The 40,713-nt window shown below is 50.8% G+C and carries 52 protein-coding genes (1 of these 52 cut by a window edge); 43 read left to right on the top strand and 9 right to left on the bottom strand.

All coding sequences use genetic code 11. The features are described 5' to 3' along the window. Window positions 1-232 precede the first annotated feature (232 nt). Both ACN4EG_RS02060 and ACN4EG_RS02055 read left to right on the top strand, forming a co-directional pair. A complete protein-coding gene (locus tag ACN4EG_RS02060; RefSeq protein WP_431627485.1) occupies window positions 233-1,294 on the top strand; it encodes a D-alanine--D-alanine ligase family protein in 1,062 nt (353 codons plus the stop codon). Between the two features lie 344 nt (window positions 1,295-1,638). Continuing rightward, the gene (locus tag ACN4EG_RS02055) at window positions 1,639-2,109 is read left to right on the top strand and encodes a hypothetical protein (protein WP_431627484.1); all 471 of its coding nucleotides are present in this window, start codon (window positions 1,639-1,641) and stop codon (window positions 2,107-2,109) included. Between the two features lie 22 nt (window positions 2,110-2,131). On the opposite strand, the gene ACN4EG_RS02050 is transcribed toward ACN4EG_RS02055, so the two are convergent. Further along, window positions 2,132-4,849: a CHAT domain-containing protein gene (locus ACN4EG_RS02050; protein ID WP_431627483.1), complete on the bottom strand. Its 2,718-nt coding sequence runs from the start codon at window positions 4,847-4,849 to the stop codon at window positions 2,132-2,134. A 557-nt stretch (window positions 4,850-5,406) separates the two neighbouring features. Continuing rightward, on the bottom strand, window positions 5,407-6,213 hold the full coding sequence (locus tag ACN4EG_RS02045; RefSeq protein WP_431627482.1) for a hypothetical protein: 807 nt from the start codon (window positions 6,211-6,213) through the stop codon (window positions 5,407-5,409). A gap of 338 nt (window positions 6,214-6,551) precedes the next feature. Here ACN4EG_RS02045 and ACN4EG_RS02040 point away from each other — a divergent pair, with 338 nt between their 5' ends. After that, complete coding sequence (locus ACN4EG_RS02040; RefSeq protein WP_431627481.1) at window positions 6,552-7,328, top strand: HAD family hydrolase; 777 nt, start codon at window positions 6,552-6,554, stop codon at window positions 7,326-7,328. Window positions 7,329-7,425: 97 nt separating this feature from the next. Here the strand turns inward: ACN4EG_RS02040 and ndhN are convergent, their stop codons facing one another. After that, the gene (gene ndhN, locus ACN4EG_RS02035; RefSeq protein ID WP_431627480.1) at window positions 7,426-7,902 is read right to left on the bottom strand and encodes an NAD(P)H-quinone oxidoreductase subunit N; all 477 of its coding nucleotides are present in this window, start codon (window positions 7,900-7,902) and stop codon (window positions 7,426-7,428) included. A 682-nt stretch (window positions 7,903-8,584) separates the two neighbouring features. Here ndhN and rplC point away from each other — a divergent pair. The 32 genes from rplC (at window position 8,585) to prfA (ending at window position 26,648) form a co-directional block, all read left to right on the top strand. Next, window positions 8,585-9,223: a 50S ribosomal protein L3 gene (gene rplC / locus ACN4EG_RS02030; RefSeq protein WP_431627478.1), complete on the top strand. Its 639-nt coding sequence runs from the start codon at window positions 8,585-8,587 to the stop codon at window positions 9,221-9,223. Between the two features lie 46 nt (window positions 9,224-9,269). Continuing rightward, window positions 9,270-9,905: a 50S ribosomal protein L4 gene (rplD, locus tag ACN4EG_RS02025; RefSeq protein ID WP_431627477.1), complete on the top strand. Its 636-nt coding sequence runs from the start codon at window positions 9,270-9,272 to the stop codon at window positions 9,903-9,905. Further along, window positions 9,895-10,200: a 50S ribosomal protein L23 gene (locus tag ACN4EG_RS02020; RefSeq protein WP_190570560.1), complete on the top strand. Its 306-nt coding sequence runs from the start codon at window positions 9,895-9,897 to the stop codon at window positions 10,198-10,200. Before rplD ends, ACN4EG_RS02020 begins: the two co-directional genes overlap by 11 nt. 23 nt (window positions 10,201-10,223) lie before the next feature. After that, window positions 10,224-11,087 carry a 50S ribosomal protein L2 gene (gene rplB / locus ACN4EG_RS02015; protein ID WP_431627475.1) on the top strand — a complete coding sequence of 288 codons (864 nt, stop codon included), beginning with the start codon at window positions 10,224-10,226 and terminating at the stop codon, window positions 11,085-11,087. A 20-nt stretch (window positions 11,088-11,107) separates the two neighbouring features. Then, window positions 11,108-11,383, top strand: coding sequence for a 30S ribosomal protein S19 (rpsS, locus tag ACN4EG_RS02010; RefSeq protein WP_190570563.1), 276 nt, complete (start codon window positions 11,108-11,110; stop codon window positions 11,381-11,383). 13 nt (window positions 11,384-11,396) lie between these two features. Further along, window positions 11,397-11,759, top strand: a complete 363-nt coding sequence (gene rplV, locus ACN4EG_RS02005; protein ID WP_431627474.1) for a 50S ribosomal protein L22 — start codon at window positions 11,397-11,399, stop codon at window positions 11,757-11,759. 26 nt (window positions 11,760-11,785) lie between these two features. Beyond that, complete coding sequence (rpsC, locus tag ACN4EG_RS02000; RefSeq protein WP_190570567.1) at window positions 11,786-12,535, top strand: 30S ribosomal protein S3; 750 nt, start codon at window positions 11,786-11,788, stop codon at window positions 12,533-12,535. A gap of 76 nt (window positions 12,536-12,611) precedes the next feature. Then, window positions 12,612-13,046 (top strand): 50S ribosomal protein L16, encoded by a 435-nt coding sequence (gene rplP, locus ACN4EG_RS01995; RefSeq protein ID WP_431627473.1) that lies wholly within the window; start codon window positions 12,612-12,614, stop codon window positions 13,044-13,046. 4 nt (window positions 13,047-13,050) lie between these two features. Then, window positions 13,051-13,269: a 50S ribosomal protein L29 gene (gene rpmC / locus ACN4EG_RS01990; protein WP_431627472.1), complete on the top strand. Its 219-nt coding sequence runs from the start codon at window positions 13,051-13,053 to the stop codon at window positions 13,267-13,269. Between the two features lie 7 nt (window positions 13,270-13,276). After that, window positions 13,277-13,525 carry a 30S ribosomal protein S17 gene (rpsQ, locus tag ACN4EG_RS01985; RefSeq protein WP_190570573.1) on the top strand — a complete coding sequence of 83 codons (249 nt, stop codon included), beginning with the start codon at window positions 13,277-13,279 and terminating at the stop codon, window positions 13,523-13,525. Between the two features lie 21 nt (window positions 13,526-13,546). After that, window positions 13,547-13,915, top strand: a complete 369-nt coding sequence (gene rplN / locus ACN4EG_RS01980) for a 50S ribosomal protein L14 (RefSeq protein ID WP_190570575.1) — start codon at window positions 13,547-13,549, stop codon at window positions 13,913-13,915. Further along, the gene (gene rplX / locus ACN4EG_RS01975) at window positions 13,916-14,233 is read left to right on the top strand and encodes a 50S ribosomal protein L24 (RefSeq protein WP_431627471.1); all 318 of its coding nucleotides are present in this window, start codon (window positions 13,916-13,918) and stop codon (window positions 14,231-14,233) included. Window positions 14,234-14,297: 64 nt separating this feature from the next. Then, window positions 14,298-14,843, top strand: coding sequence for a 50S ribosomal protein L5 (gene rplE, locus ACN4EG_RS01970; protein ID WP_431627470.1), 546 nt, complete (start codon window positions 14,298-14,300; stop codon window positions 14,841-14,843). 22 nt (window positions 14,844-14,865) lie between these two features. Beyond that, window positions 14,866-15,270, top strand: a complete 405-nt coding sequence (gene rpsH, locus ACN4EG_RS01965) for a 30S ribosomal protein S8 (protein ID WP_431627469.1) — start codon at window positions 14,866-14,868, stop codon at window positions 15,268-15,270. Window positions 15,271-15,293: 23 nt separating this feature from the next. Next, window positions 15,294-15,839, top strand: a complete 546-nt coding sequence (gene rplF, locus ACN4EG_RS01960) for a 50S ribosomal protein L6 (RefSeq protein ID WP_431627468.1) — start codon at window positions 15,294-15,296, stop codon at window positions 15,837-15,839. 3 nt (window positions 15,840-15,842) lie between these two features. Beyond that, a complete protein-coding gene (gene rplR / locus ACN4EG_RS01955) occupies window positions 15,843-16,205 on the top strand; it encodes a 50S ribosomal protein L18 (RefSeq protein WP_431627467.1) in 363 nt (120 codons plus the stop codon). Window positions 16,206-16,217: 12 nt separating this feature from the next. Continuing rightward, window positions 16,218-16,739, top strand: coding sequence for a 30S ribosomal protein S5 (gene rpsE, locus ACN4EG_RS01950; RefSeq protein WP_190570587.1), 522 nt, complete (start codon window positions 16,218-16,220; stop codon window positions 16,737-16,739). 21 nt (window positions 16,740-16,760) lie between these two features. Further along, a complete protein-coding gene (gene rplO, locus ACN4EG_RS01945; protein WP_431627466.1) occupies window positions 16,761-17,207 on the top strand; it encodes a 50S ribosomal protein L15 in 447 nt (148 codons plus the stop codon). A gap of 194 nt (window positions 17,208-17,401) precedes the next feature. After that, window positions 17,402-18,706 carry a preprotein translocase subunit SecY gene (gene secY, locus ACN4EG_RS01940; protein WP_431627465.1) on the top strand — a complete coding sequence of 435 codons (1,305 nt, stop codon included), beginning with the start codon at window positions 17,402-17,404 and terminating at the stop codon, window positions 18,704-18,706. Continuing rightward, window positions 18,706-19,269, top strand: a complete 564-nt coding sequence (locus tag ACN4EG_RS01935) for an adenylate kinase (RefSeq protein ID WP_431627464.1) — start codon at window positions 18,706-18,708, stop codon at window positions 19,267-19,269. Before secY ends, ACN4EG_RS01935 begins: the two co-directional genes overlap by 1 nt. Window positions 19,270-19,614: 345 nt before the next feature. Beyond that, window positions 19,615-19,842 (top strand): translation initiation factor IF-1, encoded by a 228-nt coding sequence (infA, locus tag ACN4EG_RS01930; RefSeq protein WP_190570597.1) that lies wholly within the window; start codon window positions 19,615-19,617, stop codon window positions 19,840-19,842. A gap of 120 nt (window positions 19,843-19,962) precedes the next feature. Further along, complete coding sequence (gene rpmJ, locus ACN4EG_RS01925) at window positions 19,963-20,076, top strand: 50S ribosomal protein L36 (protein ID WP_190570599.1); 114 nt, start codon at window positions 19,963-19,965, stop codon at window positions 20,074-20,076. A gap of 171 nt (window positions 20,077-20,247) precedes the next feature. Next, window positions 20,248-20,628 carry a 30S ribosomal protein S13 gene (gene rpsM, locus ACN4EG_RS01920; RefSeq protein ID WP_190570601.1) on the top strand — a complete coding sequence of 127 codons (381 nt, stop codon included), beginning with the start codon at window positions 20,248-20,250 and terminating at the stop codon, window positions 20,626-20,628. A gap of 41 nt (window positions 20,629-20,669) precedes the next feature. Beyond that, window positions 20,670-21,062, top strand: a complete 393-nt coding sequence (rpsK, locus tag ACN4EG_RS01915) for a 30S ribosomal protein S11 (RefSeq protein ID WP_190570603.1) — start codon at window positions 20,670-20,672, stop codon at window positions 21,060-21,062. A 168-nt stretch (window positions 21,063-21,230) separates the two neighbouring features. After that, window positions 21,231-22,181, top strand: coding sequence for a DNA-directed RNA polymerase subunit alpha (locus tag ACN4EG_RS01910; protein ID WP_431627463.1), 951 nt, complete (start codon window positions 21,231-21,233; stop codon window positions 22,179-22,181). A 79-nt stretch (window positions 22,182-22,260) separates the two neighbouring features. After that, window positions 22,261-22,611, top strand: a complete 351-nt coding sequence (rplQ, locus tag ACN4EG_RS01905) for a 50S ribosomal protein L17 (RefSeq protein ID WP_190570607.1) — start codon at window positions 22,261-22,263, stop codon at window positions 22,609-22,611. Window positions 22,612-22,629: 18 nt separating this feature from the next. After that, a complete protein-coding gene (gene truA, locus ACN4EG_RS01900; RefSeq protein ID WP_431627462.1) occupies window positions 22,630-23,484 on the top strand; it encodes a tRNA pseudouridine(38-40) synthase TruA in 855 nt (284 codons plus the stop codon). A gap of 49 nt (window positions 23,485-23,533) precedes the next feature. Beyond that, on the top strand, window positions 23,534-23,986 hold the full coding sequence (gene rplM, locus ACN4EG_RS01895) for a 50S ribosomal protein L13 (RefSeq protein ID WP_431627461.1): 453 nt from the start codon (window positions 23,534-23,536) through the stop codon (window positions 23,984-23,986). 3 nt (window positions 23,987-23,989) lie between these two features. Further along, window positions 23,990-24,394: a 30S ribosomal protein S9 gene (rpsI, locus tag ACN4EG_RS01890; protein ID WP_190570612.1), complete on the top strand. Its 405-nt coding sequence runs from the start codon at window positions 23,990-23,992 to the stop codon at window positions 24,392-24,394. Between the two features lie 163 nt (window positions 24,395-24,557). After that, the gene (rpmE, locus tag ACN4EG_RS01885; protein WP_190570614.1) at window positions 24,558-24,770 is read left to right on the top strand and encodes a 50S ribosomal protein L31; all 213 of its coding nucleotides are present in this window, start codon (window positions 24,558-24,560) and stop codon (window positions 24,768-24,770) included. A gap of 52 nt (window positions 24,771-24,822) precedes the next feature. Beyond that, window positions 24,823-25,416: a GNAT family N-acetyltransferase gene (locus ACN4EG_RS01880; RefSeq protein ID WP_431627460.1), complete on the top strand. Its 594-nt coding sequence runs from the start codon at window positions 24,823-24,825 to the stop codon at window positions 25,414-25,416. Between the two features lie 122 nt (window positions 25,417-25,538). After that, window positions 25,539-26,648, top strand: coding sequence for a peptide chain release factor 1 (prfA, locus tag ACN4EG_RS01875; RefSeq protein WP_431627459.1), 1,110 nt, complete (start codon window positions 25,539-25,541; stop codon window positions 26,646-26,648). A gap of 395 nt (window positions 26,649-27,043) precedes the next feature. Here prfA and nrdJ read toward each other — a convergent pair whose 3' ends face one another. After that, a complete protein-coding gene (nrdJ, locus tag ACN4EG_RS01870) occupies window positions 27,044-30,604 on the bottom strand; it encodes a ribonucleoside-triphosphate reductase, adenosylcobalamin-dependent (protein ID WP_431627458.1) in 3,561 nt (1,186 codons plus the stop codon). Window positions 30,605-30,956: 352 nt separating this feature from the next. Here nrdJ and ACN4EG_RS01865 point away from each other — a divergent pair, with 352 nt between their 5' ends. Both ACN4EG_RS01865 and ACN4EG_RS01860 read left to right on the top strand, forming a co-directional pair. Continuing rightward, window positions 30,957-31,571 carry a hypothetical protein gene (locus tag ACN4EG_RS01865; protein ID WP_431627457.1) on the top strand — a complete coding sequence of 205 codons (615 nt, stop codon included), beginning with the start codon at window positions 30,957-30,959 and terminating at the stop codon, window positions 31,569-31,571. Then, window positions 31,568-32,152 (top strand): Npun_F5749 family FMN-dependent PPOX-type flavoprotein, encoded by a 585-nt coding sequence (locus ACN4EG_RS01860; protein WP_431627456.1) that lies wholly within the window; start codon window positions 31,568-31,570, stop codon window positions 32,150-32,152. Before ACN4EG_RS01865 ends, ACN4EG_RS01860 begins: the two co-directional genes overlap by 4 nt. Window positions 32,153-32,184: 32 nt before the next feature. On the opposite strand, the gene ACN4EG_RS01855 is transcribed toward ACN4EG_RS01860, so the two are convergent. Beyond that, complete coding sequence (locus ACN4EG_RS01855; RefSeq protein WP_431627455.1) at window positions 32,185-32,586, bottom strand: hypothetical protein; 402 nt, start codon at window positions 32,584-32,586, stop codon at window positions 32,185-32,187. A 772-nt stretch (window positions 32,587-33,358) separates the two neighbouring features. After that, a complete protein-coding gene (cysE, locus tag ACN4EG_RS01850; protein WP_431627454.1) occupies window positions 33,359-34,153 on the bottom strand; it encodes a serine O-acetyltransferase in 795 nt (264 codons plus the stop codon). A gap of 359 nt (window positions 34,154-34,512) precedes the next feature. Here cysE and ACN4EG_RS01845 point away from each other — a divergent pair, with 359 nt between their 5' ends. The 3 genes from ACN4EG_RS01845 (at window position 34,513) to ACN4EG_RS01835 (ending at window position 35,651) form a co-directional block, all read left to right on the top strand. Next, on the top strand, window positions 34,513-34,719 hold the full coding sequence (locus tag ACN4EG_RS01845) for a hypothetical protein (RefSeq protein ID WP_431627453.1): 207 nt from the start codon (window positions 34,513-34,515) through the stop codon (window positions 34,717-34,719). Window positions 34,720-34,758: 39 nt separating this feature from the next. Continuing rightward, a complete protein-coding gene (locus tag ACN4EG_RS01840) occupies window positions 34,759-34,890 on the top strand; it encodes a hypothetical protein (RefSeq protein ID WP_431627452.1) in 132 nt (43 codons plus the stop codon). A 515-nt stretch (window positions 34,891-35,405) separates the two neighbouring features. Further along, window positions 35,406-35,651, top strand: coding sequence for an RNA recognition motif domain-containing protein (locus tag ACN4EG_RS01835; RefSeq protein WP_431627451.1), 246 nt, complete (start codon window positions 35,406-35,408; stop codon window positions 35,649-35,651). 54 nt (window positions 35,652-35,705) lie between these two features. On the opposite strand, the gene ACN4EG_RS01830 is transcribed toward ACN4EG_RS01835, so the two are convergent. Continuing rightward, the gene (locus ACN4EG_RS01830; RefSeq protein ID WP_431627450.1) at window positions 35,706-36,740 is read right to left on the bottom strand and encodes a glycosyltransferase family 2 protein; all 1,035 of its coding nucleotides are present in this window, start codon (window positions 36,738-36,740) and stop codon (window positions 35,706-35,708) included. 264 nt (window positions 36,741-37,004) lie between these two features. Here ACN4EG_RS01830 and ACN4EG_RS01825 point away from each other — a divergent pair, with 264 nt between their 5' ends. Together ACN4EG_RS01825 and ACN4EG_RS01820 are read left to right on the top strand one after the other, a co-directional pair. Then, complete coding sequence (locus ACN4EG_RS01825) at window positions 37,005-37,877, top strand: M15 family metallopeptidase (RefSeq protein WP_431627449.1); 873 nt, start codon at window positions 37,005-37,007, stop codon at window positions 37,875-37,877. Between the two features lie 85 nt (window positions 37,878-37,962). Beyond that, window positions 37,963-38,697: an ATP-dependent Zn protease gene (locus ACN4EG_RS01820; protein WP_431627448.1), complete on the top strand. Its 735-nt coding sequence runs from the start codon at window positions 37,963-37,965 to the stop codon at window positions 38,695-38,697. Here ACN4EG_RS01820 and ACN4EG_RS01815 read toward each other — a convergent pair. Together ACN4EG_RS01815 and ACN4EG_RS01810 are read right to left on the bottom strand one after the other, a co-directional pair. Continuing rightward, window positions 38,694-39,950: an AI-2E family transporter gene (locus tag ACN4EG_RS01815; protein ID WP_431627447.1), complete on the bottom strand. Its 1,257-nt coding sequence runs from the start codon at window positions 39,948-39,950 to the stop codon at window positions 38,694-38,696. The two genes, ACN4EG_RS01820 and ACN4EG_RS01815, sit on opposite strands and share 4 nt — an antisense overlap. 78 nt (window positions 39,951-40,028) lie before the next feature. Further along, complete coding sequence (locus ACN4EG_RS01810) at window positions 40,029-40,253, bottom strand: hypothetical protein (RefSeq protein ID WP_431627446.1); 225 nt, start codon at window positions 40,251-40,253, stop codon at window positions 40,029-40,031. 205 nt (window positions 40,254-40,458) lie between these two features. Here ACN4EG_RS01810 and ACN4EG_RS01805 point away from each other — a divergent pair, with 205 nt between their 5' ends. Next, a protein-coding gene (locus ACN4EG_RS01805; RefSeq protein ID WP_431627445.1) for a DUF1688 family protein crosses the window boundary here: on the top strand, window positions 40,459-40,713 show its beginning. 954 nt of this gene lie beyond the right edge of the window; the window shows 255 of its 1,209 coding nt (coding positions 1-255); the start codon lies at window positions 40,459-40,461; the stop codon falls past the right edge of the window.

The following is a 40,713-nucleotide window of genomic DNA, read 5'->3' as shown; positions in this document are numbered from 1 at the left end:
GTCGCATTCGGGGCTATTTATCCACCTTGCGCAAGCAGAATATCAATCTTTTAGACGCTCTCGTTGGATTGTTCTCGGGCAATCCTGTGTCGCTTAAACCACAGCCTGAGTAGTTACGGGAATTTAAAGCAGTTAACTCAATTCTCAGCTAGAAAGCCCACGGGTCTCAAGGCTGATGGATAGGTTTCTGCTATACTCTCTGGCTATCTAACCAGACCAAGGGGAGTGGGCCATGGGTAAATTGAAAGTAGGACTGTTGTTTGGCGGACGCTCTGGTGAGCATGAAGTATCCATTATCTCCGCAGGCGCAATTTATCGAGGATTGACAACCGGAAACAACATCGATCGCTACGAGGTTCTCCTGTTCTATATCCAAAAGGATGGGGTATGGCAGACAGGAGCGGTGGCGCAGCAGGTCTTGACCGATCGGCAGCCCGTGGAAACCGAGGAAACTGCCCCAAAAGCAACGCTGTGGCAATTTCCACCGCAGGTCAGCGAAGTCGAGGTCTGGTTCCCCATTTTGCATGGTCCCAACGGCGAAGATGGCACTATTCAGGGCCTATTGCAACTCATGCAGGTTCCCTACGTTGGTTCGGGGGTCTTGGCTTCAGCGGTGGGCATGGATAAGATTGCCATGAAAATGGCCTTTGCCGAAGTGGGTCTCCCCCAGGTGAAGTATATGGCGGTGACCCGATCGCAAATTTTTTCCGATCCCTGCCGTTTTCCCAAGCTGTGTGATGAAATTGAGGCCCAACTCGGCTATCCCTGCTTTGTCAAACCCGCCAATTTAGGATCTTCTGTCGGAATTTCTAAATGTCGTACCCGATCGGAATTAGAAAAAGCCTTGGACGGTGCCGCTAGCTACGATCGGCGCATCATTGTAGAAGCAGGGGTTGTAGCGCGGGAAGTGGAATGTGCTGTCTTGGGCAACGATAATCCCAAAGCTTCAGTGGTCGGTGAAGTGACCTTCGAGAGCGACTTTTATGATTATGAAACGAAGTACACCGAAGGCCGATCGCAGATTTATATTCCTGCTAATCTGACCGCTGACGTGGTGACGCAAATTCAAGAACGGGCTATTCAGGCATTTCAAGCGATCGACTGTGCAGGACTGACCCGTGTGGATTTCTTCTACGTCGAAGCCACGGGCGAAATTTTAATTAATGAAGTCAATACCTTACCTGGCTTTACGGCAATGAGTATGTATCCTCAACTCTGGGCTGCAACGGGGGTGGAATTTCCAGACCTTGTCCACCAGTTAGTTCAGTTTGCTTTAGAGCGTAGTCATTCTTAAACAATCCATCTGTGAGAGGTAGCTATGAGAGCGGCGATCGTCCTTTGCAATGAGGGACTCTCCGCTCCTTTTTCTGATTCGAATTTAACGGATCCTAAAGATAATTCGTTCACGTGGGAGATCTTTAATTAATATTGGGACTAAGGACAGAGAAATTTGAACTAATGACCGGATAAAAGACGATCTCGTGGCAACATGTTCGATCGGGCTCTTCCTGGGGAGTGATCGTCTCCTTAAGGGGGATTTTCGCCAAAATCTAAACTTTCCAGTTCCAGCTTTCCAGTTCAAACTTTCCAGTTCAAGCTTTATCCAACGTCTACGATCGGGTGCAGTGAGGATCCGGGATGCGATCACGGCAGGGAAAAAGTGCACTATTGGCTAAAAAACAACAGCGACAGACTCGCTGGGAACGTGCATTGCTCAAAATCAATCGAACTTGGAGCCAGCTTCCCCGGCATTGGTTTTGGCGATTCATACTTCCCAGCCTTTGGATACGACGGTTACAGCGTCCTGCGGGGATTCGCATTTTCCTGCTGCTGTTGTTGGCTTGGTTGATGACCTTGGTGCTTATTTGGGGTGCAACGCGCGAAATCCTCAGTCTAGGAAATGAAATTCTGCCGCCTCAGGAGATGGCCCAAACGATCGCCCAAAGGGAGCACCAGAGTTTTCTACAGTTAATTGGAGCCATTGGCCTAGGTTGCGTGGGGCTGTCCTGCTTGATCACTCCTAGTTTGCGTCAAACCAATTCCGTGGATCAGTCGATTAAAGGTGCGATCACCCCTTCGGTTCCTGCCGAAATCGCGGATTCTGAATAAGGTTGTCCTCACTGACAGGGCGTTACTGTAGTTCTTGTAATTTTTTCCAATCGGCGATCGCGGTTTCTGTCCAGAGCCAATTTTTGCCTAAAGCATTGGGACTGAAGCGATCGGGGCTAGCTTTCATGACCTGATCCCGGAGTTTAATAGCCTCTGCCTGAAGCCGCTTTTGATCGGCTCCCGTTTGAGTCTGCGCCGTTTTGAAAGCGCTTAAAGCCAGTCCTGCATAGGCATTCAGGGCTTCGGGCGAGGTGGGCTGCTGGGCTGTCAGATTGGCCGCCTGGAACCAAGCGTCGGTGGCACGGGGAAGGTCAGTGGGTGTCAGTTTGCCTTCCGCATAAAAGGCAAAGCCCAAGGCGGTTTGATAGAGCGGGTTATTCGGTTCCTTCTGGGTTGTCATGCCCCAAAAGCGCCGCACATCGTCTAGGCTATGATTCCCACCGCTATTCTGCTGCCAAAATTGCCAGGACAGTCGTCCGCGCAGAAAGCTAATCGGTGCGACTTCCTGCTGGTTGCGCGAAGCGTTGTCTAAAGCAGCTTGGGCCTCTACTAAGGCACCCCGATCGAGCAAAGCTGCCACGGCTTCCTGGGCTTGGCGCAAATTATTTTTGCTGAAGGATTGCTGGGCGATCGTCACAAGATTGGCATTATTGGCCTGGGATTGATTAGGCTGCAGGGTATCTGGGCTGGGGGAACTGCTGGGGGACGGTTGGGGGACACTCGCCGAAATGGAGGGCGTGGGCGGTGTCGGAGGTTGGGATTGGAAGCGGCTCACAGCCACCCCAATACCTAACAAACTTGCAGCAGTAATCCCGATAGTCCCCATCAATGCTTTGGACAGGGGAGGCCGGGAATGAGGGTTATCTCCAAAATTAGCCCGACTCGCGTGCCCTTGGGACGTGGGGGTAGACCCTTCGGGGTTACCTGTGGCGGAAGGATCTAGAAGCTGTTGGAGGCGGGTGGGTGCATGGGAGTGTTGGGGATCCAGCTTCAATGCCATTTTGTAGGCAGTCAGTGCTTCTGGCAGATTGCCATAGGTTTGGAAAGCCGTGCCGAGATTGTAGTAAAGTTCGCCGCAATCGGGAGCCAATTTCAGGGCTTCTCCATAGGTTGCGATCGCTCCTGTCAAGTCTCCTTGTTGTTGGAGCACCTGCGCCAGTTGATTCAATTCGCGAGCTTTTTCGTTGGTAATGACCGGGGCGGTTGAAGGAATAGCGTTCCCATTACCTTGTGCAACCGCTAGATTGCTCGACGGTGTTTGGGATGATTGGGTTGAAGTGATGGAATTTCCATTGTTGGAAAGTTCCTTAAACAGATCCGCAATTTCTGCCCGATCGGCCTCATCATCCAGATTGTCATCCAGGTTGATTTCTTCTACGAAGTCACCATTGATGAAGTCACCATTGATCAAGTCACCGTTTACGCTACTGCCACTTAAGGGATTTCCACCTAAATCATTTTTGGCAAACTGGCTGGCGGTAAGATGCGCTGAAGCTAATTGGCCTAAGGGCTCTAACTGATCCGACTCCAAAAAGGCAGGGTCGATTGAATCGATGGGATTGACGCCCGATCGATCTCGGTTAGCCGTTTGGTGAGGCCGAAGATAGCCATCAAATTCGGGATGGAGATAGAGAATTGGTAACGCCCAATAGAGTTGGCTAGAACCATAGGAAGACAGTAGCCCCTGTCTGGCCCGATTCAAGCTCAGATCGATGGGATAGCGTTGCTTCAGATTACGGTAGAACAATCGGCTCAAGGTTAAGGCCACATCATCGGGAATCCGTTCCGCCATGGCCAGTACGGCAGGAACACCCCGCTTTAACAGCGCATCAGCCAAATTATTGCTGTTATCCTCGCCAGCAGTGGCTCCATGCACGCCTCGGCAGGAATTAAACACGGCCATGCGGACACCGTTATTGACTAATAGCCCTGCTAAATCATCTCCATTGAGGACTTCAGTCAATCCAGTCTTGTCATTGACCAGATAGAGATCGCCCCCTGCACTGCCTAAATTGCTATGCCCCGCATAGTGCAGAATGTCAAAGTGTCCCTGCTCTAAGGCTTGAGTCAGTTGTTCCCGACCGGGCTGATCGAGAATTTGCAGTTCGATCGTGGGGCCATCGAACCGACGATCCTGATCTCGCTGTAGTTCAGCTTGTAAATGAACGGCTTCTTGGTGCAGCTGTAGCATTTCCTGATCCGTCGGAGCTGCCAGTACCATCAGAATGCGTAGGGGCTGATTGGGCTGGATATTGGTTGGATGCAGAGAAAGCTTGCTACCAACAGCGGTAAAGGCAGAATGGTAGCGGGAAAACACAACGTCGGTTCCGGTGGACAGAGGCCGATCACCTGCATGCAAGACTTCCCAGGGCAGTCGGGGCAAGCGATCGCCCTTTAATCCTAGGCGTAATCGCAAAATGTCGTGTTGATGCTGGGCAATCCCCTGTGCCACCATCCAGCTATCCCGTACCGTTCCTTGAAACAGCGCATTGTAAAGTTCCTGGCCTAAGGTCACTAAATCCACTGAAGCGGGTTCGCCCACGGGGCCAGTCTGGCCGCGCCCTCGTAATAATCCCAGTAACGGATCATTCATCAACTGTCCCGCCTGCTGTAACCAATCTCCTACGCGCCAAGAGACTAATTCTTCTGCCAGAGGAACTCCCGGAGAGACCCGCTCTGTTCTAACGAGATAGGTTTCCTCTTTGACAGGGGTTACAGACAGTGAGAATTCTTGGGTCACAGTCTTTTCTCTCCCAGTAATTCTAAGCGTTCCATTACCCCTCTCCCTGATGCGAAACCTGCTATGCCTGGACTGATGCCTATACTTCTGTACTTATAGCGGTAAATTTGAGACTTGTCGAAGTAAATCTTGTCTTCGACTTTGTGAAATATTGTGAATTTCGGTCAGGGAAAAGGTTTGATCTTGGCCAAGATGCCAAGGGGCTGACGGCGATCGTTTGGAGAGAGTTCCCAACTAATTGTCTTAAGGATCCGAGAAAGTACGCAGGATTCAAGGAAACTTTGCAGTAACTTCATCGTTACTCTACAGAACTGTTCCCGAACAGCAGGTCAGTTTCCGGTAAAGCGGAATGGTAGATGCACCCTGATTTCCACCTCCAACTCATGCCTAGTGAGTTGGGGGTTTTTTGTAGGAAGTTTTCCAGCAGAGTTGGCCGATCTACGAGATTTTTCGGAACTTGGCAGGCGTGATGAGCCGAGGGTGGATCCGTAAATTTACGCTCTAGCTGCACCGGATGGCTGAGAATCCATCAAGTGATTGAGCTGAGAACCAGAGAATTAGGCTTTGGCCATGCGGTTAGTGCGGAAGGTCACGTTCGAGCCCTCTTGGGTTTGTTCTAACACGAGCAGAGGGGTCGGTTTGGCCTTTTGATCCCAGTGCATATTGGCAATGCGCCCTTGAATGGTAGGTTGCCAGGTATCGTTCTCATGGCCTGGACTGAGGAAGGTCTCAATGCAATCGATAATTTGCCCGATCGTTTGTGAAGTGGGCTGGGTGGGCAGCTTGAGGATTTTAATACAAACGCGGAATAGCACGCGCTTTGTTCCCTTGGGAGCATCCTGGGGTTCATATTCCACATCAAAGACTTCATCCACTTGCCGGCCTGTCCCGCTGGCAATTCCCAGTTCCCCTTGGCTGGCTTGCTGCGGTCGCAGGGCCATCGTAATCCGATCTTTGACCTTGATTTTCATCTGGTTGACGATCGAGAAATGGAAGACTTCCTCCGCCATCCGCATCCGAAGGTAATCTAGGTTAAATTCTCGGGAGTGAATTAAGTCTGGATTGCGCTCCATTTTGCCGATCGTATCGACCGCAAACTTATATTTTTTCTGGAGTTCCTGGTTTTTCAGGAGTTCAAACCGGAGCTTTTTGTTGAGGCGACGGTACTGCAAAGCTGAGGTGATCCCCAAAGCCACCAATAGGAATAACAGTCCACCAGCCGTATACATCCAGACGGGAGAAGTTTGTTGACTGGTTGTCTGAGAAGCAGGACTTGGGGGCTGTGCTGTAGATGTTTTGGGTTTGGTTGTTTTTGGGGCGGCCTGAGCAAGCCAGGTTCCCGTCGAAATCATCGGGACTGACATATCTACCACAGAATTATTTTTTGGACAACGGGTTGAAACTATTCAACAAGTATTCCCATAAAACCACAAGGAGCAACAATTAGGAGAGACTCCCCATTGGCATTGATTGCTATAGCCCTAGCCTATCGGCTCAGAACAGTGATAGCAAATTGGTGGGATTTCCATTTCCCTGTATAGAAGGGATCTGGTTCTCTTGTATCTAATGGCTTCAATAACCTTTGGGTGCAATAACCCTTGGGATGCTCTGCTCAGTCCAAAGTGTCTAGGGTGTTTTCTAGAGTATGGACTCAGTGGTTTGTTCTTGTATCATCCAAGGGATGGCTAGGAGGGAATAACGGATGTTCTTGCAGCCGATCGCGCAGGCTCAAGCGAATTTTTCTGCAATTCAGTTGATTGCAACGGATATGGATGGGACGCTGACGCAGCAGGGAAAGTTTAGTCCAGCCCTGTTGCAGTGCTTTGAGCAGTTGGTCGATCGTGCGATTCCGGTGGTGATTGTCACGGGACGATCGGCGGGCTGGGTGAGTGCAATCAGTCATTACCTCCCCATTGCGGGGGCGATCGCGGAAAATGGTGGACTGTTCTATCAAGGCGATCGCTTGGAATGGTTGGTGCCGATTTCGGACTTGCAGCAGCATCGCCAAGCGCTTGCGAATACCTTTGCGAGCTTAAAATCTCAATTTCCTCATCTTCAGGAATCGATCGATAATCGCTTTCGTCTGACAGATTGGACGTTTGATGTGCGAGGGCTTTCCCGATCGCAATTGCAAGCGTTGACCCACAGTTGTGAAGCACAAGGCTGGACGATGGTCTACAGCACTGTGCAATGTCACATTAAATTGCCAGAACAAAGTAAATTGCAGGGATTGCAACAAGTTTTGCGCATGGCGTTTCCGACGATCGACCCCCAGCAGGTGGTCACGGTTGGGGATAGCCCCAATGACGAAAGTTTGTTCCAAATGCCTTTGTCGGTGGGAGTAGCTAATGTGACGCACTATGTCGATCAACTATCCCAGTTACCCCAATTTGTGACCCAGGCAGAGGAAGGCACTGGGTTTTGTGAATTGGTAGACCTGATTCTGATGGCTGAAGCGAAATCTACAAAATCAGCATGAGCACAAAAAAGCCTCTCCTGATCTAGAAGAGGCATCCTTCATTTTTTAATCTGCACCTAAATTTGTATCTGAAGGAAATACCCAAAGAAAACAGACCCTAGGCAGCAGCTAAGGTTTCTTTCAACGGGGTCCAACGGAAAGACCGATCTCCGCCCAGTTCAACAATGACTTTAACGCGCGGATCAAGCTTCGGCAGGTTAACGAGGAACGCTAATTCCTCGTTCGATAAGATATTGCCTTCAATAATCCAAAGCAGTAGTCCCTTACACTTGGGGGGAAGGCTAGCCAACTGAGTTTCGATAATTGGAGGAATAAAGTAGCGATAGCCGACCGCTGGATCAGAGGTTGCGCTTTTCTTGCCAAGGTGGGGAGGTCGTACACCATGGACGCCGGTTAGGTACATCGCCACATCTCCTAGCCCCCGTGCTGTCAGGCTAAGGGAGACATAGCCCTTCGATCGAATGCGGCGACGATAGCGACCTTCAAAGCCCCCTTCCAGTGGGACGTAGACGCCCAATGCACCATGGGACTCTAAATCTCGGATGAGTTTGCCACCAGTCGTAATGAGTGCCATATCAATAAGCCTTAATACCCACTGCACTCTAGTCTAATCGCTCTTGCAGCGATTTCATCGCCCTTGTTCCCCCAGGCCATAGAATTTTCAGCGTCCACTGTTCATGGCTTCTCAATGGCTGTCCGGATCATTTCCTCTGGCTCTATCTAACAACCTCAGAAAAAATCCTAGAAAATTTGGTGTCTTGCTAGACAGAACTTAACACCTTAGGTAGAATGTTTAACTGTCGTGATTTTACGGCAACGCTTGTTTCCCGCCCACCTCTGCGGTACTGAAACTCTCAGCATCATGGCTTTTCGGTACGTGTAGCACAGGTTCGCACCCGTGATGAGAGGAAACAGCATGAGGTTAGCTTCAGGCAATCGTTTGAAGTTTTCTGAGGAAGGGTATTCCCTTCACTACTTGGAAGGACTCCTTTCTGGTTCGGATACTGAACAGTTTGCTGTTTAAGTCCACTGGGATTGACTGTCGGAGTGATTCAGCGCCTTTTGTGGGGTGCGTTTATCGCCTGAAGATGGAGTGTCAAGTTTGTAGAGAGAGCCTCCTAATTGTTGGAGGTTGTTTCTGCGTGTGCGCGATCGGTGGAATGTGATTCTTCCGAACGTGCTGTTTTGTCCAGGGTAAGTTGTGTGCTGCAACCGCTGCCCAGTACGGGATGTTTAGTTAAAGGAGACCCGACATCGTGGCTGTTGGAATTCTCGGCACAAAGCTTGGGATGACCCAAGTATTTGATGAGGCAGGGAAAGCGATCCCTGTCACAGTGATTCAGGCAGGTCCCTGCCCAATTACTCAAGTTAAGACCAAAGAAACTGATGGGTATGTGGCGCTTCAGTTTGCTTACGGCGATGTGAAGGAAAAAAACCTGAGCAAAGCTGAAAGGGGTCACCTGAAAAAATCTGAATCGGCTCCTCTGCGTCATCTGACAGAGTGTCGTTTGAAGGATGTGTCCGGCTACGAATTGGGTCAAGCCTTGACCGTTGAGCAATTTGAGTCTGGCCAATTGGTGGATGTGATCGGAACCAGTATTGGTCGGGGTTTCGCAGGTTATCAAAAGCGTCATAACTTCAAACGCGGACCCATGGCGCACGGTTCTAAAAACCACCGTCTGCCGGGTTCGACTGGTGCGGGTACAACGCCGGGTCGGGTTTTCCCCGGTAAGCGGATGGCTGGTCAGTACGGTAACGAACAAGTCACGGTGAAAAAGCTGACCGTGGTACGAGTCGATAGCGATCGCAACCTGTTGTTGGTCAAAGGTGCGATTCCTGGCAAACCCGGTGGCTTAGTGAAAATCATTCCAGCCAACTTGGTTGGTGGTAAGTAAGCGAGGCGATCGTCAAGTCTGACGAAACGAGACAGGAGATAAAACAATGGTTGATTGTGTCGTGAAAGACTGGCAAGGCGCAGATAAAGGCAACGCCTCGCTGGATCTGAAAGTTGCAAAGGAAGAAAGCGCAGCTCATGTCGTGCACCGTGCTCTGGTTCGCCAGTTAGCCAATGCTCGACAAGGGACTGCTTGCACCAAGACTCGTTCTGAAGTGAGCGGTGGCGGTCGGAAGCCTTGGCGTCAAAAGGGAACAGGTCGCGCTCGGGCCGGTTCTAACCGCTCTCCCTTGTGGCGGGGTGGTGGTGTGATCTTCGGGCCGAAGCCTCGGGATTACAGCCAAAAAATGAACCGCAAAGAGCGTCGTTTGGCTCTGCGCACCGCATTGCAAAGCCGTGTGGCTGACCTGATTGTGGTGGAAGAGTTTGCCGCAAACCTAGAGCGTCCCAAGACTAAAGAAGTATTGGCTGCATTCCAGCGCTGGGGTGTGGAAGCGGGTTCTAAGGTGCTGTTGATTGTTTCTGAGCGCCAAGAAAACGTTTGGTTGTCGGTGCGGAACGTAGAACGTGTGCGGATTATCTCTGCGAGCAACCTGAACGTGTATGACATTTTGGCTGCGGATCAAATCGTAGCTACTGCATCTGCGATCGCAAAAATTCAGGAGGTCTACGGTGACGACTAACTTTAACCCCCGTGATTTGGCGGATTTGATCCGTCGCCCCATCATCACTGAGAAGGCTACGGTTGCCCTGGAAAACAACCAGTACACCTTCGAAGTCGATCCCAAGGCCAAGAAGCCGGAAATTAAAGCCGCTGTTGAGTTTTTGTTCGACGTTAAAGTAACTGGGATCAGCACCCAAAACCCGCCGTACAAGTCTCGTCGCGTTGGTCGCTTTGCAGGTCGCAAACCGCATTACAAAAAAGCGATCGTGACGCTGGCGGAAGGGGATTCCATCACCCTGTTCCCCGAAGTTTAGTCAGCAGTTTGAGAGAGTGAACTATGGGTATTCGGAACTATCGCCCCTACACCGCAGGAACTCGCGATCGTAGTGTGGCGGATTTTAAAGAAGTTACCAAGAGCGAACCCGAAAAGTCGCTAGTTGTTTATGTTCATCGATCTAAAGGTCGGAACAACCGTGGGGTGATTACCTGCCGTCATCGGGGCGGTGGTCACAAGAAGCTGTACCGCATTATTGATTTCAAGCGGGACAAGCAAGGTATCCCAGCAAAAGTGGTGGCGATCGAATACGATCCCAACCGTAATGCTCGGATTGCGCTGCTGCACTACCAAGATGGTGAGAAGCGCTATATTTTGCATCCCGTTGGTTTGGAAGTCGGTGCGACTGTTGTTGCTGGAGAAGGCTCTCCCATCGAAGTTGGCAACGCGATGCCCCTGTCTGCCATCCCCCTAGGAACGATCGTTCACAACGTTGAACTCTATCCCGGTCGGGGTGGTCAAATGGTGCGTTCCGCAGGTGCGGGTGCGCAAGTCGCGGCAAAAGATGGCGACTACGTCACCTTGAAGTTGCCTTCTACGGAAGTTCGCATGGTGCGCCGCAACTGCATGGCCACGATCGGTCAGGTCGGCAATACCGAGCACCGTAACCTCACCCTGGGTAAGGCCGGTCGGACTCGCCATCGCGGTCGTCGTCCCGAAGTTCGTGGTAGTGTCATGAACCCGGTGGATCACCCCCACGGTGGTGGTGAAGGTCGGGCTCCGATCGGTCGTTCTGGCCCTGTGACCCCTTGGGGTAAACCGGCGCTGGGTAAGAAGACCCGCAAGAAGAAGAAACTCAGCAGTGCGCTGATTGTTCGTCGTCGCCGTAAGTCGTCCAAGCGTGGACGCGGCGGTCGTGAGTCATAAGTTAAAGGGAGAACTCGGAAATGTCTCGTTCATTGAAGAAAGGCCCCTTTGTTGCCGACCACCTGCTGCGTAAGGTTGAGGCGGCGAAGGCCAAAAATGATAACTCCGTCATCAAAACCTGGTCTCGGGCATCTACAATTTTGCCCAACATGATCGGTCTGACGATCGCCGTGCATAACGGCAAAACCCACGTGCCCGTCTACGTGTCGGAACAAATGGTGGGTCACAAATTGGGTGAATTTGCTCCCACCCGTACCTTTAAGGGGCACGGTGCTGATAAGAAGGCGCGTCGCTAAGGAGAACTGAGCTATGGCAGTTGCACTACAATCCAATGAAGCGAAAGCGACCGCGAAATATATCCGCATGTCTCCCCGCAAGGTGCGTCGTGTGCTGGATCAAATTCGGGGCCGCTCCTACCGGGAAGCGTTGATTATCCTGGAATTTATGCCCTACCGCGCCTGTGAACCCATTCTCAAGGTTCTGCGGTCTGCGGCAGCCAATGCGGAACACAATATGGGAATCGATCGGGCTTCCCTGACGGTGGCCCAAGCCTTTGCCGATATGGGGCCTTCCCTAAAACGGTTCCGTCCTCGTGCCCAAGGTCGTGCTTATCAAATTCGTAAACCGACTTGCCACATCACAATCACCGTGGCACCCGGTTCAGAAGACTAAGTAGACATCGCAAGAGGATAAAAACCGTGGGACAAAAGATTCATCCAAATGGCTTACGCCTAGGCATCATTAAAGAGCACCGCTCTCGCTGGTTTGCCGATTCCAATCGTTACCCAGCATTACTGCAAGAGGATCATAAAATTCGGGAATTTTTCACGAAGAATCCTCTCAACCTCGCCAACCTCAATAAGCCTGGTATTTCCGATATTCGGATTGAGCGTAAGGCTGACCAAATTGATCTGGAAATTCGCACTTCCCGCCCTGGTGTGGTTGTGGGTCGTGGTGGTTCTGGGATTGAAGAACTGCGCACCAAACTGCAAAAGGTTTTGGGTGGCGATCGGCAAATCCGCATTAACGTTGTGGAAGTCTCCCGCGTCGATGCCGATGCAGCTTTGATTGGGGAATATATCGCAGAGCAACTGGAGCGTCGGGTGTCTTTCCGTCGTGTGGTGCGTCAAGCGATCCAACGGGCTCAACGGGCTGGCGTTGAAGGGATCAAAATCCAAGTCAGTGGCCGTCTGAACGGTGCGGAAATCGCCCGTCCGGAATGGACTCGGGAAGGTCGCGTACCCCTGCATACCCTGCGGGCGGATATCGATTACTGCTACTGCACTGCGCAAACCATCTATGGGACCCTGGGAATCAAAATTTGGGTCTTTAACGGTGAGCGCATTCCCGGACAAGAAATTGTTGAAGCTGCTCCCACGAACCAGCAGCCTCGCCGTCGCCAACAGCGTCGTCGTCAGCAGTTTGAAGATCGTTCTAACGAAGGTTAATTGAGGCTAGGGAATTCTGGCCGATTCTGCCAGGGTTCCTCCCCCTCCATCCCTCGTCCTTTGTAGGTAAGCAAAGATGTTAAGTCCAAGAAGAACTAAGTTCCGCAAACAGCAACGCGGACGGATGAGCGGTCTGGCGACCCGTGGTAGCAATCTGAACTTTGGAGAATTTGGTCTCCAAGCCACGGAGTGTAGCTGGATTACCTCCCGTCAAATTGAAGCTAGCCGTCGTGCCATGACCCGCTATATCCGTCGGGGCGGCAAGATTTGGATCCGTATTTTCCCAGATAAGCCTGTGACAGCTCGTCCTGCTGAAACCCGGATGGGTTCTGGTAAAGGGGCTCCAGAATATTGGGTTGCTGTTGTCAAGCCGGGTCGAGTTTTGTTTGAAATCACTGGCGTTTCCGAAGAAGTGGCTCGGGAAGCTATGCGTCTTGCTCAGTACAAACTGCCGATCAAGACCAAATTTATTACACGTTCCACATCAGCTGCAGAGACGGAGGGTTGCTAAAGCTATGTCTCTTCCCAAGATTGAAGATGCACGCAAGCTCAGCGATCAGGAGCTTGAAGACAAGATTCTCGCGGTGAAACGGCACCTGTTCGACCTCCGTTTCAAGAAAGGGACTCGTCAACTGGAAAAGCCCCACGAGTTCAAGCATGCGAAGCATGAGCTGGCGCAATTGATGACCGTGGAGCGGGAGCGTCAAATCAAGGCAGCAACTGAAGCGGAGTAGGGTTCCAATGGCAGTCAAACAGAGAGTTGGTTTAGTCGTTAGCGACAAAATGGACAAGACCGTGGTGGTGGCAGTGGAAAACCGCGCTGCTCACCCGAAGTACGGCAAAATCGTTGTCCGCACGAAACGCTACAAAGCACATGATCAAGAGAACAAGTGCAAAGTGGGCGATCGCGTGCGCATCGAGGAAACTCGACCCCTCAGCCGCACCAAGCGCTGGGCTGTGGTTGACATCCTGACTACTGCTCAAAGCTAGAGAGGGATAAGGGATAGCGTCATGATTCAACAGGAAACTTATTTGAATGTGGCGGATAACAGCGGCGCTCGGAAGCTGATGTGTATTCGTGTTGTAGGTGGTGGAAACCGCCGTTACGCCGGGGTTGGCGATGTTATCGTGGCCGTGGTTAAGGATGCTACGCCCAATATGGGTGTTAAAAAGTCTGATGTGGTGAAGGCCGTTGTCGTCCGTACCCGCAAGACCCTACGCCGTGACAGCGGTATGAGCATCCGTTTTGATGACAACGCAGCGGTCATCATCAACAATGATGGCAATCCACGGGGTACTCGTGTATTTGGGCCAGTTGCTCGTGAGTTGCGTGATAAGAACTTCATGAAGATCGTCTCGCTGGCTCCGGAGGTACTGTAAATGGCAAAAATCCACGTTAAAACCGGAGACACCGTTCAGGTGATTTCGGGAAAAGATAAAGGCAAAATTGGCGAAGTTATTAAAGCTTTGCCCGGTGCCAGTCAGGTGATCGTGCAAGGTGTCAATATTCGGACAAAGCACGTTAAACCCCAACAGGAAGGCGAGTCTGGTCAAATCCAAACCAGTGAAGCTCCCATCCACAGCTGTAAAGTTATGCTGTATTCCACTAAGGAAAAGACAGCCAGCCGTGTCTGCTACACCATCAAAGATGGTAAGAAAGTGCGCATGCTGAAGAAGACGGGCGAAATCATTGACTAAGCCCCCAAGTAACAACCATTGACCTAGCTTCCCTGACCAAGCCCAGGGAAAGGATTTGAAAGGTATGACACAACGTCTGAAGACCACCTATAACGAGAAAGTTGTTCCAAAGTTAATGGAGCAATTTCAGTACAAGAACCTTCACCAAGTGCCCAAACTTGTGAAGGTCACGGTGAACCGGGGTTTAGGCGAAGCATCCCAGAATGCGAAAGCCTTGGAAGCGTCGATTAATGAAATCGCGATCATCACCGGTCAACGTCCTGTCGTCACTCGTGCTAAGAAAGCGATCGCGGGATTCAAGATCCGTCAAGGTATGCCCGTGGGGGTCATGGTCACCCTGCGTGCTGAGCGGATGTATGCCTTTATGGATCGCTTGATCAACCTGGCCCTTCCCCGAATTCGGGACTTCCGTGGTATTAGCCCTAAAAGCTTCGATGGCCGTGGCAATTACACCTTGGGTCTGCGGGAACAGCTGATCTTCCCTGAAGTGGAATATGACAGCATTGATCAGATTCGAGGGATGGATATCTCGATCATTACGACCGCTGGTACGGACGAAGAAGGTCGAGCCCTGCTGAAGGAATTCGGAATGCCCTTCCGCGAGAATTAATCGGTTTCATCAAGAGGAAACTATGGCAGTTAACGACACCATTGCAGATATGTTGACGCGCATCCGGAATGCCGGATTGGCCCGTCATGAAACCACCGAAGTGCCAGCAACCAAGATGACCCGTAGCATTGCTCAGGTTCTCAAGGCGGAAGGGTTTATCGGTGAATTTGAAGAGGCCGGTGAAGGCGTAAAAACCAACTTGGTGATTACGCTAAAGTACAAAGGCAAAAATCGCAGCAAGCCGCTGATCACCAACCTGAAGCGGGTGAGCAAGCCTGGTCTGCGTGTTTACTCCAATTGTAAGGATCTACCCAAGGTGCTGGGTGGAATTGGGGTCGCTGTGATCTCAACCTCCAGCGGCATCATGACCGATCGGGAGGCACGCAAAGCGGGCGTCGGTGGCGAAGTGCTTTGCTACGTGTGGTAATTCGTCATCGAGGTGATTAGCTAATGTCGCGTATTGGAAAGCGTCCAATTAATATTCCCGCTAAGGTAACCGTCACGATCGACGGTCAAACCATTACGGTGAAGGGGCCGAAGGGCGAATTGACTCGCACCCTTGTGTCGGAAGTGACGGTGACCCAGGACGGGGATACCCTCATCGTCGCTCGTAAAGATGATTCCCGCGTTGCCCGCCAACGCCATGGCCTCAGCCGCACGTTGGTGGCCAACATGGTGGAAGGCGTGTCTCAAGGCTTCCAGCGCAAGTTGGAAATCCAAGGGGTTGGTTATCGGGCTGCGGTACAAGGACAAAACTTGAACCTCAGCATGGGATATAGCCACCCTGTGAACATCGTGCCGCCCGCAGGAATTACCTTTGCGGTCGAAAACAACACGAATGTCACCGTGAGCGGGATTGATAAAGAAGTCGTCGGTAACACGGCTGCCAAAATTCGTGCAGTCCGTCCGCCAGAGCCTTACAAAGGTAAGGGTATCCGATACGCTGGTGAGGCTGTCCGGCGGAAAGTTGGTAAGACTGGTGGTAAGAAGAAGTAAGCCATGAAAGCAAGTCGTAAAGAGTTAACCCGTCGTCGCCATGCCCGGATTCGCCGAGCCCTGGCTGGAACGTCTGATCGTCCTCGGATGGCTGTTTTTCGCTCCCGCGAAAACATCTATGTGCAAGTGATTGATGACACGACCCACAGCACATTGGTATCTGCCTCAACTGTGGATCCGGAACTTCGGGAGAAAGTGGGAACCGGTGCAAACTGTTCTGCTGCCAGCGAAGTTGGCAAGTTAATTGCTCAGCGGGCATTGGCAAAGGGGATTCAGCAAGTGGTCTTCGATCGTGGTGGTAATCTGTACCACGGTCGGGTCGCAGCCCTGGCTGATGCAGCCCGTGAAGGCGGTCTAGATTTCTAAAAGAGGCAAACAATGGCGAAAGGTCGTAAAAATACCAAAGCCCGGGAAGAGAAGTCCGACTGGCAAGAGCGGGTCGTGCAAATTCGTCGGGTGACCAAAGTGGTCAAGGGCGGTAAAAAGCTGAGTTTCCGGGCGATCGTGATCGTTGGGAACGAAAAAGGTCAAGTGGGTGTGGGCGTTGGTAAAGCCAGCGATGTCATCGGCGCTGTGAAAAAAGGCGTCGTAGATGGCAAGAAGCACCTCGTAGAAGTACCCCTCACCAAGTCCAGTTCCATTCCCCACCCCTCCTCCGGGCGATCGGTGGGTGCAAAGGTGCTGATGCGTCCTGCTGCTCCTGGTACCGGGGTAATTGCTGGGGGGGCTGTGCGGACTGTACTGGAACTCGCAGGCGTGAAAAACGTGCTTGCGAAGCAGTTGGGTTCCAATAACCCGCTGAACAACGCCCGTGCTGCATTGGAAGCTTTAGATTCCCTGCGCACCTTCCAACAGGTAGCTGAGGAGCGTGGCATTTCCCTCGAGCAAATTTACTCCTAGTTCTAAGAGAGGATAATCACGATGAGACTCGCTGATGCACAACCCCAAAAGGGTTCAACAAAGCGCGCCCGTCGCGTCGGTCGTGGTATCGCTGCTGGTCAAGGTGCGAGCTGTGGTTTTGGAATGCGGGGTCAAAAATCTCGCTCTGGCCGTCCAACTCGTCCCGGTTTTGAAGGGGGGCAAACACCCCTTTATCGCCGCCTGCCTAAGCTCAAGGGCTTCCCGCTGATCAATCGTAAAGTCTTTACGATCGTGAACTTGGAAAACCTTTCTGATTTGGCTGCCAACAGCGAAGTTACCCTGGCAAGCTTGCTAGAAGCTGGCATCCTGACCCAGGATGATGGCCCCCTGAAAGTTCTGGGGACAGGCGAGCTGAAGGTCGCGTTAAAGGTCAAAGCCGCTGCATTCACGGCTTCTGCTAAGGAAAAAATTGAAGCTGCTGGCGGTAGCTGCGAAGTAGAAGCCTAAACCGTTATCTACGAATTGCTTTAGGGACGTTCGATCGAACGTCCCTAAAATTTGTGAATTCATAACATAATCGATTATGCAAGGTATCCTCCACAGCTCAATCGCCATGGAAATTCCAATGGTTCAGTTGGGGAGGATTGCTGCTTCTCTTAAAATGAGCATTCAATCGGCAGTTGGTTTAGAGGAATTCCCTTATGGTCGTTAATCGCGATAAGGCTCCTACTGCACAGGAAACTTTCATGCAGATGGCGCAGGCAGCAGGACTGAGAGGTCGGTTGCTCTTGACGATCGGTCTGTTAGTCCTGTTGCGGTTGGGCATTTTCATTCCAGTTCCAGGCATCGATCGGAGTCGGTTTAGTGAACTGTTTTCCAATAGCGGTGTTTTAAACTTTCTTGACCTGTTTGCGGGTGGGGGGTTGAAAACCTTGGGCGTCTTTGCCTTGGGGATTATTCCTTACATCAACGCCTCGATTATTCTGCAACTGTTAACCGCCGCAATTCCCAAGTTGGAAGACTTGCAAAAAAATGAAGGGGAAGCGGGACGCCGGAAAATTTCCCAGATCACTCGCTATGTTGCGTTGGGCTGGGCCATTATTCAAAGCACCATACTTACCTTTGGTCTGTTGCAGCCGGTCGCACAAAATTGGGGGCCCTTCTTCGTCCTTGAAACTGTGCTGACCTTAACGGCAGGTTCCATGTTTGTCATGTGGGTCGGGGAACTGATTACAGAACGCGGCATTGGCAACGGTGCTTCTCTGCTGATTTTCCTCAACATTGTTTCCACGTTACCCCAGTCCCTAGGCAAAACCTTCGAACTGCTGCAAACCGGAAGTCGAGAATCCGTGGGTGGCGCGATCGTCCTGCTTTTGGTCTTTTTGGCCATGGTGGTCGGTATTGTCTTTGTGCAAGAAGGCACTCGTCGAATTCCCATCATTTCTGCCCGTCGCCAGGTGGGTCGTCGGACTTATTTAGAGAAAAGTAGCTACTTGCCCCTGCGCTTGAATCAAGGTGGGGTTATGCCGATCATCTTTGCCTCAGCAGTCTTGAGTTTTCCAAGCCTGCTGGCAGGAGCCTTTAAAGATCAGGGCATTAGTAATTTTATTGGTACCTATCTCCGGCCTGGTAGCATTGTCTACGACATCATCTATCTGTTGATGATCCTATTCTTTAGCTATTTCTACGCCTCTCTGGTGATTCAGCCCGATGAGATGTCGAAGAATTTGAAGAAAATGGGAGCCAGTATTCCCGGCATTCGTCCTGGTAAGGCAACAACGGACTATGTGGAAAAGGTGCTGAATCGCCTGACGTTCCTGGGTGCAATCTTCCTAGGAATCGTCGCGATCGTTCCCACGGCTGTAGAAAGTGCTACCCGCGTTCCCACCTTCCAAGGATTTGGGGCAACTTCGTTGCTGATTCTGGTCGGGGTGGCGATCGATACGGCTAAACAGATTCAAACCTATGTAATTTCTCAGCGTTACGAAGGGATGGTGAAACAATAGTGACACGGTTGATTTTTCTCGGTGCACCGGGTGCTGGTAAAGGCACTCAGGCCAAGTTGCTGGCTGACTCCCAGGGCATTCCCCACATTTCCACGGGCGATATTTTGCGTGCTGCGGTCGCTAACCAAACACCGCTAGGGGTCAAAGCAAAGCAGTATATGGATGCGGGCGAGTTGGTGCCCGATGCTTTGGTGATTGACCTGATTCGAGAACGGCTCCAGGAACCCGACGCGAAAAATGGTTGGATTCTAGATGGCTTCCCCCGCAATGAACCCCAGGCTGGTTTCTTGGATGAGTTGCTGAAAGAGATTCATCAAGAGTGCAACAAAGTAATCAATCTGGATGTTCCGGATGAGGTGGTGGTGCAGCGTCTTGTTAAGCGGGGTGAAGATAGTGGGCGCTCCGATGACAACGAAGCCACCATTCGCCGCCGATTGGATGTGTACCGAGAACAAACCGCGCCGCTAATTGCCTATTATCACAAGAAAAATACTTTGGTCACGATCGATGGCAACCAAAGTATGGAATCAGTAACAACGGCCCTACAAGCTGCTGTTGCTTAGGATATTTGAGTTGGCGGGGGATCGTACCCATCTGTCCTGTTGATAGACAGTGTAGTACGATCCCCACTTTTGTCCTGGCCCAGTCCTCGGGATGAAATAAGCTACACTCAAAAAGCGATTACCACCACGATCTTCTAAGGTTGTTAAGGCAGTTTATGCCGATAGTCAAGGGTGGGCCCTAAACCCTCTCAGTGAGCAATCTCAGTGGTCAATCAGCACAATAGTCAGAATCAGCAATGACTTGACTCCCAAGTTTCAGGGTTCACGAACAGACTGATTTGTGATTACATGGATTAGCTTTTAGGTTGTTGTTCCATTCTTCATTATTTTTCCCAGGAGGAAGCGTTGTCTAAAGAAGATTTAATCGAAATGGAAGGAACGGTTGTCGATTCGCTCCCCAATGCAATGTTTCGGGTCGATCTGGACAATGGCTTTAACGTTCTAGCTCACATTTCCGGGAAGATTCGTCGCAACTATATCAAGATTCTTCCGGGCGATCGGGTCAAGGTGGAATTGTCTCCCTATGACTTGAACAAAGGGAGAATTACCTATCGATTGAAAAATAAGAGATAGCCCAATGGATGGGAAGTCCTTGGCTTCCTTCTGCATGGGTTCAGATTTATTTAAAAAACATTTGACAAATGACTTGTTAACTTGGTAGGATGTCGTGTTTGTAGTGTCGTCAAAAGAAGCATGAAAGTTCGAGCTTCTGTTCGCCGGATGTGCGACAAATGCCGCGTGATTCGTCGTCGCGGTCGCGTAATGGTTATCTGCGAAAACCCCAAGCATAAACAGCGTCAGGGTTAAGCAAGCCGCCAGGTCAGCCCCGCCTTCGGGGAGTAGCCTGGATTGAACGCAAAACTCAAGAGGTGTGCCCACTGTGTGTCCTAATCTCACGTAAGGAATTGGCAGTGCTCGGCATTCCCCGTCCAAATGGACATGTTTAGTGTGAATTAAGCAGATTTAGGGAGAACGAGTGTGGCGCGGATTGCTGGTGTAGACCTGCCTCGCGATAAGCGAGTGGAAATTGGTCTGACATATATTTACGGAATTGGCTTGACTCGCTCCAAGGAAGTGCTGGCGAAGACTGGGATTAATCCCGATACTCGCGTCAAGGAACTCAGCGATGCTGAAGTTGCTGCACTTCGGGAAGCGGTTGAAGGTGGCTACCAGATCGAAGGGGATCTACGCCGCTGGGAAGCCATGAACATCAAGCGTCTCATGGACATCGGAACCTATCGGGGCCGCCGTCATCGTCTTGGATTGCCGGTGCGTGGGCAACGGACGCGCACCAATGCTCGGACTCGCCGAGGCGGTCGTCGTACCGTTGCTGGTAAGAAGAAGGCACCGAAGAAGTAATTCCTAATTGGAAAACGTTGTCTAGTTTAGTCGCTTGAAAAATGGCAAAACCAAATCGTAGAACTGGTGCGCGCAAGGTTAAGAAGAATATTCCAACCGGTGTAGCGCATATTCAGTCCACCTTCAATAACACGATCGTAACAATTTCAGATACCCAAGGAGAAACCGTTTCCTGGGCATCCGCTGGTTCCAGTGGTTTTAAAGGCGCTAAAAAGGGAACCCCTTTTGCAGCGCAGACTGCGGCGGAAAATGCAGCCCGTCGAGCAATTGATTGTGGGATGCGGCAGATTGAAGTGATGGTAAGCGGCCCTGGCTCCGGTCGGGAAACCGCGATTCGGGCACTTCAGGGCGCTGGTTTAGAAATCACCCTGATCCGTGACGTAACGCCCATTCCTCACAATGGTTGTCGTCCTCCGAAGCGTCGTCGCGTGTAACCTTGTGTGGATTGTCGCTCAGAGCGTGCTGAGAACCCAGTTGATTAATTGTGTGACACGCAAGTTTGTCAAGCTAATTTCTCAGAGCGCGTCTAGTATAAATTCACGTTTTGTTTGGAGCGTTCAGCTCTACTTGCCTCCCAAAGCAGTTTCAAAGGAAGGGTCTCCGTGGCACAGTTTCAGGTTGAGTGTGTAGAAACCAGCACTGACAAAGATCAGAGTCAATATAGTCGGTTTATCTTAGAACCCCTTGAGCGTGGTCAGGGTTCGACGGTCGGCAACGCATTGCGTCGGGTATTGCTTTCCAACTTGGAAGGGGCGGCCATTATCGCAGTGCGCATTGCTGGTGTCAGCCATGAGTTTTCGACAATTCCTGGGGTTCGAGAGGATGTTTTGGACATTCTTCTCAATATGAAGAAGGTTGTTCTGAAAACCTACTCGGCTCAACCCCAGATTGGGCGTTTGTTAGTGCAGGGTCCGGCAACTGTAACCGCTGGCCATTTTGATTTACCCTCCGAAGTCGAAATCGTTTCTCCCGATCAGTACATTGCCACCGTTGCTCCAGGGCATACGTTGGAAATGGAGTTCCGGATTGAGCGAGGGAAAGGCTACCGTGGGGTCGATCGGATTCGTGATGAAGCAGTGTCCTTGGATTTTCTCCAACTGGATTCTGTGTTTATGCCCGTTCGTAAGGTCAACTACACCGTAGAAGATGCACGGGCTGGCGGTGCGATCGATCGAGATCGGCTAGTTATGGAAGTCTGGACAAATGGAAGTTTGACTCCCCAGGAAGCCCTGAGCCAAGCCGCGAATATCCTAGTTGATCTCTTCAATCCCTTGAAGGATGTCAACTTTGAAGCTGTTGAGACCGATATTGATGCGGATGAGCATCCCGAAAGCCAGATTCCGATCGAAGAATTGCAGCTTTCTGTTCGTGCTTATAACTGCTTGAAACGGGCTCAAATAAACTCGGTGGCGGATCTCTTGGACTATACCCAAGAAGATCTGTTGGAGATCAAAAACTTTGGGGCCAAGTCTGCTGAAGAGGTTGTGGAAGCGCTCCAGGAACGCCTAGGAATCACCCTTCCCAAGGAAAAATCCTCTAAGTCTAGTAGCTAGAGTTAGGTTGGCGTTAGGCTTGATCATCGGTCAAGTCTTTTTGCTGCAATGTTGTTCTGTAGTCGATTAGGTTGAGACAATGCGTCACCGTTGTAAGGTTCCCCAATTGGGAAGACCAGCGGATCAGCGCAAGGCACTATTGCGTGCCCTGACGACTGAACTGATTCGTAACGGTCGGATCACGACCACCAAAGCCCGCGCCCAAGCTGTTCGCTCTGAAGCTGAACATATGATTACGCTGGCCAAGGATGGTTCCTTAGCTGCCCGTCGGCAAGCTTTGGGCTATATGTATGACAAGCAGCTTGTTCATGCTCTGTTTGAGCAAGCGGGTGAGCGCTATGGTAACCGGAATGGTGGTTACACTCGCATTCTGCGAACGGTCTCCCGTCGGGGAGACAATGCTCAGATGGCGATCATTGAGCTGGTTTAATTCAGCACATCCAACGTCATGGTGAAGGTTGCTGCTGATCTGGAGAACCAACGAGTTGCCCTTGTGGTGCAATACCTGGGAACTCATTTCTACGGTTGGCAGCGCCAGCTTAACCAACGAACGGTGCAGGAAGAGTTAGAAACGGCGATCGCGGCTGTTCTCTCCCAAAAGCGGGTGGTTATCCATGCCGCAGGAAGAACGGATACTGGTGTTCATGCCGCTGCTCAGGTCGTGCATTTTGATGCCCAAACCTATATTCCTGCCCATCGGTGGATGGGAATTCTCAATCGTCGATTGCCTGCTGATATTGTCATCCGTGCGGCTGTTCCCGTTCCAGCCACCTGGCATGCTCGATTCTCGGCGACCTATCGACGCTACCGTTATACCTTATATACGGCCTCCCGTCCCAATCTGTTTGTTGCACCGTTGGCTTGGCATTACTACCATGAGCCTCTGGATCATGAGCGGATTCAGAAAGCTTTGGATCCCTTAGTCGGTCGTCACCACTTATCTGCGTTTCACCGCGCAGGGTCTAAGCGGCCCCACTCCTGGGTGGATGTACAGGAAGCTTTTTGCAAGCGCCAAGGGGATTTTTTGACCATTGAAGTGCAGGCTAGTGGCTTTCTGTATGGCATGATGCGTCTCCTGGTGGGGCTGCTCGTGCAGGTGGGACGAGGCGATCGCACACCAGAGGAATTCACGGAATTGTGGATGTCGGAACGCCGCGAGGATGTGAAATACGCCGCTCCGCCCCAAGGTTTGTGTTTACTTCGTGTGGGTTATGACGACAATCCTTTCCCGCCAGAAGCCTGGTTTGATACACAGCCGCAGTTGGTTTTGCCGCCTGAAAAACCAGATGTTTGGATGAGCTAATCGTTTCGTACGAGCTAACAGGTATTCACTGTTTTGAAATCCTAGAGCAATGGAAAAGACCTATCTCCCCTCTCAAGATGTTGAGCGCAACTGGTACGTCGTGGATGCGGCGGATCAGCGCCTGGGTCGCCTCGCTAGCGAAGTGGCACGGGTTCTGCGCGGTAAAAACAAGCCCAACTACACGCCTTCGATGGATGTGGGTGATTTTGTAATTGTGATTAACGCTGAGAAAATCGCTGTAACGGGTAAGAAGCGCTCTCAGAAGCTCTATCGTCGCCACTCCGGTCGTCCCGGTGGGATGAAGGTAGAAACCTTTGAAAAGCTGCAAAATCGCTTGCCTGAGCGGATTATTGAAAAAGCGGTCAAGGGAATGCTGCCGAAAACGTCCTTGGGTCGCCAGTTGTTTACCAAATTAAAGGTATACGCCGGAGCCGATCATCCCCATGCGGCTCAAAAGCCTGAAGTGCTGACGATCAACACGATTCCTGGAGGAGAAGGTTAAGCCATGGCAGAACAAGATCGCGCAATGTATCAAGGAACCGGTCGTCGTAAGTCGGCGATCGCTCGGGTGCGGATCGTTCCCGGTAGTGGCCAAATTGTCATCAATGGCAAGCCCGGTGAAGAATATCTGCAAGGCAACCCCGACTACCTCGCAGCGGCTAAAGCGCCTCTGGAAACCCTAGGTCTGGAAAATGACTACGATGTGTTGGTCAACGCCCATGGTGGTGGTTTGACGGGCCAAGCTGATGCCATCAAAATGGGTGCGGCTCGGGCTCTGTGTCAATTGGATCCGGAAAACCGTTCTCCTTTGAAGAAAGAAGGGTTGCTGACCCGTGATCCTCGGGCGAAGGAACGTCGTAAGTACGGTCTGCGCAAAGCTCGGAAAGCGCCTCAGTACTCCAAGCGTTAATTTTGGGTGGATGGAGGTGCATTCTTCGGAAGGCACCTTTGTCTTTACAGGTTGTTTGGGATTGGAGCCGTTGGTTGTAGCTTGCTTAATTCCAGAAGCAAGATAGATCCCAGAAACGAAATCGAAGTGTCAAAATAGTTTGTAGAAGATTGGAGCGATCGCAATGCCGAAGCCTGGAATTCATCCCCAATGGCACGCCGAAGCCAAAGTAGTTTGTAACGGCGAAGAAGTCATGGTTGTGGGTTCAACCAAGCCCAACATGAACGTTGATGTTTGGTCTGGAAACCACCCCTTCTTTACTGGAACCCAAAAGATTATCGATACCGAAGGTCGGGTTGATCGGTTCATGCGGAAATATGGCATGAAGCAAAAATAGCTTTGAGCCTGAGTTTAGGAAGTCTCGTCCTCTCCTTGGGGGCGAGATTTCTGTGTTTATAGAGCCCTTTGGCAAGTCACTCAGCGGCCAATCTCTGTGGCCAATCTACGCGATGACGATCGAACTGTTGCCCCTAATGCCTCAGGATGCGGATCTTATTTGGGAAATGCTGATGTATGCAGCCCATGAACCGTCGATCGCCGCTGTGCAGCAGCAAGCTTGCCTAGTAAGGTATGGGGCAGATTGGGGGCGATCGGGCGATTTGGGAATAGTCGCGATCGAGCAAGGCCAAGCGATCGGGGCTGCTTGGTTGCGGTTAGGGTCGCCCAGTGATCCGGGGTTTGGCTGGATCGCTGAGGGAATCCCCGAATTGGCGATGGGAGTACATCCCGATCGACGTAATCAAGGGATTGGCACCCAACTTCTGGCAAAATTACTGGAGATGGCTCGCAACAGGTATCCCGCGATTTGCCTCAATGTTCGAGCAGAGAATCCCGCAATTCGGCTCTATCAACGGTTTGGTTTTGTACGAGTGGAAGGCAGTGACGTGATTAATCGAGTCGGAGGAGTTTCCTTCAATATGATCTGCGACTTGGCCCATCCTGGAACTCAGTATCCTGTGACCGCAATGCCTGGGAAGCGATAGATGGCGGGGTTGTGAAAGGCCCCCATTGTTCCCCGATCGCTGCTTTTTGGCCGCATCGATTCTGCGGTAGGCAGAATGCATTGTTCCGTTCAGATTTATCAGATTGATGAGGATGACTCGCCATGGCTGAAGCGTATTTACTCGAAAAACTCAATTCCGTTGAACAGACATTTAATGAACTGACTCGCCGTTTGGCGGATCCTGATATTGCTGTAGATCCTAACGAGTTCCAGCGGGTGGCAAAAACCCGATCGTCCTTGGAAGAAACGGTGACGGCCTACGATGACTGGAAAAAAGCCCAGGACGATTTGGCGGGTGCCCAGCAAATTCTCAAGGAGTCAGCCGGGGATCCAGAACTTCAGGAAATGGCCAGTCTGGAAGTGCAGGAATTGAAGGATACGATCGCGGATCTAGAAAATCGCCTCAAGATTTTGCTGCTGCCGAAGGATCCCAACGATGAGAAAAACATCATGTTGGAAATTCGCGCAGGCACTGGCGGGGACGAAGCCAGTATCTGGGCGGGCGACCTATTGCGGATGTATACCTACTACGCCCAGTCCCAAGGCTGGAAGGCCAAGCTGTTGAGTGAGTCGCTGGGAGATGCGGGCGGCTTCAAGGAAGTGGTGGTGGAAATCCAGGGCGATCGGGTTTACAGCAAACTGAAGTACGAGGCGGGGGTGCATCGGGTGCAGCGGGTGCCTGCGACGGAGGCTTCGGGACGGGTGCATACGTCCACAGCAACAGTGGCGATTATGCCGGAAGTAGATGATGTGGAAATTCACATTGATCCGAAGGATATTGAAATGAAGACGGCCCGATCGGGCGGTGCCGGTGGGCAGAACGTGAACAAAGTGGAAACGGCGGCAGACCTGTTCCACAAACCGACGGGAATTCGGATTTTCTGTACGGAAGAACGATCGCAGCTACAAAACAAAGAACGGGCGATGCAAATTTTGCGGGCCAAGCTCTATGAAATGAAGTTGCAAGAGCAACAGGATGCTATTTCCTCGGCGCGGCGATCGCAGGTGGGAACGGGGGCACGATCGGAAAAGATTCGCACCTACAACTACAAAGACAACCGCGTCACCGATCACCGTTTGAATCAGAATTTCCCGCTTGCTTCATCCTTAGATGGGGATATTGAAACGATCATTCAAACCTGCATTTCCCGCGATCAGCAGGATCAGTTAGAAGCGCTGGCAGCGGAAACGGAAGAAGCTGCCGTGGGCTAGTCATTGGGTAGGCGAAAGATTCAAGTCGAGTAGATTTGAGATTTAGGTGATGGGCGCTGGAGTCTCTCAGTTGGGAGGCTTCAGCGTTTTTTGCTGGTAAGGCTGATTCTGGCAGTACTCTAAATTTCCGGCAAAAAACAATTGGTCAATACGATCGCGACTTCTGGAAAGTGCATGGGAGCGATCGTGTTTTGGGCTGAATATCAATGACCCAATATTCTGGAATCTTGGCCTTGGTGTAAAAGGTCTATGTCTCAGTCCTCAATATTTGATCATAATTTGATCATAAAAAAGGTGAGCCTGAAATTAGCTCACCTCGAAATTATCTACTTCATCACGAATCTAATTCGCTACAGGATTCCCACTGGCTAAATTAGCTCTGGATTAGCTGGTTATTAGCCTTTCTTTTCAGGCATCATGCACTTGTCGCTGTCACATCCGGCGGGGCCTTCCGCAACGACTTCACCGGAATCGTACTTCGCTAGCGCTGCATAGAAGTTATCCGTCTTGCGCCGCGCGATAACGTCCGCTGACAGTTGCAAGTAGGTCGCCCGATCGATCTTCTCAAAGGGCAGACGGGGGAACGGTGCATCAAAACGGGCTAACAGCGCTGCACTCATGTAACCGTCATTGGTTTCCACTGCGTTGTAAATTGCATTGGACAATGCATCAATTTCGTCTTCCCGCAGTTCGATCGTTGCACTGGTGTTATGGGCGGTGTAGTATTTCTGCACTTGCATGTAGAAATCAAACTGCGCCGTTGCCGAAAATTGCTCGATCGCGACTTCATCGGCACCGGGAATGTTTGCCCAGGGCACTTCCACCGGAATTTCCACCAGCCATTCTGTACAACGCGGATCGAACGGATCGTTCAGCAAGTTACCTTCATCGTCTTTATCCGATTGGGACGGCACAATGTTGTAACCATAGTCCAAGCAAGCTAAGGCGACGGGGTCATTTTTCCGGAAGGTAATGCGACGGATGAACCGCTGGGCTTTGGGGGGGTGCCAACCGGACGATGCACCCGTGAGCAAGCTCTTGGTGCCTGCGGGTTGTACCGTCGTGCAACGGTTGGGGCGATGCAAAACATGACGATCGCAGTACTCCCCAACAACCCGATGGACGATCGCCTTCCAACGGCTGAGATATTCCTGTTCCTTGGCTTTGAATTCCAAGCCCTTCACGGTATCTGGCCGCCCTTCTGCCCACCAGTTCAGCCATTCCGTCCCAAAGGCGTTCACAAAGAAGTCGAACAGACCCGTGAACGAAACCCCTACGATCGGATCAAGTTCCCGCGATCGACGATAGCGAGGCTCAGTGAATTTGTGATGCAATAGCGCTGCAACGGTCAAAGCCCCTGCTGTAAAGGCATCTTCCTGTTCTTGAAGATTGTGCGGATCGATTTGATTCAAATGCACTTCCGCCAAATTACAGTGGAAATCTTCACCTAAAATTTCTCCGCAGGGATTTAAACCATAGCGGCCAAGGCGATGTTCTAGTTCGTCCTGGGGCATATTTGGTGCAAGTTTGAGCAGAAAGGCTGCACCTTGATCCGATTCATAGGCAGTGATGAATTTAAGCTGTTGCTCACGGGTTGGCAGTAAGTCTGCATTCGATCGCGCGATCGCCTCTGGAGCGTACTGAATTGCCCCTTCCCCGGAATAGAACTGCTTGCGGACTGCGTCTTCAACTTCTTGTTTGGTTGGTTTGCGATGGTATACACGGGTGTGATTGGCCATCCGTAGCGCATCCCGTTCCGGATCAATGCGCCAATTGCCATCTTCGCCCTGTTGCCAGAGGTTATCTTTAGCCATCGCGAAAGCGTGATCTTCACTGTTGCCTTGACGCATCCCCGCGCTGTTGTGGGTTAGATAGCCATCGCAATAGAAACAATGTGCTTCTTCCACTTCAATGTCATAGGTTTGAACATGGTCATAACTACCCAAACCTTTGACTGTGACAGGAATGTCGAGATTGACATCTGCTTCTGCAACATAACGCTCATAGTTGGCATCCACAGAACGATTGCCCTGGAAGCCCATTTCCCGCATTTCACTGTAAGAATAGACCTCACGCATGACTTTACCAGGAACGGTAAATCCATACATTTTCAAGCCTTGATGAATTGCACCTTTGATGGAGTGGGGTGCAATCAAAGCATTGTATTGCGACTTGAACGCAGGCAAAGTGAGCGTGTATTTGACCTGCCAAGTTTCATTTTTGGGATGCACAAGTTTCATCCGACCTGCAATCCCTAAACTGGAAAGCACGGCACCCACTTGACGAACAAAGCTACGGTAGACCGAAGTGAGCAAGTGAGGCGGACGACCCTGAGCGCTACCATCACTGTCCATCAAGCCTGCCAGATAGGCCGATCGCACATCGATCGAACCCTGCAAAATAAAGCTAGGAACAGTCAGAGTAACATTCGGTTGCTTGATGAAAGCATGGAAATATTCAGCAAGCCGAATGGAAGAACAAACGGATTTCAGCGTATTTTCGCCATTCACTTTGCCATGGGTCGCAGTTAGACCAAACTGGGCTAAGGCTCGATCGAGCTTAGCTTGAATGGCGGCAGATTGTTCTGGTTCCAAACCATTCATGGCCCATTCAACGCGACCATAAGGTTTGCCATGTTTGTTTGTCCCAAGCGCAACATATCCGTCGCCATGGGTCAACCCAATCAACCACGCCACATCAGCAGTGAGTACAGGAATCGTGATGGGTTTCGCAGTACGACTCTGTTCAGGTCGATCGCTGGTAAAGTCCGCAGGAAGATGCGTCACAGACCCCGAGAGAATTTGGGTGCTGTGCATCAGCCGATCGCCGGGTTCCAGGCTTGCCACAGATTTCCAAACGATTTCTCCTGTGGCGCTTGCGAGTACGGCTTGGCGGTGATTCAGCGTGGCTCGCGGGGTGGTTGCGTTGGTCTGAATTTCGTAGACATCCTGCATACCTTGGTCAAATTTATCTACAACCCGCTGAAATCCCAGCGGAGTTTGTACCCGATCACCAATCTGGATATCTTTGATGGGGATGAGACCGCGATCGGTATGCACAAGAGCATCTTCCGGTAAACAGCGACGAATATTGCCCGCAACGACACAGGCAGCGGCTTCGTCGATGAGCAAACAGCATTCCACGGGGGTTAATTGTCGCCCGATCGCCTTGTTTAAAATCTGAGCACAGCGATCGTACAAGCTAGGCAGCTTAATCGGATTCGCCACGCCACCAAAGCCCTTCAGTTTCTCCCCAGCAGGCCGGACATTGCCCAAATCGATCGTGACTTCCACGTCGCCAGTGAAGCGATCGTCCGTGGAAAGTTCCAACAATCCTTGGTAGGAGTCCACCCAACCCCGGCGGCTATCGCCAACCACGATCGTGACTTGGTTGCCGTTGAGGGTAATTACGGTTTTCTGTTGGCGCTCATCGGCTGAAACAGTGCCAATACCCCAACCTAATTTCACGGTTAAACGGTTGCGGATGGCCGGTAAGCGATCGGTGTACTTCGGTTCCAGAATTGCGCCTGTCCCGCAGCCCATCATGGCCAAATCCATCATCAGCCCAAAGGCTGGCCAGTCGATCACATTTGTAGATGTGCAATTGTAGGCTCCAGAGAAATTTTCCTGCCGCCTGATCCACTCGGTTCCGCCTACCCACAGCCAGCGCCCCGAGGGCAGGCATTTAAGCTGTTGCTGCATCCGATCGACGATCGCCGTTTCTTCGGGTGTGAATCGACCCAGTTCGACCAGCCCCTGAAGGGTACGGGTGGTGACCTCTGCCCAAGACTCGCGACGAGTTTCGCTGAGTTTGCGGCTGTAGGTGCGATAAAACACGGGGTTGGCAGCGGGGGCAGACGCCGGGAATTGCCCGTTCAACTGTACTGATGCATCTACTCCAGCATCTACGTCACCCAGACTGCTTTGAGGTCTGGAGCGCTCAATGTCTTGAACCATGTGGGGACTCCTGAGGACAGATCAATATAGTAGTACAAATGCTTGGTGATTCCCAGCAATACACTACCGATAGTGTGAAGGTTGATATGGGAACCCAATATAGCCTAATGTTCCTCAGATTGTGTAGTCATTTTTTGAGTTCCTGAGGAGACTTATGGTCACAATCGAGACGAGGGCCAAAATGTCAGGATTTCTTAATGCTTAAACCTGGTGCACTGTCTGAAGCATGCTATGAATCATAAGTTTTTAATTACTTTTCTTGGGAGCCAGTCTTTTTTCTTTGATGGGATTGCTACAGTAACAACAAAGACAGTTGCATCAAATAATACATAATCTTGCATCTGGAGTTCCTATGAAATCAACGATCGCAGTTGCTACCTGTCTCTTCACTTATTTGGGGTTTCCTCAGCTCCACCCGATTGCCCAAGCCCAACTTCCTGATCCAGGACTCAACAATCCTGTGACTCAGCCCACAGCCCGTCAACTGCTGGTTTTGCAATCTTCTGGTTTGCAGGTTGCCTTGCCGAGCTATGTCCCAGAAGGCTTCCGCCTCAAGCAAATATTGGCTACGACTCAAAGATCCTCCCGGCTAGGAGGTTATACCTACACGGTTCTGTATGAAAAAGTAACTAATACCCAGATTCAATGTTTCGCGATCGAAGCGACTTCTGGCGGCATTGGTGATTTGCCCCAGTCCAAAATAGCCAGCTATCCCATTAATACGAAAGCGTCCCAGTTTAGCGAGGGTCGCTTAGAGGTCGATCGATACGGTAAATCGGCTACGCCAACGCTGCTATCCAGTTGGTTGAGCGATCGTACCGTCGTTGCGCCTGCTGCTTTCTACCGCTTCACAGGTGCAGGGGTCATTCCAGAACTCGACCAGTGCAGTAACTTGTCGCCCCAAGAGGCCATTGCGGTGATAGAGTCACTACGGTATGTTCCGGTTTTTAATCCTGTAACTTCATGACCTTGGCCCCTTGGCGATCGCCCCTAGCCCGCGCCCTCCACCGAAATCGTTCCCAACTGGAAAGCCGCTATGCCCAATTGGCCACAGTCCGGCCCGATGGCAAACCCGCCAATCGAACGATCGTCTTTCGAGGATTTTGGGGCGAAACCAATCAACTCAAGTTTGTCACCGATGCCCGCAGCGAAAAAGTTCAGCATTACCAGCATTCTCGATGGGCGGAATTGTGTTGGTATTTCCCAAAAACCCGTGAGCAATTCAGGATTTTAGGGGAGTTGCAATTGGTAACGGCAACGGAACCTGACCTCACATTACAAATGGCCCGATCGCAGGCTTGGCAAGACCTGTCCGATCGGGCAAGGGCACAATTTGCTTGGCCAACGCCGGCTCAGCCCCGAGCGACCCAAGCCCTGTTGACCACCGATGATGTCTTGGATCTTACGCAACCCCTCGTCTCCTTTTGTCTCCTGTTGCTGGATCCCACAGGGGTTGATCACTTGGAATTGCGAGGTGATCCGCAAAACCGTTGGATTTACGATCGCCCCGCTAATTCTCCATGGCAAGTGCAGGCAGTTAATCCGTAAACGGTGCATCCAGCAGTGGCCTGCGGTCTTCTTTATTTCTTGGCATGGGAGTATCTGATGCTTCTCGTAATTTGTGTCATCTTCAAGTTGTCTGGATCGACGTGATGGCAAGATGCATCATGTTTATTTGTGCAAATCACCGCCCAACCAAAGTCATCAATGCCCATGAAGGCATAGCCCGATTTCCGTTTCAAGAAATAACCTTTCAGATCGCGGGTGCCTGGTTTAATTGCTACCTGAGAACCAATCACTTCCAAAGTGCGCAAGCGATCGGGGGGTACACGATGAATGGTTGGATCTGCGCTATTGGCTTGGATCACGGCCCAACCAAAAGCATCATTCATTTCCAGCAGTTCGTACTCGATCGTGGCATCTAGCAAGTCTCCTCGATGATTGCGCGTTTCATTCTCAATCCGAATCGTTTGTTGCAACATATATTGCTCCTTTCCTGTCAAGAAATTTATGAATCGTGGAATCAAGTAAACTCATCAATCTCTACTAGTTAGCTGTAGCTGTCCCAAAGCTCACACCAGATATCACTGAACTGATTTCATCGATCGCTTGAAAATGATTTCAATGAAATCCATTACGAGAATCAAAAAAGAATTTTCTTTATCAGCTAGATGGAATAGAAAACAACTCAATCCGTCAATATCTGAAACAAAAGTTGAAATGACAAAAATATCAGAAAATCAACTTTCTGAGAAATTTGAAAAAGATTGAACTGACAGTAAATTGCTCACCCGAGTCCGATGACAGAATTGTCTGAGTAAGATCACTGTCTAGATAACATTACTAGCTCAATGGAGAATTCAATTTAAGAACGTTATTACCAAGCCGGGGAAATTGTCCTGCAAGCTCTCTCAAGGCAAAATCCAGCACTACAATCTACACTAAAATCTCTAGCTAAAACCTTACAGCTAAACTTGAACTCCCCACTCCTGCTTCCCTGCGATCTATGTCTGAGTTATTACCTGTCAAGCTAGAAAGATCAATGGGATATTTAGCTACCACTTCAATCTGGATCCTAGCACTTTAATTTTGAGGGCTTGTCATAAGTTCATGAATATTGACGATCGAGGGGCCGATCGACTAGACGATCGAAAATCGGCAAGAGATGACTCTCACCGATCGTTAAATGTGCGATCTTCTCGGTTTTATGGCGTGATTAATTAAGGAACCTTGTAGGGAAATCCTACGCTCCTACTAAATTCCAGCACCATCTAGAAACTCATTAATAACTTTGTCCCGAAGTTGGCAGCAAGGTTGCTCGGACGCTTCCTCCCCAGACAAATCAGTTAAATCAGTTAACTCCTGCATGTCTGACCCTTCTGCGGCAGGCATGGCATAGCATTCCGCCAGAGTTTGCCGACTTTGGAGGGATTGTAGTTGTTGTTCCAGAGCTTCAATCCGATCGACCAAAGCCCGAATGACCTGCGCTTCCGAGTCCGGCAAACGGTTGTGATCCAACGGCTCGACCCGTTCACCTGCCCGATACACCACCCGTCCCGGAACCCCCACGACGGTGCAATCCGATGGGACATCCCGTAGTACTACGGATCCAGCTCCAATCCGCACATTATTCCCAATCTGAATGTTGCCGAGAACCTTCGCCCCCGTGCCGACTACGACATTTTCTCCCAGGGTTGGGTGACGTTTTCCACTTTGTTTCCCGGTTCCGCCTAGGGTCACGCCTTGGTAGATGAGGGCGTAATCCCCCACGATCGCCGTTTCGCCAATCACCACACCCATGCCGTGATCGATAAATACCCCACGCCCGATCGTGGCTCCAGGGTGAATTTCAATCCCAGTCACAAAGCGAGCGATGTGGGAAATGAGGCGTGGAATAAAGGGCAGCCCTAACCGATGGAGTGCATGGGCAATCCGATGGAAAAACAGCGCCTGCAACCCAGGATAACAAAATAGAACTTCGACCCAGTTGCGAGCGGCTGGATCCCGCTCAAAAATAATTGTAAAGTCTTCAACCAGGGTTTTCAGCACGGAGCGCACCTCTATCGGCAAGAACACCAATTCTTATCTTAACGGTGTCTGTGGTGAGAAGGAATCGGTAGTCCGATCTGCCTCAGGGTTAAAACCGAACCGTCCTAGATCCCAATACTGAATGGACTGAGAATCCACCAGAGATGCCACTACCCAAAAACGCAACAAAACACGACAATAAAGTTCACAGGGCTAAATTAATCTAGGGGCAAATTATCTAGGGCTAGGTTGAGCCAGGCTGGGGCCAAGTTAAGCTAGGGCCAAGTAAACGCCGATTCGCCTGACAAACCCCAGATTAACGATTGCCCAACTGTGATAACCCGTGCCCAACTACGATAACCAAGGTGTGAAGGTGCAATATGTTTCTGACAGAACTTTCTCCATTAATGAAGGAATTAACTCAGCAGCCGATTGCTTTCATGGGCGGTTTTGTTTCAGGTTTGCTGAAGCTTAATTTGAATGATGATCCCATTAAAAGTTGGTTGGTGAAGCAGGGGATTGATCCAACAACGACGGTGCCAACTAGTGCGTCCTCCACTGGGCCACAATCCATTTCGATTGATTAATCGAGTTCCCCGTCGAGTCTATATCTGCTGAGTTAGGGGTTGGCTCGATCTCTGGCCGTTCGATCGGGTCTGTCGGTGGTTGATTTGGAGGATGTCCTGCCAACTTCCCGATCGGCTATCTCAGCCACTATTAAGAATTTGCAACTTAAAGCCTCTTTTCTTTACGAATAGAAGCAATTCCAAAAGCTGTTACAAAAATTAGCTAGAAATTCCACTAATTTTGTAACGGTGTTGTCTACTGGCAAGAAAATTAAGCGCTACGATCTTGAATCTATTCCTTAAGATAGACTGACTTCTCTTCCTTTGATATGGAGTTTCCTGCCTAACTGGAATTCAGTGCTTCTGAGGCAGATCCCAGGAAAGGAAGGTAAAAGACAAAATCAGGGCTAGTAGAAAGATCGGTCTGTCGTGGGAAATTGTGCTCTTGCTGATGAATGGCTGAAATATCGCTTGATTGTTGCCTACTGGATGATGTTCTAGAAGTTCAATCTCAACGAATTTCTAGCTCAATGAATTTCTCGAGGTAGCATCAGTGCTGTGACGGATCTTCCCCAGCAGGTTTCTTGCCTCCCTAAATGATTCCTTGAAACCTTGCAGTTTAAAGGCTTGTAACTTTGAAGATTTGCAAACAGGAGAGAGGGCTTGGGCGGCAAGCAGCAACGTTACTCGTTCGGAAGTTCAAGCCCATGACTATTTACGTTGGAAATCTCTCCTACAAAGCAACTGAGGATGACTTAAAAGAGGTTTTTGGAGAATATGGTGCAATTAAGCGCATTGTAGTCCCCACCGATCGGGAGACAGGTCGGGTACGAGGCTTTGCCTTTGTGGAGTTGGCCGAGGCTGCCCATGAGGATAATGCCATCAGCGAGTTAGATGGCGCTGAGTGGATGGGGCGTCAGTTGCGGTTGAATAAAGCCAAGCCCAAGGAATAGCAAGTCTTTAATCAGCAGTCGTCCACAATGGTGTAGATCTCTAAGCGCAATCGCTTAGGGAGTTCGATCGTCCGGTTCGGCTCCTGCAACGCCAATCACTTCACGAACCCGATAGATGGGACGATCTTGGGATTCGTGGTAAGTTCGCATTCCCAATTCCGCCAAAAGGCCGAAACTAAACAGTTGTAACCCACTAATCAACAGCAATACCGTCAGCGTCAACAGCGGACGTTGGCCAATATCTTCTCCAAAGACAATTTTCACATAAGCTAGGTAGAAGCCTAAAAGCACACCCAAGACCAATGCAATCAGGCCAAACAGCCCAAAGACGTGCATTGGTCGGGTCAGAAACTTGCGCATAAAGGAAATGGTGAGCAAGTCCATCACCACTCGGAAGGTGCGATCGAGGCCATATTTACTCCGACCATAGCGGCGGGCATGGTGCCGCACGGGAACTTCGGTAATTCGTGCCCCTTCGATAAAGGCGAGGGCGGGCAAAAAGCGATGCAGTTCGCCGTATAGATTCAAGTCTGCTACCAGTTCCGATCGGTAGGCTTTAAGGGAGCAACCGTAGTCGTGGAGTTTGACCCCCGTCACTTGACCGATGAGCCAATTGGCAATTCTAGAGGGAATTACACGGGTCAGTGCTTTGTCTTGCCGATCCTTGCGCCAACCGCTGACGAGGTCATAGCCTTCGTTCAACTTGTTCCACAGCATGGGAATATCCGCTGGGTCATTTTGCAAATCCCCATCTAGCGTAATCACGACCTTCCCCTGGGCGTATTTGAACCCCGCCGCGATCGCGGCAGTTTGCCCATAGTTGCGCCGGAGAAGGACAACCCGTAGATGGGGGCGATCGGCAGCTTGCTGTTTTAAAATCCGATCTGATCCATCCTGGGAGCCGTCATCAACACAAATCACTTCATGGTTGAGTCCACTTTCGACTAAACTCTGGCCGATCGCATCGAGCAAAAACGGTAAGCTTTCTGCTTCGTTGTAAATCGGCACAACGATCGACAATTCGGGACGTGATTCAGGGATAGCCAATGGATTGGAGGGAAGGGGCGCAGATTCTTGAACAGGGGACATGACCATGACAGCCTTCGGGAGATGGGAAATAGGCAAGATTAATCGTCAGTGTTAACAGTAACCGTTAATGGGATGGCGATCTAGTCTACTCTAGGGAAAGTCTCAGACTTCAGAGATGCTGGGGAAACGCCCGCGATCACAAGGGTTGGTGGTAGGGCCAAGTTGTACGGTTGTGCCGTCTATAATTTTCTGTAAATGGTTTGTTACTTGAATTTGTTACTTTAAATTGGTTATTACCTTCTGGATTTACCAAGGAGACTGTGTGTGAGTAAGGCTGGTTGGCCCGGAAAACCCTCAAAACTCTCTTCGTCTTCCTTTGATGATGATTTGCCAGAAGCGACTAGGGAAACATTAACCAGTCAGCCCAAAAAAGGCTTAACGCCGTTGATGGGCATCGCTGGGTTGGCGATCGTCGCGGCGATCGGGGGAGCTGGCTGGTGGGCAGTCTCTCGTAACCCGACCTCAGATCCTCCTGCATCCAGTTCGACCGCTAACAATACCAATCCCGCAGGTGCTCCAGCAGGAACTGTCCTGAACCACTACCCCTATCCCGAATCTCCCGCAGCGGAATTGGAACCAATTACGGCAGATGGGGGGCTGAAGCTGCGCAAGGCCGCTGCCCAGGCTTATAAAGAGATGACTGCTGCTGCCCAAGCTGAAGGCATTAGCTTAATGCCATTGTCTGCCTTTCGATCGATCTCGGAACAAGAACAGGTCTTTCTCTCCTTGAAGCAGCAACGGATCCAAACAGCGGAACAGCGGGCAGCCGTTAGTGCGCCTCCCGGCTACAGTGAGCATCACACGGGCTATGCGATCGACATTGGAGATGGTAATGTTCCGGCGACGAACTTAAGTCCTGAGTTTGAGCAAACAGCGGCCTTCAAATGGTTGCAAGCCAATGCACCGCGCTACAACTTTGAACTGTCATTTCCCAAAAATAATAAGCAGGGGGTGTCCTATGAACCCTGGCATTGGCGGTTTGTTGGCGATCGGCAAAGTTTAGAAACGTTCTTTAAAGCCCGAGGTCAACAACCGGAGAGTTCAGGGACGGCTACTTCCCCAGATTCCTCTGCTACGCCGCAATCGGATAGTTCATCGGAGAGTAGTCCACCGGAGAGCTCCCCAGAGATGCCCTAGCTTGGTTCTCTTGGGCGATCTGCGTTTCAGCCCTGTCTGGCATTTGTATTATTTGCAGAATTTTAGAGCGCGGAATTTTAGAGCAATGAATCAACTGTCCCTAAATTTGGTGGCGATCGCGGTGTTTTTGATGACCTTAACAACGCTGTTAGGGCCATTGCTGCATATTTCGCCAGCGGTGCCTGCGATCGCGATTTTTGGGATGATGGCGATCGGGACGCTGGATGCCTTTAGCTTTCAGGGGCAGGGGCAGAATGTGCTGTTGGATTGGATTGCAGGCTTTTCCCCGGCTCACCGTGAACGGATTATTCGCCATGAGGCGGGCCATTTCCTGGTGGCGCAACAGTTGGGCATTCCCGTCACAGACTATTCCCTCACCGCGTGGGAGGCTTTGCGGAAAGGCTTTGCGGGGCAAGGCGGTATTCAGTTTGATACCCAGGAGTTAGACCAGCAACTGCAACAGGGCAAGCTATCAGCCCAGTGGCTCGATCGTTTCTGCACGGTTTGGATGGCAGGCATCGCAGCGGAAAAATTGCAGTATGGTAGCGCTGAGGGCGGATCGGACGATCGGCTCAAGCTACGGGCTGTGTTGAATCACCTCAAATTTTCCGATGGGGAAGCGGAGCAAAAAGAACGATTCTGTATTCTCCGGGCGAAAACGCTGTTGGAAGAAAACTCAGCAGCTTACGATGCCCTGGTGGAAGCATTAACCCGCCGAGACTCTGTAGCGGATTGCCAATCAGTTTTAGCCACCTATGTGAAATCTACGACTGTGAAATCTACGACTGTGAAATCTACGACGATTACCCAGTCAGCTTAATCTAAGTCTTTATTGCGATCGAGAGAGTCACGGGGGGCTGGAGACTCTTCACATTGGGAGCCTGTAGGAGAGACTTGATCGATCAACGCTTCCCCAGACTGACTTTGCAGAATGACCAAAGGTTCAATATCGTCTGTGGTGGCTGGAGATTGCTCTAGTGAATTCTTGTCTGTGGTTGGGGATTGATCTGTCGTAGCTTTCTGGAATCTCCTGGGCACGATCGAAAATTCTGCTTCTGTCCATTGATCTAAAATATCTTTAACCACAATTTCATGGATCCAAACTTGGCCGACAACGGTTAAGGGTAAGGCCAGCAATAGCCCCAGAAAACCGAAAAATGTTGCGAAGAAAAACTGTGATAACAACGTCACTGCAGGAATGAGAGAAACCTGTTGAGCCATGACATAGGGCGTCAGGACATTGGTTTCCAACTGCTGCACCGCAAAGTACAGAAGCAAGACAGCTACAGACTTCCAGGGTGCATCCAGCAACGCGATCGCCATGGGCGGTACCACACTGATGGCAGGCCCAATGTTGGGAATGAACGTGAGCAAGCCCGCCAAAATCCCGTTGGCGAAGGGTAAGGGAATGTGCAGAATCCACAAACCCAAACCACTAAAGCCCCCAATCACCGCCATATTGAACAGAATTCCGACCAGCCAGCCCCGCAGGGACTCTTCACACTTGAGCAAAATATCGTTGATGCGGCGACGGTAAAAGGAGGGGAAACACCGGACAAAGACCCGGCGGTATTGGTCAGGATCCACCAAAAACATGATGGCAAGAATCACGACCAGCAAAATATTTAAGAGGGCTCCCAACGTGCCTGAAAAGAACGTAAAAGAACTGCCAAGTAAGCGATTGGCGAGGGGTTGGAGTTGAGGAATCAGACTATCGACATCGGGTAGCGAGGATTGCAGGAAAGGCGGCGCAAAGCTGCGGGCATCGTCTAACCAGGTGTTGACGCGATCGAGCCCTTTAGGAAAGAGGGTGGTCAGTTGCTGAAATTGATCGGCAAAGGGCGGAATAATTAGCCAAACCGACAGGAGCAGAAGGCCGAAGATCCCCACGATCGACAAAATTAACGAAGGCGCTCGTTTAATGCCCAGTTTTTGAATTTGTCGAGCGGCGGTATTCAGCGCAGAGGCGAGTACCACCGCCGCAAAAATCAGCATCAATACATTGCGAATTTGCCAGAGAATAAATAGCGCAATGCCTAAGGCCAAAAGACCGACCCAATGTCCTAACTCCATCACTCCTCTCTCCTGCTGACTCGATTCAACTACCGATGATTTGACTGCCGATGATTTGACTACCGATGATTTGCTTGCCTATGGATTTGATTGGGTCGATCGATCTGATTGCAGAGACCGATCGGGGGCTGTTTGCGATCTAAAGGCTAAAAATCCCGCTACAACGACGGTGGGTAGGAGCACTGCAATGAGAGCATTCATCGGTGTGGGAGCGATGGTGATGCTAGGTGCAATGTATTTTATCCCTAGGGTAATGACGATGGACGCGGCCAAAACCTTAAGTACAGTCCCAAAATGATTCATAAAACGTGGGTTTGATAAGACTGGAGCGAAGATAGAATACTATCTCCTCAAAATCCTGGAAGAAACGTCTTTATTGTCTCCAATAATGCCCGGTTAGCGCTCCCTAATTTTTGTTTAGGCGAGATTGGACGGATTTTGATTTTCGTTGCAACTCCAACATGCTCGCTTTTGCCCATAGCTTGTGTTCCTACAGTTTCTACCCCCTATGGTTTCTGTAAGTTATCTACGATCGCCCCATGCTATTCGTGAACAAGCCCATCGTCTGCTGGAATTGGGATTGGCCGATCGCTTGTACCATTTTCAAGTGGATCTGACGCGCTTGGATGCGGTGGCAGATTCTGTGATTGAAACCATGCAGCGGGATTATCCTGATGGCAATATTCCCTTCCATAGCCGTTGGCGACATTTTCCTGCCGAGCGGGTTGCCCAGGCGTTACAGGGATTGGAGCCTTTAGAGCGA

It is taken from the genome of Alkalinema pantanalense CENA528 (genome assembly GCF_050753345.1).
In the GTDB taxonomy this organism is placed as follows: domain Bacteria; phylum Cyanobacteriota; class Cyanobacteriia; order Leptolyngbyales; family Leptolyngbyaceae; genus Alkalinema; species Alkalinema pantanalense.
This window is presented reverse-complemented; position numbering and strand designations above follow the sequence as displayed.

Bases quoted from the DNA above. Each gene is read 5' to 3' on its own strand.
- rpsS (WP_190570563.1), top strand. From the start codon at position 11,108: ATGTCTCGTTCATTGAAGAAAGGCCCCTTTGTTGCCGACCACCTGCTG.
- rpmC (WP_431627472.1), top strand. From the start codon at position 13,051: ATGTCTCTTCCCAAGATTGAAGATGCACGCAAGCTCAGCGATCAGGAG.
- rplB (WP_431627475.1), top strand. From the start codon at position 10,224: ATGGGTATTCGGAACTATCGCCCCTACACCGCAGGAACTCGCGATCGT.
- prfA (WP_431627459.1), top strand. From the start codon at position 25,539: ATGGCTGAAGCGTATTTACTCGAAAAACTCAATTCCGTTGAACAGACA.
- ACN4EG_RS01815 (WP_431627447.1), bottom strand. From the start codon at position 39,950: ATGGAGTTAGGACATTGGGTCGGTCTTTTGGCCTTAGGCATTGCGCTA.
- ACN4EG_RS01830 (WP_431627450.1), bottom strand. From the start codon at position 36,740: ATGTCCCCTGTTCAAGAATCTGCGCCCCTTCCCTCCAATCCATTGGCT.
- rpsH (WP_431627469.1), top strand. From the start codon at position 14,866: ATGGCAGTTAACGACACCATTGCAGATATGTTGACGCGCATCCGGAAT.
- ACN4EG_RS01855 (WP_431627455.1), bottom strand. From the start codon at position 32,586: ATGTTGCAACAAACGATTCGGATTGAGAATGAAACGCGCAATCATCGA.
- ACN4EG_RS02045 (WP_431627482.1), bottom strand. From the start codon at position 6,213: ATGTCAGTCCCGATGATTTCGACGGGAACCTGGCTTGCTCAGGCCGCC.
- rplD (WP_431627477.1), top strand. From the start codon at position 9,270: ATGGTTGATTGTGTCGTGAAAGACTGGCAAGGCGCAGATAAAGGCAAC.
- ACN4EG_RS02040 (WP_431627481.1), top strand. From the start codon at position 6,552: ATGTTCTTGCAGCCGATCGCGCAGGCTCAAGCGAATTTTTCTGCAATT.
- ACN4EG_RS01865 (WP_431627457.1), top strand. From the start codon at position 30,957: ATGAAATCAACGATCGCAGTTGCTACCTGTCTCTTCACTTATTTGGGG.
- rplF (WP_431627468.1), top strand. From the start codon at position 15,294: ATGTCGCGTATTGGAAAGCGTCCAATTAATATTCCCGCTAAGGTAACC.
- ACN4EG_RS01835 (WP_431627451.1), top strand. From the start codon at position 35,406: ATGACTATTTACGTTGGAAATCTCTCCTACAAAGCAACTGAGGATGAC.
- rplQ (WP_190570607.1), top strand. From the start codon at position 22,261: ATGCGTCACCGTTGTAAGGTTCCCCAATTGGGAAGACCAGCGGATCAG.
- rplE (WP_431627470.1), top strand. From the start codon at position 14,298: ATGACACAACGTCTGAAGACCACCTATAACGAGAAAGTTGTTCCAAAG.
- rplO (WP_431627466.1), top strand. From the start codon at position 16,761: ATGAGACTCGCTGATGCACAACCCCAAAAGGGTTCAACAAAGCGCGCC.
- ACN4EG_RS01860 (WP_431627456.1), top strand. From the start codon at position 31,568: ATGACCTTGGCCCCTTGGCGATCGCCCCTAGCCCGCGCCCTCCACCGA.
- ACN4EG_RS02060 (WP_431627485.1), top strand. From the start codon at position 233: ATGGGTAAATTGAAAGTAGGACTGTTGTTTGGCGGACGCTCTGGTGAG.
- rplM (WP_431627461.1), top strand. From the start codon at position 23,534: ATGGAAAAGACCTATCTCCCCTCTCAAGATGTTGAGCGCAACTGGTAC.
- rpmJ (WP_190570599.1), top strand. From the start codon at position 19,963: ATGAAAGTTCGAGCTTCTGTTCGCCGGATGTGCGACAAATGCCGCGTG.
- rplV (WP_431627474.1), top strand. From the start codon at position 11,397: ATGGCAGTTGCACTACAATCCAATGAAGCGAAAGCGACCGCGAAATAT.
- ndhN (WP_431627480.1), bottom strand. From the start codon at position 7,902: ATGGCACTCATTACGACTGGTGGCAAACTCATCCGAGATTTAGAGTCC.
- rpsQ (WP_190570573.1), top strand. From the start codon at position 13,277: ATGGCAGTCAAACAGAGAGTTGGTTTAGTCGTTAGCGACAAAATGGAC.
- ACN4EG_RS01820 (WP_431627448.1), top strand. From the start codon at position 37,963: ATGAATCAACTGTCCCTAAATTTGGTGGCGATCGCGGTGTTTTTGATG.
- rpsE (WP_190570587.1), top strand. From the start codon at position 16,218: ATGGCGAAAGGTCGTAAAAATACCAAAGCCCGGGAAGAGAAGTCCGAC.
- rpsI (WP_190570612.1), top strand. From the start codon at position 23,990: ATGGCAGAACAAGATCGCGCAATGTATCAAGGAACCGGTCGTCGTAAG.
- rplR (WP_431627467.1), top strand. From the start codon at position 15,843: ATGAAAGCAAGTCGTAAAGAGTTAACCCGTCGTCGCCATGCCCGGATT.
- truA (WP_431627462.1), top strand. From the start codon at position 22,630: ATGGTGAAGGTTGCTGCTGATCTGGAGAACCAACGAGTTGCCCTTGTG.
- ACN4EG_RS02055 (WP_431627484.1), top strand. From the start codon at position 1,639: ATGCGATCACGGCAGGGAAAAAGTGCACTATTGGCTAAAAAACAACAG.
- rplP (WP_431627473.1), top strand. From the start codon at position 12,612: ATGTTAAGTCCAAGAAGAACTAAGTTCCGCAAACAGCAACGCGGACGG.
- nrdJ (WP_431627458.1), bottom strand. From the start codon at position 30,604: ATGGTTCAAGACATTGAGCGCTCCAGACCTCAAAGCAGTCTGGGTGAC.
- rpmE (WP_190570614.1), top strand. From the start codon at position 24,558: ATGCCGAAGCCTGGAATTCATCCCCAATGGCACGCCGAAGCCAAAGTA.
- rplX (WP_431627471.1), top strand. From the start codon at position 13,916: ATGGCAAAAATCCACGTTAAAACCGGAGACACCGTTCAGGTGATTTCG.
- rpsK (WP_190570603.1), top strand. From the start codon at position 20,670: ATGGCAAAACCAAATCGTAGAACTGGTGCGCGCAAGGTTAAGAAGAAT.
- rplN (WP_190570575.1), top strand. From the start codon at position 13,547: ATGATTCAACAGGAAACTTATTTGAATGTGGCGGATAACAGCGGCGCT.
- secY (WP_431627465.1), top strand. From the start codon at position 17,402: ATGGTCGTTAATCGCGATAAGGCTCCTACTGCACAGGAAACTTTCATG.
- ACN4EG_RS01845 (WP_431627453.1), top strand. From the start codon at position 34,513: ATGTTTCTGACAGAACTTTCTCCATTAATGAAGGAATTAACTCAGCAG.
- ACN4EG_RS01810 (WP_431627446.1), bottom strand. From the start codon at position 40,253: ATGAATCATTTTGGGACTGTACTTAAGGTTTTGGCCGCGTCCATCGTC.